This window comes from Sphingomonas sp. CFBP 13720 (genome assembly GCF_014842075.1).
Taxonomy (GTDB): Bacteria; Pseudomonadota; Alphaproteobacteria; order Sphingomonadales; family Sphingomonadaceae; genus Sphingomonas.
This window is the reverse complement of the sequence record NZ_JACYVA010000007.1, coordinates 115344-169451: the sequence shown is the minus strand read 5'-3', so window position 1 is coordinate 169451 and position 54108 is coordinate 115344. Positions and strand designations below refer to the sequence as shown.

The following is a 54108-nucleotide window of genomic DNA, read 5'->3' as shown; positions in this document are numbered from 1 at the left end:
CTTCACCGGCTTCGTCCACCTCGCCGCCGCCATGATCTGGCTACGGTGAATGTCGATCCCGCCTAGCTGACCGCAAGCGATGCGGGACAAGGCTTTGCCGCCAAAGACGGCGGCAGGGCGGGGCTGGGCGAATGTCGTGCAGGTCATACGGTCGCCGTCCCGATGAATGTCGATCCGCGTCAGGAACGGAAGCACGCCCGTCCGAAAACCCCCCGCGCATTCGGCTTCGCGGTTATCCCAGCACGCAGTCGTCGAACAGCCCCGTCATCACCGTCGACGCATAGAGCTTCACCGCCTGTTCGCGCGGCATGGTCCCGGCCCATTTGCGCATGTCGAACGCCGCGTTCTGCAACGCCATTACCGCCTGCGCCGCCACGGGGGGATCGACCGCGCGGATCGATCCTTCGGCGATGCCGTCGCTGATCGTACCGGCGAAGCGCCGGGCGATGCGGTTCGACCGGTCGACCATCGCCTGTCGCACCGACAGCGGCAGGCCGGACAATGCGGTGGTGCGCAACAACGGGGCCACATCGGCGAACTGCGCATCGACGAGGATCGCCAGCGCGCTCGACAGCCGTTGCCAATGGCTGCCACCGACCCGGTCGGCGGCCTGTTGCGCGGCGGTGATCGTGTCGAAGCTGCGCCGATAGCACGCGGTGACCAGATCGTCCTTGGCGTCGAGATGGTGGTAGAACGACCCCTTGGTGACGTTCAGTTCGGCGGCGATCCGCTGCACCGACGCACCGCGATAGCCGAGTTCGTTGATGAGCCGGGTCGCCGCGCGCAGGAACGCGTCCTGCCCCGCTTCGTCCCCCATCGGCAGCGCCAGCGGATGCGGGGTCCAGTGCCGGTCCGGCGCGGCGAGACCGTGCGCGAACACGTCCATCAACCGTGCCTCGACCCGCGCATATTGGTCGGGTTCGTATCGGTCGATCCACACGGTCATCCAAAAGCTGTTTTCCAGCAAGACGTGCGCCCGCGCACCGTTCAGATCCTTGTGTGCCCGGTCGGCGGGATTGCCCCACAGCGTCCGGGTCTTGCGAAACACCTCGCGCCAGCTTTGCAACAGCCGTCCCTTGAACGGGTCTTCCATCGCACGCAGGTCGGCCAGCACGGCGACGGGGCGTTCGTCGCCGGCAACGATCCGCCGTTGCCGTTCGAAGTGGATCGACAGGAACCGCGCGACGCGTGCCTGCGGCGTGGGTTCCGCCAGCGCCCGATCCAGCGTCGTTTGCAGCCATTCGAGCGTATGGTCGAAGGCGGCAGCGGCCAAATCCTCTTTCCGCTTGAAATAATAGGTGACGCTGGTGGTATTCAGACCCACCCGACGCGCGACATCGGCAAAGGTCATTCCCTTTGCACTCGCTTCGTTGATCGCCTCGGCCGCCGCTGCCAGAATGGCGTCGCGTTTGGCGAGATAGCGGTCGGTGGCTCCGTCGGTACTGCTCATGCCCGCCCCCCTAGCAGATCGGGTGTGCCGCCCGAAGTAGCTATTCACCGGTGAACCACGTGCGTCGGCGTCGCTTCCCGAACATCGGGTATGGCGGCACCGCCCATGACGCACCGCGCAGGAACGAAAACGATATCCGGTGCTTGAGGTATGAGTTCACACGGAGTTCTATTATGGCCGACGTCCTGCTGCCCCCGATCCGGTACGCCACCAGCATCGAACGACCGGAGCCGGACGAAGCGGAGACGATCGCCGATCTGAATCGATCGTTCGACACGATCCTCGAAACCACGTCGCAGGACTACAGCAAGGCGGTGCGCGCGGTACATGCCAAGGCGCACGGCATCCTGCGAGCCGAGCTGACGGTACACCCTGGTCTGCCGCGCGAACTCGCCCAGGGACTGTTCGCGACGCCCGCGACGCATCCGGTGTGGATGCGCTTCTCGACCAATCCCGGCGATATTCTCGACGACAGCATCGGGCTGCCGCGTGGTCTGGCGTGGAAGGTGTTGGACGTCGAGGGCGATCGGTTGCCGGGTGCGCACGGTAGGACGCAGGACTTCGTCATGGTCAACGGCCCAGCCTTCGCCGCGCCGACGCCGAAGAAATTCGCCGGTAATCTCAAACTGTTGTCGAAAACGACGGACAAGGCGGAATGGGCCAAGAAGGCGCTGTCGTTCGTGTTGCGCGGTGCCGAGGCCGCGCTGGAGGCGGTCGGCACGGAAAGCGCGCTGCTCAAGAATATGGGCGGAGCGAAGAACGTCCATCCGCTCGGCGAGACCTATTTTTCCGCAGTGCCGTTCCGCCATGGCGAGTATGTCGCGAAATATCAGGTGGTGCCGGTATCAGCCGATCTGACCGCGCTGACCGATATCGTAATCGATGCGTCGGGCCGGCCGAACGCGATCCGCGAGGATATGCAGGCGTCGATGAAAGGCGTCGAGGGTGTCTGGGAAGTCCGTGTCCAGTTGCTGCGCAATGCGGAAGCGCAACCGATCGAGGATGCCAGCGTCGAGTGGCCGGAGGACGTCAGCCCGTTCCAGACCGTCGCCACGCTTCGCGCCACGTCACAGGATAGCTGGGCGGCGGAAAAGGTGGCGGAGGTCGACGAGAATCTCCGGTTCAGCGTCTGGACCGGGCTGACCGCGCACCAACCGCTCGGCGGCGTCAACCGCGTGCGACGGCCGGTCTACGAACATTCGGCGGACTATCGGCGTCGATTCAACGGCTGTCCGCTGCACGAACCGGGATAAGTGCGGCCTCGACGGGTCAACGCCGTACCGGAACACAGGTCGTCGGACGGATCGCGGCACAGGCGCGCGTCGCCTCCCCGCTCGACGCATAGGGTCCGACCTGCAACTTGGTGATCGCACCCGACGCTTCGTAAAAGGCTTGGCGTCCGGCAAATCGGGCCGACACCTGACCCCATAGACCGCGCGCGTTGCCGGGGTCGCGAAACGCGCCGAGTTGGACGCGCCAGTCGCCGTCGCGGACCGGCGCAGCAACGGTGCGTACCGGTCCAGCGGCAGCGCGGACCGGAGCCGCGGCCTTTACTGACGGCGACGTGCGCACAGGCGGCGTCGTGACGGCGGTCTGTACGGCGGGGGCGGTCGGCATGCGCCCGGCGCGCGCCTCATATTCGCGCGCCATTACCAGTGCCGCCTGTCGATCGGGCAGGGGGATATGCCGGTCCATTTCCGCCAGCGTCCCCGCCGCCTGCGGCAGGGTCGCCGACGCCCGCGTCATCAGCGCATAGGCCCGCCGCCAGTCCTTCGGCACCGCATCGCCGTTGAACAGCATCGTGCCCAGCACGAACTGCGCCCGCGCCTCCCCACGCGCGGCCGATTTCTCCAGCCACCGCGCCGCTTCGGCACGCTTGCCGTTCTGGAACAGGATCAGGCCGTAATTATCCTCCGCCTGCGGATGCCCCTGCTGCGCGGCACGGGCGTACCAGCCCTCCGCCTCCGCCAGATCGAGCGGCACGCCGCGACCCAGCTTGTACGCCTGTCCCAGATTGAACTGCGCATCGGGATCGCCCGCGACCGCCGGCGGACGCCATTCGCGCACCGCCGTCGCCCAGTCGCCCCGCGACCACGCATCGACGCCGGCCTTCACATCGGCCACCCCCGGCGCCGCCATCAGCATCGCGCCCGCTCCAATCAGCCACACCGCGCGCATCGCATTCCCCTTCGTCCTTCTCCGTCCGGGGATATCAGTGCGGCCCCGAGTTCGGAAAGCATTTCATCGCCGAACGGTGTTAACCAGTTCTTATCCCTGCTCTGCGATCCGTCGGTCTCGGCAAACAGGGGGCTTGTCCGCATGCGCGTACTCGCGGTGGCATCGCAGAAGGGGGGATCGGGCAAGACGACGCTGTCGGGCCATCTCGCCGTGCAGGCCCAGCGCGCGGGTGCCGGCCCCGTGGTGATGATCGACATCGATCCGCAAGGGTCGCTGGCCGACTGGTGGAACGAACGCGACACCGAATTTCCCGCTTTCGCCCAAACCACGGTCGCGCGCCTTGCCGCCGATCTGGAAACGCTGCGGGCGCATGGGTTCAAGCTGGCGGTGATCGACACCCCGCCCGCGATCACCCCGGCGATCCAGAGCGTCATCGCCGTCGCCGAACTGGTGGTCGTGCCGACCCGGCCCAGCCCGCACGACCTGCGCGCCGTCGGGGCGACCGTAGACCTGTGCGACCGCGCCGGAAAGCCGCTGGTCTTCGTCGTCAACGCCGCCACCCCCGGCGCACGGATCACGGCGGAAGCGACGATGGCGTTGTCGCAGCACGGCATCGTCGCACCGGTGACGGTCCATCACCGCGTCGATTTCGCATCGTCGATGGTCGATGGCCGGACCGTTATGGAACTGGACCCCGCATCCCGGTCCAGCGGCGAGATCGAGGCATTGTGGACCTATGTCCACGACCGGCTGGAAAAGAACTTCCGCCGCACCGTGTTCGCGGTGCCGACCGCCGCGCGTCCCGGACAGCGTCCGGCCGGCGGCTTCGGCCGTCGGGGGGTCGGTTGACGATGACGCCGCCGCGTCCCGTATCGCCGGTCGCGTCCGGCCTGCTGGCCCGCAAGGGCGAAGCCCGCCCGGCGATGCGTCCGCACGCCGGCGGGCCGGGCGACGACGACCTTGGCTGGAACGATATCGGCCTGCCCGAAACGGTCCCGCCGGTGCTGCGGCAACGGGCGGAGTTGCAGGGGCTGGCAAGTCCGGCAGCGGGGGATGTGGTGACGCTGCACCTCGATACCGACCGGCTGTGGCGGCTGCGCCTTGCCGCCGCGATCCGCAACGTCGGTCCCGACGCGATCCTGACGCAGGCACTCGACCGGTTTCTCGCGACCGTTCCCGAAGTCGATGCGTTGGTGCGCCGGTTGACGGACACCGGCACCGAAGGGAGTACATCATGAAGTCCCGTATGCTCGCCACGATCTCGCTTGCCGGCGGCATGTTGTGCGGATCGCTGGGGGCGATCGCCACCGGATCGGTCGCGTCGGCCGCCGACGATGCACGTACCGCTCCGCGTTTCGCGGAAAAGGCCGGCGCGGCGCTGGCGAAGCGCAAGGGCGCGACCGCCGTCCGCTTCGCCGAACAGGCGGTGGCGCTCGCCCCGCGCGATGCTGCGTATCGCGCCCTGCTGGGCCGCGCCTATCTGGCGGCAGGACGGTTCGGTTCGGCTGCGCAGGCGTTGACCGATACGCTCGCGCTCGATCCCGCCGATGGCCGTTCCGCGCTCAATCTCGCGTTGGCGCAGATCGCGACCGGGGACTGGTTCGCGGCGCGGGGCACGCTGACGGCGCATGCGGAACGGATCGTTCCTGCCGACCATGGCCTTGCGCTGGCGCTGGCAGGCGATCCATCGGGCGGCATGGCGATGCTGGCCGATGCTGCGCGCGATCCGGCGGCGACCGCGACGGTGCGGCAGAATCTGGCGCTGGTACTGGCGCTCAACGGTCGGTGGATCGAGGCACGGGCAGTCGCGGCGGTCGACATGGCTCCCGATCACGTCGATCGGCGGCTGGGGGAATGGGCCGAGTTCGCCCGGCCTGGCACGGCGGCGCAACAGGTCGCGGCACTGCTTGGCGTCACGCCGGTCGCGGATCGCGGGCAACCGCTGCAACTGGCACTCGCCCCCGAACCTTCTACACCGGTGGCGGCGGTAGCTTGGAAGGAAGCGATGCCGGCTGCGCCATCGTCGTTGGCACTGGTTGCGCCGCCCGGGACCGTACCGCCTGCGCCGTCGTCGGCCGCTGTTACCGGACCGACAGGCATCGGTCCGGTCCTTGTCGAACCGTCCGCTTCCCCGGCCATCGCGACGGGGGTCCATTTTGCGCCCTATCGTGCGATCGTCCAGGCACTGCCGGCCGTTCCGGTACGGCTGGCCGCACCGCGCGCCGCGCCGGCCCCGCCGGTCACGGGCAGCTATTTCGTACAACTCGGCGCCTATCCCGATGTCGCCAGTGCCCGCGACGGCTGGCACCGCGTCCGTCGCGGTAATGCGCGGCTGACCAATCTGTCGCCGCAGGGCGTTCAGGCAACGGTAAGGGGCGTCCGCTATTACCGGTTGTCGGTCGGCGGGTTCACGCGGAACGAAGCGTTGCAGCTATGCCGCGACCTTCGCAACCGCAGCACGCGCTGTTTCGTCCGCAACCATGTCGGGGAACGGCTCGCCAGTTGGGCGCGCCCGATCCGGATGGCTTCGCGTTGAAGCGACCGGTTAACGCGGTGCGGCGGTTAGACCGCGCCGCAGCATCCCGCTAGGGCCGGCGTCCCAGAGTTTCCCAGTCCTCTCCCAGGAGGAGCGGCGCGTTCCCTTACAGGAACGCGCCGCCTTTGATCGTCTGAACGACGCGTCCCTGCACCGGCAGTCCGTCGAACGGGGTGTTGCCCGCCTTTCCGGCGAAGGCATCGCCCCGGACCTGCCACGGCGCGTCGCGATCGATCACGATCAGGTCGGCGGGCGCGCCCGACGCCAGCGTGCCGGTATCCAGCCCCAGCAACGCCGCCGGGTTGGCGGACAACAGCGCGAACAGCCGGTCCAGTTCGATCACCCCGTCGCGCACGAGGCCAAGTCCCATCGGCAACAGCGTTTCCGCTCCCGCCATACCCGGTTCTGAATCGGCAAAGGGCAGCCGCTTGGCTTCGGGGCCGCGCGGGTCGTGGCCCGAACACAGAATGTCGATCGTCCCGTCGCGCAGCGCCTCGCGCGCCGCGCGCCGGTCGCTTTCGCTGCGCAGGGGCGGGGACAGATGCGCGAAGGTGCGGAAATCGCTCATCGCGATATCGGACAGGTACAGATGCGCGGGTGTGATCCCGCACGTTACCGCCACGCCACGACGCTTCGCTGCGCGGATCAAGTCGAACCCCGCCGCCGTCGTCACCTGCCGGAAATGGAGCCGCGCGCCGGTATCCTCAGCCAGCATCACGTCGCGCGCGATTGCCAGCGGCTCGGCGATGGCGGGCGCTGATGGAAGTCCCAGCCTGGTCGCCGTCTCGCCCGCCGTCGCCACCGCGTCGCCGGCCAGTCCGCCGTCCTCGGCATGGACAATCACGGTCAGTCCGCAATCGCGGGCATAGGCCAGCACCTTGCGCATCACGCCGCTGTCGGCGATCCATCGGCGCCCGGTGGCGACCGCCGCCGCGCCCGCTTCGGCGTTGATCGCCATTTCTGCCAGATCGATGCCCGTTAGCCCGCGCGTGGCTGCTGCGATCGGATGGATCCACAGATCGGGTTTACCCATATGCGCCGCGCGCGCGACGATGCCGGGGCCGTCGAGCACCGGAACCTGATCGGGCATCAGTCCCACGCGCACGATCCCGCCCGCCTTGCACGCCGCCACGTCGATCCCGAAAACGCCCAGATCCACGATGGCGGGCGCGATCAGCTTGCCCGACAGATCGATCCGCGTTGCATCGTCCAGTCCCACCGCCGACGAAACGATCCGGTCGCCGAAGACGACCAGATCGCCGTGGCTCACGCCGTTCGTCGGGCACACGCGGGTCGCGCCGGTGAAGATGATGCTCATGACCAGCCCTCCACACCGCGGCTTCGCCGGGTCAGCACATCGAGACACGCCATCCGCACGGCCACGCCCATTTCGACCTGTTCGGTGATCGCCGACCGTTCGGTATCGTCGGCGACGTCGCTGGTAATCTCGACCCCCCGGTTCATCGGGCCGGGATGCATCACCAGCGCGCCTGGTTCGGCACGTTTCAGCCGCTCGCGCGTCAGCCCGTAGCGCAGGTGATATTCGCGGGTCGACGGAATGAAGCCGCCGTTCATCCGTTCGTTCTGCAACCGCAGCATCATCACCACGTCCGCCCCCGCCAGCGCCGCGTCGAAATCGGTGAACGGGGTGACCCCCATCGCCTCGATCGACTCGGGCATCAGCGTTGCGGGGGCGGCGACCCGAACCTCCGCCGCCAGCGTGGTCAGCGCGAGGATGTTCGACCGCGCGACCCGGCTGTGCAGGATATCGCCACAGATCACGACGCGCTTGTAGGCGATCGAACCCAGCCGGCGGCGGATGGTCAACGCGTCGAGCAGCGCCTGTGTCGGATGTTCATGCCATCCATCGCCTGCATTCAGCACCGGACAATCGACCTTGTCCGCGATCAACTGCACCGCGCCCGACGATCCGTGGCGGATGACGATCACGTCGGCGCGCATCGCGTTCAACGTGACGGCGGTGTCGATCAGCGTCTCGCCCTTCTTCACGCTCGACTGGCCGGCATGCATGTTGACCACGTCGGCCCCCAGCCTTTTGCCCGCGATCTCGAACGACAGCAGCGTCCGCGTGCTGTTTTCAAAGAACGCGTTGATCTGCGTGACGCCTTCCAGCCGACGATCGCCGGGTGCGCGGTTGCGGTTCGCGTCGATCCATTGTTCCGCTTCGTCGAGCAGGAACAGGATCTCATGGGGCTGCAACCCCTCGATTCCGGTCAGGTGGCGATGCGGAAAGACGGCGCCGCCATCGATCATGGCGGCGGGGCGGTGGTCGGACAGGGACATGAGACGGCCGGTTACGCCGCGCCGTTGCCCCGCGCAAGCCGCTGCCACCCGCGTCCTTCATGTCCGAACGAAAAAGCATTCGGATGGATGATCTCGGCGAGGATCTCGGCCGATTCCACCAGCCTCGGGCCGGGACGGTTGAAGAAATGATGCCCGTCGGCAACGAACACCCGGTCCTCGCACACGGCTTTCAGCCGCGACCAGCCGGGCCGGCCGGTCAGCGGCGACAGGTCGCCCAGCGTCTGCGCGATCTGGAACCCGCATGGCATCATCACGATCACGTCGGGATCGGCATCGACCAGCGCGTCCCATTCAGCCCATGGCGAATGCTGTCCGGCTTCGGCGAACAGGCTGATGCCGCCCGCCGCGTCGATCAATTCGGGCACCCAGTTTCCTGCGACCATCAGCGGATCGATCCACTCGACCGCCGCCACCGTGGGTCGCGTTGGTTGCGCCGCCGCCGTCGCGGCGATGGCGGCAAGCCGCTGCTTCAGCTTCGCAACCACCGGCGGCGCGCGTTCGGGCACGCCCAGCGCCTGCGCCACCCGGCCGAAATCGCCCCATACGTCGCCAAGATCGTTGGGCGCGAGCGACACGAGCACCGGGTCCTGTCCTTGCCACGCGCACAGCGCCTCTACCAGATCGTCGGGCGTGACGGCGCAGACCGCGCATTGCGACTGGGTTAGTACGACATGCGGCGCCAGGTCGCGCATCGTCGGCGCGTCGACTTCGTAACAGGACAGCCCTGCGGTCACGATCGCTTGCACCCGATCGTCGATCAACCGCGACGGCAACCCCTTTTCAATGCGGGTCGACGTTAGCCGGGGCAGGGCGGTCACTTCGGGGGGGAAATCGCATTCATGGCTCCGCCCGACCAGATCGTTGCCGAAGCCCAGCGCGACGGCGATCTCGGTGGCGCTGGGCAGCAGCGATACGATACGGGGCATGGAATGATTATCCTGTAAAATCAGAGCAGCGGGACGTGGACCAGCGCGTCGATCGCACCTTGCAGGATATACGCCGCCGCCAGCTTGTCGACCCGCTCGGCCCGTTTGGCGCGGCTCAGATCCTCCGCGATCATCTGGCGCTCCACCGCAACGGTCGACCAGCGCTCGTCCCACAGAAAGATCGGCAGCCCGATATCGTCGAGGTTGCGGGCGAATGCGCGGACCGATTGCGTCCGGGGCGAATCGCTGCCGTCCATGTTGAGCGGCAGGCCGATGACGATACCGCGCACCGATTGCTGCCGAATCAGCGTCTGCAACTGCACCTTGTCGGCGCTGAACTTCGTGCGGACGACCAGCACCGCCGGGCTGGCGAAGCTCCACCCGGCGTCGCACAGCGCAGTGCCGATCGCTTTCGTCCCTACGTCCAGCCCGATCAGCCGCCCACCGTCAGGCAGCACATCGCGGAAAACGCTACGGTCCTCGGTAATCATCGGCCCTCCCACGTCGCCAAGCGACGTAGTGCATCGCTGCGAACATTCGCCCAGAACAGACTGTAATCATACACATGCCAGTTGTTGCCGGGCAGGACATAAGGACCAAGATCGGGCGGATCGCTGCCGATCGACAGGAACCCGCGGCCCTCGCACCGTCCCGGGATCAGTCCCGGCGTCAGCACGGCGTTCTCCAGCGACGCTTCCGGAACCAGCGTTCCGGCGTTGGCAGAAGCCGCCGCGGCGGCGTTGGCGGTTCCGGTCAGCGGGTTGGTGCAGACCATCGGCGTTCCGGCGCGGGGCCGTCCATCGAAGCCGGTGGTCGCATCGAACGTATCGACGATCAGCGACGGATCGGCCGGTTCGGCAAAACTCTGCCACGACAACAGGCATCGCGCCTGTGCCGGCGTCGTGCATTCGGGCAGGCCCATCGCGGCAAGGTCGGTCGCCTTCGATACCGGCCAGCCGACGACATAGGCCGCGACTACCCGCCGCGCGATCGGCGTTCCCGCCACCCGATCGCGCAACAGGTGGGTCAGGTGCAGCGCGCCCTGACTATGCCCCGCAAGGATGATCGGCGCGTTGGGATCGATCTCGCGCAGGAATTGCTCGAACGCGGCGGCTACGTCGCCATGTGCCAGCCCGAGGGCCTGTTTCGCGCTTGCTTCGCTGGTCAGGAACGCGCCGAACGTCGCCTGACGATAGCGTGGCGCCCATACCCGACCAGCGGCGGCGAACGCGCTGGCTTGTCCGCGCAGGAACACCTGCGCCCGGCCGTTTGTCTCGGGATCGTCCAGCGGCGCATTCCACCGGTCGGTCCCGACGAACGACGTGGGATGGATGAAGAATATCTCGGCCCGGCCCGGCGCGACCTTTGCGAATCCCGGCGGCAGCCAGTCGACGGGCGTGTCGGTCAACCCCGGTCGCGCGAACCACATTTGCCGGTCGGCATAGCCATTGGCGGCGACGGCCGGCTCCGCCTTGAACGCGACGCCCGGAACCAGCGTCCGCCGCAACAACTGGACGCCGAACAGGCGGTAGGCGAACGCCGCCGCGATCGCGAGCACGATCAGCGCGGCGACGACATACAGGAACTTGCGCGCCAATCGGACCTCCTCGGGGCGATGCGTGCGCCGGCCCCGTGGGTGCTTGTGGGGCGGGGGCGGGGATGCTAGCCGCACGGCCATGTCCGTCGAACCTGCAACCGTCAAGCGCGTGGCCGGCCTTGCCCGCATCGCGATCACCGAGGACGAGGCTGCGCGCCTCGCGCCCGAACTAGGCAACATCCTTGGCTGGATCGAGCAACTGGGCGAGGTTGATACCAGCGGCGTCGAACCGATGACCGCCGTGATCCCCAACCATCTGCGCCTGCGCGACGATGTCGTCACCGACGGCAACGTACGCGACCGGGTCCTGGCCAATGCGCCGCAGGGCGACCATGGCTTCTTTACCGTTCCGAAGGTGATCGAATAGTGTCCGACCTGACCGACCTTGGCGTCGCCGCCATTCGCGACGGCGTGCGCGACGGCAGTTTTTCCGCGCGCGAAGTGGCCGGCGCCTTCATCGACGCTGTTGCTGCAGCGAAGCCGCTCAACGCCTTCCTCGTCGAAACGCCCGACCATGCGATTGCCGCCGCGCAGGCCGCCGACGATGCCCGCGCGGCGGGCGATACGCTGCGTCCGCTGGCCGGCGTTCCGATCGGCATGAAGGACCTGTTCTGCACGCAGGGCGTCGAGACGACGGCGGCGAGCGACATCCTGAAAGGCTTCGTGCCGCAATATGAATCGACGGTGTCGGGCAATTTGTGGGCTGCCGGCGCGGGGATGCTCGGCAAGCTCAACCTCGACCAGTTCGCGATGGGGTCTTCCAACGAAACCAGCGCGTTCGGCAACGTCGTCTCGCCGTGGCGTCGGCCGGGCGACACCGCGCCGTTGGCTCCCGGCGGATCATCGGGCGGATCGTCGGCGGCGATCGCGGCACGGTTGTGCCCGGCGGCGACCGGCACGGATACCGGCGGTTCGATCCGTCAGCCCGCCGCGTTCGTCGGCATCACCGGGATCAAGCCGACCTATGGTCGCTGTTCGCGCTTCGGTGTCGTCGCCTTCGCTTCGTCGCTCGATCAGGCGGGACCGATGGCGCGCGACGTGCGCGACTGTGCGATCATGCTGGAGGCGATGGCCGGGTTCGATCCGAAGGATGCGACCTCGCTCGACCTGCCGGTGCCCGCGTGGGAGGCTGGCCTCGACGCGAACCTGAACGGCAAGCGCGTCGGCATTCCGAAGGAGTATCGGGTCGACGGCATGCCCGCAGAGATCGAAACGCTGTGGCAGCGCGGGATCGACTGGCTGAAGGATGCCGGTGCCGAGATCGTCGAGGTATCGCTGCCGCATACGAAGTACGCACTGCCCGCCTATTACATCATCGCCCCGGCAGAGGCGTCGTCCAACCTCGCCCGCTATGACGGCGTGCGCTATGGTCAGCGCGTGCTGCCCGAAGGGGCGGGGTTGCAGGACATGTATGCCGCGACCCGTGCTGCCGGCTTCGGTGACGAGGTCAAGCGCCGCATCCTGATCGGCACCTATGTGCTGTCGGCGGGCTTCTACGACGCCTATTATACGCAGGCGCAGAAAGTCCGCGCGCTGATCGCCCGCGATTTCGAGCAGGCATGGGAACAGTGCGACGTGCTGCTGACCCCGACCGCGCCATCCGCCGCGTTCGCGCTGGGCGAAAAGAGCGCCGATCCGATCGCAATGTACCTGAACGACGTCTTCACCGTGCCGTCGTCACTGGCCGGGTTGCCCGCGATGAGCGTGCCCGGCGGCCTCGACAAGGATGGGCTGCCGCTGGGGTTGCAGATCATCGGCAAGCCGCTGGACGAACAGGGCGTGCTCAATGCCGGACTGGCAATCGAGCAACGCGCCGGCTTCGTCGCCCGTCCGGGAAAGTGGTGGTAGGTTGAGCGGCTGGGACTTCCTTGGCGAGGGGGTCGAACTGGCCTTCGAGTTGATCGTCGACCTGTTGGATCGATCTGACAAGAAGGACCAGCAGAACGCTCCCCCGCCGCCTGCACCGCGTGCCCCGCCCGAAGATTGCGCCTGAGAGTATGACAATGACCGAATCCACCTACCGCATCCGTGGCGCGACCGGCGACTGGGAAGTCGTGATCGGGCTAGAAGTCCATGCCCAGATCACGTCGAATGCCAAGCTGTTCTCCGGCGCGGCGACCGCGTTCGGTGCGGAGCCGAACACGCAGGTGTCGCTGGTCGACGCCGCGATGCCGGGCATGCTGCCCACGCCGAACCGCGAATGTATCCGTCAGGCGGTGCGCACCGGCATGGCGATCGACGCGCAGATCAACAAATGGTCGCGGTTCGACCGCAAGAATTATTTTTATGCCGATTTGCCGCAGGGATATCAGATTTCCCAGCTTTATCATCCGCTTGTCGGCGAAGGTTCGATCGATATCGAAGTCGATGACACGACGAAGGCGATCGGGATCGAGCGTATCCACGTCGAACAGGATGCCGGCAAGCTGATCCACGACCAGCATCCGACCCGGTCCTATGTCGACCTGAACCGGTCGGGTGTGGCGCTGATGGAAATCGTCAGCCGCCCCGACATGCGTTCACCCGCCGAAGCAGGTGCCTATGTCCGCAAGCTGCGCACGATCCTGCGCTATGTCGGGTCGTGCGACGGCAATATGGAAGAAGGGTCGATGCGTGCCGACGTCAACGTGTCGGTCCGCCGTCCGGGGGACGAATTCGGCACGCGCACCGAAACGAAGAACGTGAATTCGGTGCGGTTCGTGATGGCGACGATCGAATATGAGGCGAAGCGGCAGGTCGAGGTGCTGGAGGATGGCGGTCGCATCGTTCAGGAAACCCGCCTGTTCGACCCCGACAAGAGCGTCACCCGGTCGATGCGGTCGAAGGAAGATGCCCACGACTATCGCTACTTCCCCGATCCCGACCTGCTGCCGCTCGAACTCGACGACGCATTCCTCGCCGAATGTCGCGATTCGCTGCCCGAACTGCCCGATGCCAAGCGCACGCGGTACGAGGGCGATCTGGGCCTGTCGCCGTACAATGCCGCGGTATTGACCGCCGAAGTCGAAACCGCCCGTTGGTTCGAAGCGCTGCTGGCCGAATGCGGTTCGGATGTTGCCGCAAAGTCTGCCGCTAACTGGTTGATATCCGACCTGTATGGTGCGCTGAACCGGCTTGGGAAGAGCATCGAGGACAGCCCGGTGTCGCCTGCGCAGGGTGCAGAACTGCTCCGGCTCGTCGCCGATGGCACGCTGTCGGGCACGTTGTCCAAACAAGTGTTCGAGATCATGCTGGAAACCGGACAGGATGCTGGTGCGATCGTCGAGGAACGTGGTCTGAAGCAGACCAGCGACACCGGCGCGATTGAGGCGGTCATTGCCGATGTGATGGCGAAGAACGCGGACAAGGTCACGGATTATCGCGGCGGCAAGGACAAGCTGTTCGGATTTTTCGTCGGACAGACGATGAAGGCGATGGGCGGCAAGGCTAATCCCGGCGTGGTCAACGAACTGCTGAAAAAGGCGCTCGACTGATTGCGCGCTGCTACGCGCCGATCGCCAACGGCGGCGGGGCGTAGCACGGGACGGTCGTCCACGGGATCAGCGGCGGCGTTGATACACCCGGTTACCCGGGCCGGTGACGCTGACCCGTGCCTTGCTGCCATCCGGGGTCGTCCATACAACCTGATTGCTGGCACCGGTAATGCGGATCGCACCTTTCGCTGCCAGATCGACTTCGACCCGGTTTCCGGCTCCCTCGATTACCAACTGGGTACAGCGGCCGGTGACCCGCATGATATTGCTTGCATCGGAAATGGTCGCGACACCGCCGTCGCAGTCCAGTTCGGACGTTTCGCCGGCATCGCCGAAATCGGATTGCGCGAGGACGTGCGTTGCCAGAAGCATCACGGCGGCAATGGTCGGGATCGATCGCAAATCGCTGCTCCTATGACGTTCACCCACGGGATAGCGGTGTTCGCCGGCCCGGCAAAGCCGGACCAGCGAACGGAGTCGAGCCTTACTGGCCGTCGCCTTCCTGATTGCGGACGACGCCGCCCGACCCACCGGCGCTGCCCGCCGGTTCGACCGGATCGGTCGGCGACGTCGCACCAGCATCGGTCCCTGCACGCTCCACATCGCCGTTCACGGCATCGACCGCCTGTTCGATATCGCTCCGGCGGTCGGTGTCGGCGTCGGGAACGCTGTCGGGATGGGGGCTGCGGTCGCGGTCGCTCATGACGGGGTTCCTTCCATGACAGGTTGTCCGGGCACCGGCGTCACACCGGGATCGCCGAACGGCTGGGGACTGGGGATGTCGATATCCGGGCCGGGCACGTCGATTTCCGGGGGCGGTGCGGTCGGCTGGCCCGGTTCGGTCTGCGGCACGGGCTGTTCCGGCGGTGGCGTAACGGGCGCTACGCCGGGATCGGGGGCGGGGGTCTCTGCGGGAATCGGTGGTTCGACGGGCATGGGATCGCATCTCCTTGTCGGGGTCCAACGCCCGTCCGCCGCCGGGGTTGCGGGCCGTCGCGCAAGCTGCGATGCGTGGCGGCTTGCCCCGACGCGCGTGCCTGCTATAGACGCGCCCGTGCCGGCGGTGTCCGCTCGGCGGGCGTGGCGGAACTGGTAGACGCGCTGGATTTAGGTTCCAGTATCGAAAGATGTGGGGGTTCGACTCCCTTCGCCCGCACCAGCACACCGCCGACGCTTCGTCGACGCTGGAGCCGCTTCCATTCGATTCCTTTGACGAAAGCCTTGAGAATGCAGACTGTCGAGACGTTGAACGAGGGCCTCAAGCGCGCCTATACGCTCACCATCGCCGCCGCGGATATCGACGCCAAGGTCGAGGCCGAGGTAAAGCGCGTCGCGCCGACCGTGAAGATGCCCGGCTTTCGTCCCGGCAAGGTGCCGGCCAACCTGATCCGCAAGATGCATGGTCCGGCGCTGGCACAGGACGCGCTGAACAGCTCGATCCAGGACGGCATCCAGACGCTGATCGCGCAGCAGAAGCTGCGTCCGGCCACCGCACCGCAGGTGTCGCTCGACGGCGAGTACGAGGCGGGCCAGGACGCGTCGATCCGGGTCGAACTGGAAGTGCTGCCCGACGTGCCGGCACCCGCGATCGATGATCTGAAGCTGGAGCGGCTGACCGTTCCTGCCGACGACGCCGTCGTCGACGCGCAGCTGGAACAGCTCGCCTCGAACAACAAGCGTCATGACGACGCGCCGGAGGGCCACGAGGCCGCGACCGGTGATCTGGTCGTGATGGATTTTGTCGGCAAGGTCGACGGCGTGGCATTCGACGGCGGCACCGGTGAAGCAATGTCGATCGAAATCGGATCGGGTCGCCTGATCCCCGGCTTCGAGGACCAGTTGGTCGGCGTCAAGGTCGGCGACGAGAAGCAGATCAACGTGAATTTCCCGGACGACTATCAGGCCGAAAACCTGAAGGGGAAGGCGGCAACGTTCGACCTGAAGATCACTGCGGTGAAGGTCGCGGCCGAAGGCGCGCCGGACGACGAATTTGCCAAGTCGCTGGGCCTCGAAAGCCTCGAACAGCTGCGTGGCCTGCTCAAGGGACAGGTCGAGCAGGAACTGAACGGCCTGACCCGCACGCATATGAAGCGCAAGCTTCTGGATCAGCTGGCCGCCGGCCACGACTTCGACGTACCGCCGTCGATGGTCGAAGCCGAATTCGAACAGATCTGGGCACAGTTGCAGCATGAAGCCGGCCATGAAGCCGACCCGGAAGCGGCACGCGCCGAACTGGAAGCTGAGCGCGACGATTACCGCCAGATCGCGGTGCGCCGCGTCCGTCTGGGCCTGCTCCTGTCGGAGATCGGTCAGGCGAACGGCGTCGAGGTGACACAGCAGGAAATGCAGCGTCTGATCGCACAGGCCGCGCAGCAATATGGTCCCGAGGATCGCCAGCGCTTCATGCAGTATGTCCAGCAGGAGCCGATGGCGGCTGCCCAGCTGCGTGCGCCGCTGTATGAAGACAAGGTCGTCGACTTCCTGTTCGGCAAGGCGGAGATCACCGATCGTGAAGTGACGCGCGAGGAACTGGAAGCCGAGATCGAGAGCGAGGAAGGCGCGGTGCCGCACGTCCATGGCCCCGATTGCAATCACGACCACGACCACAGCCACAACCACGCTGACGACGCGACGCCGGTGACCGCAAAGGACATCGAACCTGCCGCAGCGGATGCGTCGGCGGAAGCCGAGGCACCCAAGAAGAAGGCAGCGACGAAGAAGGCGCCCGCCAAAAAGGCCGAGCCGGTCGACGGCGATGCGGAGCCGGCGACGGCGGACGCAGCCCCGGCAAAGAAGCCGCGTGCAAAGAAGAAGGTCGAGGCAGAGACCAGCGAAGACTGATCTTTCCGCCCCGTTCCGACGATGATCGAACCGCCCGTTTCCGTTGGAAGCGGGCGGTTCGTTCGTTCTGGCAGGGTACTCGGGCAACATCCGACGCGGTAGCGGTCCGATGTTCCGGGCCACCTTGCATCCCCGCTCACCGGATGAAGCCGGTCCGGTCTCGTTCCGGGGCGGCAAGTATTCCTGCTTGCCCTGCTTCGATGTTGCCTTCCGGCATTAAGACGCTAACTCAAGCAGCTATGACCATCACCGTTGCTGTACTGCTGCCCTGCTACAACGAGGAAGCTGCGATCGCGGCGACCGTTGCGGGGTTTCACGCTTCGCTCCCCGGTGCGACGGTCTATGTCTATGACAACAACTCGTCGGATCGGACGGTGGAGTTCGCGCGTGCAGCGGGCGCGGTGGTGCGAACCGAACGGATTCAGGGGAAGGGTGCGGTCGTGCGGCGGATGTTCGCCGACGTCGACGCCGACATTTATATCATGGCCGACGGGGACGCGACCTACGATCCTCAGGCCGCACCTGCGCTGGTCGACCGGTTGATCGATGAACAACTCGACATGGTGGTCGGTCAACGCGTGAGCGACGCGGCGCTCGCCTATCGTCGCGGGCATCGTTTCGGCAACGCGATGCTGACGGGCATGTTGTCCCGGCTGTTCGGGCGCAGCTTCACCGATATCCTGTCGGGCTATCGCGTGTTTTCGCGGCGGTTCGTCAAAAGCTTTCCGTCATTATCGGCGGGGTTCGAGATCGAGACGGAGATCAGCGTCCACGCGCTGGAACTGCGCATGCCGGTCGCGGAGGTCGCCACCCGGTATTTCGCCCGGCCGGAGGGGTCCGAATCGAAACTGTCGACCTATGGCGACGGCTTCCGCATCGCGCGCACCATCGCCACGCTCTACCGCATCGAACGGCCATTGTGGTTCTTCGGTGCGATCGGGCTGCTGCTTGCGCTGGTGGCGGTGATCCTCGCGATCCCGTTGGCGATCACCTATGTCGATACGGGGCTGGTGCCGCGTTTTCCGACCGCCATTCTGGCCACCGGTCTCGTCCTTCTCGCCTCGCTGTGCCTGTTCAGTGGACTGATTCTCGACACCGTCGTGCGCGGGCGGCGTGAGATGCGGCGGCTGGCCTATCTCGCGCATCCGGCGCCGGGCGGGGGCGCGGCCGCGCGGCCAACCCCCGAAACCGCTGCACCGCGGACCGTGTAGGGCAAGGCGCCCGACCGTTTCGCCCCTTGCGTACCCTTGCCCGAGCGCCGATGTAGGGCATCGAAATCTACTAGCGGGAACCCAATGCAGGACATTCACGACGGCCTCGTCCCCATCGTCATCGAACAATCGAGTCGTGGCGAGCGCAGCTTCGACATCTTTTCGCGCCTGCTGCGCGAACGCATCGTTTTCGTGACGGGCGGAGTCGAGGACCAGATGGCCTCGCTCATCACCGCGCAGCTGCTGTTCCTCGAATCGGAAAATCCGAAGAAGGACATCTGGATGTACATCAACTCGCCGGGCGGGGTGGTGACGGCCGGCATGGCGATCCACGACACGATGCAGTATATCCGTCCGCGCGTCGGAACGGTCTGCATCGGTCAGGCAGCGTCGATGGGCAGTTTCCTGCTCGCGTCGGGTGAACCGGGCATGCGCGTCGCGCTGACCAACGCGCGGATCATGGTGCATCAGCCGTCGGGCGGGGCACAGGGCATGGCATCGGATATCGAAATCCAGGCCAAGGAAATCCTGCGCATCCGTCGCCGGATGAACGACCTGTATGCGAAATATACCGGCAAGCCGCTGGACGTGATCGAACGGGCGATGGACCGCGACACGTTCCTCGAAGCGGACGAAGCCAAGGAATTCGGTCTGGTGGACCAGGTGTTCGACAAGCGTCCCGGCGCTGCCGAAGACACGACGTCGCCGACCTGACCTGCGTGATCCGCAGCGTCGCCGTGTCCGGCGGCGACGCTGCGGGTGTCGAAGGGTAGTATTTATCGGATTGCCGGATGGTAGCCTGCGTGTATCCTGTCAGGCGGAAAGACGCGTCCATATGGCGCGGGAGATGATTTGAATGACGAAGCTCAGCGGCGGCGACTCCAAGAGCACCCTGTACTGCTCGTTCTGCGGCAAGTCGCAGCATGAGGTGCGCAAGCTGATCGCGGGGCCGACCGTGTTCATCTGCGACGAATGCGTCGAACTGTGCAACGACATCATCCGTGAGGAGACGAAGTCGGCACTGGTCGCCAAGAAGGACGGCGGCGTTCCCGCGCCGCAGGAAATCTGCAACGTGCTCGACGATTATGTGATTGGACAGAAGCAGGCCAAGCGCGTGCTGTCGGTCGCGGTTCACAACCACTATAAGCGGTTGAATTACGGTCAGAAGGGCGCGGACGTCGAACTCGCGAAGTCGAACATCCTGCTCGTCGGGCCGACAGGTTGCGGCAAGACGTTGCTGGCGCAGACGCTGGCGCGCATCCTCGACGTGCCGTTCACCATGGCCGATGCCACGACGCTGACCGAAGCCGGCTATGTCGGTGAGGATGTCGAGAACATCATCCTGAAGCTGCTCCAGGCGTCCGACTATAATGTCGAGCGCGCGCAGCGCGGGATCGTGTACATCGACGAGATCGACAAGATCAGCCGCAAGGCCGAAAACCCGTCGATCACGCGCGACGTATCGGGTGAGGGTGTGCAGCAGGCGCTGCTCAAGCTGATGGAGGGCACCACCGCGTCGGTGCCGCCACAGGGCGGGCGCAAGCATCCGCAGCAGGAATTCCTGCAGGTCGACACGACGAACATCCTGTTCATCTGCGGCGGTGCCTTTTCGGGTCTCGAAAAGATCATCGCCGACCGGTTGCAGGGCAAGTCGATCGGCTTCGGTGCCTATGTCGCCGCACCGGAGGAACGCCGCACCGGCGAGATACTGCGTCAGACCGAGCCGGAGGATCTGCTCAAGTTCGGCCTGATCCCGGAATTCGTCGGTCGTCTGCCGGTGATCGCCACGCTGGAAGACCTCGACGTGTCGGCGCTCATCAAGATCCTGACCGAACCGAAGAACGCGCTGGTCAAGCAGTATCAGAAGCTGTTCGACATGGAGGGCGTGAAGCTCGGCTTCAACGACGAGGCGCTGGTGTCGGTGTCGAAGAAGGCGATCGAACGCAAGACCGGCGCGCGTGGCCTGCGCTCGATCCTCGAAGGCATCCTGCTCGATACGATGTTCGACCTGCCGTCGATGGATGGCGTGGACGAGGTAGTGGTCGACAAGGACGTGATCGAGGGGCGCAAGGAACCGGTGCGCGTCTATGCCGAAAAACAGAAGACCGGCGACGCCGCCTGATCCGGGCGACGATACCATGATCGGAAGGGCGTCGGGCGACCGGCGCCCTTTTTCGTTCGGGGCTTTCCGCGCACAAGTGCTGCGGTAAGCATGGGTAGAAGACCGTGCTTCGCCGAAGCGCCGCCGCCCGTTCCACCATCATCCGACGAGCCGACCACCATGCCCATCGACCTGATCTGCCTCGATGCCGACGATACGCTCTGGCACAATATGCGTCATTTCCATGAGGCGCAGGCGGCATTCACAGCGATGCTGCGACCGTTCGTGTCCGCCGACGTCGCGCATCAAACGCTCGAAGCATGCGAGATGCGCAATCTCCGCCTCTACGGCTATGGGGCCAAGGGGTTCACGCTGTCGATGATCGAGACCGCGATCGAACTCGGCGGCGAGCGCCTGCCTGCGGGCGTCATCGCCGACATTCTTGCCGCCGGTCGCCGCCTGCTCGCCCATCCCGTCGAACTGTTGCACGGGATCGAAGCGACGATGGACGCGCTGGCGGCGCGCGGGCGGCTGGTGCTGGTGACGAAAGGCGACCTGTTGCATCAGGAAGCCAAGCTGGCCGCATCGGGGCTAGGCGACCGGTTCGCGGGCGTGGAGATCGTCAGCGACAAGACCGAAGCGACTTTCACCCGCCTGTTCGCCCGATACGGCGTCGCCGCTGAACGCGCGGTGATGGCGGGCGATTCGATGCGGTCAGATGTATTGCCTGCGCTCGCGGCGGGTGCGTGGGCGGCGCATATTCCACAGAAAGGGGCTTGGGCGCACGAGGCGGGGCAGGACCCGCACGACCATCCGCGTTTCCGCCGCCTGCCCGATCTGGCCGCGCTGCCCGATTGGATCGACACGATCGGCGGATAAATCCGGCGTCGCCCGGACCCATCCGAACGCCCGTGCATTGCTTTAGCGTAACGATCGAGGAGTCAGGATGACCAGCGCAGACGACGGACAGGCAACCGTAGCGGCCGAACAAGGCGAAACCGTCGTAACCCCCGCCGCGAAACGTGCGTTGCTTGATCGCACCGCGCTTCCCCTATGGTCGCTGGTGATTCCGGTGTTGGGGCTGATCGCCATCCTGCTGAACCTCGCCAAATCGAGCGGCATCGGCACGGTCGCGGCCGCAGCGGTCATGATCGGGTGCGTCATCGCGGCGGTCCATCATGCCGAGGTCGTCGCGCACAAGGTCGGTGAGCCGTTCGGCACGCTGGTACTCGCGGTCGCCGTGACGGTGATCGAAGTGTCGCTGATCGTATCGCTGATGCTGTCGGGATCGGGCGATGTCGCCACGCTGGCGCGCGATACCGTGTTCGCCGCGATCATGATCATCCTGAACTTCATCGTCGGAATCTGCCTGTTGGTCGGTGGCCTGCGCCATCACGAGCAACGGTTCGTCCTGCGCGGCGTCAGTGCTGCGCTGTCGGTGCTGGCGGCGATGGCAGTGCTGTCGCTCGTTCTGCCGAACTACACGTCCACGATCGCCGGGCCGACATTGTCGCCATCGCAGTTGACGTTCGTCGCGGTCGTCTCGCTCATTCTCTACGCGACGTTCGTCATGGTGCAGACGGTGCGCCACCGCGATTATTTCCTGCCGGCGGTCGACGGTGCGTTGCCCAAAGACGCACATGCCGAACCGCCTGAAGCGCGTACGGCGTGGATCGCGTTCGGGGTGCTGTTGATAGCGCTCGTCGGCGTGGTGCTGTTGGCCAAGGATCTGTCGCCGACGATCGAGGCGGCGGTGCTCGGCGCCGGACTTCCGCTGACCGTCGTCGGCATCCTGATCGCCGGACTGGTCCTTGCGCCCGAGAGCCTTGCCGCCGTGAAAGCCGCCCGCAAGGATCGGCTTCAGACCAGCCTGAACCTCGCCATGGGGTCGGCGCTGGCCACGATCGGCCTGACCATCCCCAGCGTGGCGATCGTGTCGCTGGTGATGGGATGGCCGTTGTCACTGGGCATCGATGCCAAGTCGACCGTGTTGTTCGCGCTGTCGTTATTGGTGGCGACGCTGACGCTGGGCAACGGGCGGACGACGGTGCTGGCCGGCATCGTCCACCTGACAATCTTCGCGGCCTATCTGTTCATTACCGTCGTACCGTAACCCCGACGGGGAGCCGATACGCGAGTCACGGCTTAACCGCCGCGAATGGTCCGGGCGGGTTGGCCGCCCGGACCGTTCAACCCGCGACCGGCACCCCGTACAAATCGTGTTCGTCCGCATCCTCGATCTCGACCGCGACGATATCGCCCTGCGCCAGATGTCCGGCATCGCGCAGGAACACCTCGCCGTCGATCCCCGGTGCGTCGGCCTTGCTGCGGCCGGTCGCGCCGCCTTCGTCGCCGACCTCGTCGATGATGACGTCGATCGTCCGCCCTATCTTCGCCGCCAGTTTCGCGGCGGAGATGGCGGCGGTCTTCTCCATGATCCGGGCATAGCGTTCTTCCTTGACCGCTTCCGGCACCGGATCTGGCAATGCATTGGCCGCCGCACCCTCGACCGGTTCGAACCGGAACGCGCCGACCCGGTCGAGTTGCGCTTCGTCCAGCCAGTCGAGCAGATACTGGAAGTCCGCTTCCGTCTCGCCCGGAAAGCCGACGACGAACGACGAACGGATCGCGATGTCGGGGCACACTTCGCGCCAACCGCGCAGCCGTTCCAGCACCTTGGCGTCGTTCGCCGGCCGCTTCATCGCCTTCAGGACGTTCGGCGACGCGTGCTGGAACGGAATGTCGAGATACGGCAGCACCAGCCCTTCGGCCATCAACGGCACGACCTTGTCCACATGGGGATAGGGATAGACGTAATGCAGCCGCACCCACGGCGCGATCCGGCCCAGTTCGCGGGCAAGGTCGGTCATGTGCGCGCGGACTTCACCACCGCCCTTCAGCGGCCATGTGGCATGGCGCAGGTCGACGCCGTACGCCGACGTGTCCTGGCTGATCACCAGCAGTTCCTTGGTCCCCGCCGCGACCAGCTTTTCGGCTTCACGCAGGATCGCATCGGGTCGCCGGCTGGCCAGATCGCCACGAATCGATGGGATGATGCAGAACGAGCAGCGGTGGTTGCAGCCTTCGGAAATCTTCAGATAGCTGTAATGCCGCGGCGTCAGCTTCAGCCCGCTTTCGGGCACCAGATCGATGAAGGGCGACGGGATCGGCGGCGCGGCGGCGTGTACCGCTTCGACTACCTGTTCATACTGGTGCGCGCCGGTGACGGCCAAGACCTGCGGGAACCGGGCGCGGATCGTGTCCGCTTCCTGTCCCATACAACCGGTGACGATGACGCGCCCGTTCTCCGCGATCGCCTCGCCTATCGCTTCCAGCGACTCTTCCTTCGCTGAATCCAGAAAGCCGCAGGTGTTGACCAGCACCACGTCCGCCCCGGCATAGTCGGGCGACATGGCATAGCCGTCGCTGCGCAGCTTGGTCAGGATGCGTTCGCTGTCGACGAGGTTCTTCGGACAGCCGAGCGAAACCATCCCCACTCGGGGGGGCGAAGGAAGTCTGGTTGCCATGATCGCTCCGGCAGATAGCGATTTTCGCGGAAAAATCCAGCCGCCCCGCCCGATCAGTCGCGGAACAGGAAGAACGCGCCTGCTGCGATCAGTCCGAAGCCGATCAGATGGTTGGTCGTGATCCGCTGGCCCAGATACAGTACCGAGAACCCGGCGAAGATCGTCAGCGTGATGACCTCCTGCATCCCCTTGAGCTGCGCCGCCGAATAGACGCCCGCGCCGATGCGGTTGGCGGGCACGGCAAGGCAATATTCGAAGAACGCGATGCCCCAGCTGGCAAGGATCACGATCAGGATCGGCGCGCCGCGATATTTCAGATGACCGTACCATGCGAAGGTCATGAAGACGTTCGACGCGACCAGCAGCAGGATCGGCCACAGGCGCGCGGCGTCGGGCATCACTTCGTCACGATTTCGACGATGGTGTCGCCGTCGCACAATTGGTTCACTTCGGGGGCGTCGAACCTATATTTCCCGTCGCCACGATACACCCGGACGCCAAGGCCGGTGGCGATGGCCGACAACGGGCGTCCGACCTCTTCGGGCCGGACCTTGCGTTCGTTGAGCGCCACCGGTCCCCCGATCGATGCCAGGTCGAGAAGATAGTCAGCGATATGCGGTCCGCGACACGATCCGGCGAGCAGCAGCCCAGCGAAGCTGACGGGGTTGATGACGGTCGTCGCGCCGGCCGCACGCGCCGGGAATTCATTGTCCGCCGCCTTCACGATGACGCTGATCGGCACGTCGGGTGCCAGATGGCGCGCGGTCAGCGTCACCAGCACCGACGTGTCGTCGCGCCCGGTTGCGACGATCAGCGCGCGCGCCGCCGCGACGCGGACGTCCGCCAGCGTCGTGTCGCGCGTCGCGTCCGCCTGCAACACGATACAGCCCAGCGCGGCGGCACGGGTGATATCCGGTTCGTCGCGGTCGATCACCACGATCCGGCGCGGGTCCTCGCCGCGTGCGATCAACTCGTCGACGGCTTCCGACCCGGTCTTGCCGAACCCGGCGACGACGATATGCCCCGTCAGCTTGTCCTGAAGAAGTGCCATGCGCCAACGTTCCCATCTGCGTCGAAGGACGAATTGATACGTCGTGCCGATGAACAGCAGCACGACGAACACCCGGATCGGCGTGACGATCAGCGCATCGAACAACCGCGCCCGCTCCGTCACCGGCGCGATGTCGCCATAGCCGGTGGTCGTGATCGATATCATCGTGAAATAGATGACGTCGGCAAAACTGACCTGCCCGTCATAATTATCGCGCAGGCCGTCGCGATCGAACCAGTGGACCGCGACCGCGATCCCGACCAGCGTCAGCACCGCGACTACCCGCCACAGGATCGATGCCCAGACCGGTAAGGGCGACGACTGGCGCAGGATCGCGCGGGGTGCGCGCGTTCTCATCGGCGGGGCAGGCGGGTGAGCGGATCGACCGGCGTCCGGCCCGATCGCAGTTCGAAATGCAGCTGCGGCCGATCGGCATAGCCCGAATCGCCCGACAGCGCGATCTTCTGCCCTTGTTTGATCGCCTGACCACGCTGGACGAGCAACTGGTTGGCATGGCCGTAGACGGTGGTCAGCCCACCGCCGTGCCGGATAATCACCACGCCACCCAGCCCGGGAACGCCGGTCCCGACATAGGCGACGGTGCCGTCGGCGGCGGCAAGGATCGGCGTGTCGACAGGCACCGCGATCTTGATGCCGTCGTTGCGCTCGCCGCTGTCGCCCGCGCCGAACCGTTTGAGCACGCGCCCGTCGACCGGCCAGCCGAACCGGCCGGGCGATGTGGCGGGCGGCGGCGCGACGGCGGCGGTGGATGGCAGCACGCGGCGCGGCGACTGGGTGGCGCGCGCGGGACGCTCGTCGACCGCGATCGCCGGTTCGCCGCCGGTCAGGATGTCGTCGATATCCAGCCGGAACGCCGCCGCCCGTTCGGCCGCCGATCGCGGCACGGCATCGCCGGGGATCAGGATACGCTGTCCGGTGCGCAGGATGAACGGGTCGGCCAACGCGTTGGCGGTGACGATCCGGCTCCAGTCGACGCCATAGGCGCGGGCGATGGCGATGCCGGTCTGCCCCTCGCGCACCGCATGATAGCGCCCACCAGGGATCGCCAGCCGCTGTCCTGCGCGAATCGTGAAGGGCGGCACGAGGCCATTGGCGCGTGCGATCGCTTCCGATCCGGCCCCGGTGCGTTCCGCGATGCCGCGAAGCGTGTCGCCGCGCATCACGAGATAGCTGTCGGACGGCACGATCCGCGCATCCGCGACCACGCGCCGCGCTTCCCACGCGGGCGGCGGGGACGGTAACGCGGTGACGCCGTCGCCCTTCTGCTCGGTCGCGGGCGGCGTGCCGGGCGCGGCCTGGGCAGGGCGGGGGGCATGTGGTCGCGGGGTGGCAGGGTCGACGCGATCGGCACCGGGCGGGATACATCCCGCCAGCAATCCGCCCAACGCCACCGTCACGCCATATGCCGCTGCCGCCCGCATTCCGCCTCCCGTACCGGTTCCGCCCGTCGCCGGACCCGTTGCCGCGCGCATCGCCGGTTATGCCGGCGTCAGCACCTCGGCACCCACATACCGCCGTAGCACGTCGGGCACCACGACCGAACCATCGGCCTGCTGGTGATTCTCGACCACCGCGACCAGCGTCCGCCCCACTGCCAGCCCCGATCCGTTGAGCGTGTGGACGAAGCGCGTCGCCTTCTCTCCCTCTGGCCGGAACCGCGCATTCATCCGCCGCGCCTGGAAATCGGTACAGGTCGAACAACTCGAAATCTCGCGATACCGATCCTGTCCGGGCAACCATACTTCGAGATCATAGGTCCGCGCTGCCGAAAAGCCCATGTCCCCGGTGCACAGCTTCATCCGTCGGAACGGCAGCCCCAGCCGGTTGAGGATATCCTCCGCCGCCTGCGTCATCCGCTCATGCTCGGCATCCGACTGGTCGGGGGTGGTGATCGACACCATCTCCGCCTTCTCGAACTGGTGCTGGCGGATGAAGCCGCGCGTATCGCGACCCGCCGCACCGGCCTCCGCGCGGAAGCACATGGTCAGCGCGGTGAACCGCAGCGGCAATTCGCGCTCGGGCAATATCTGCCCTGCCACGATGTTGGTCAGCGACACTTCGGCGGTCGGGATCAGCCAGCGATCGTCGGTGGTGCGGAACAGGTCGTCGGCGAACTTCGGCAACTGGCCCGTGCCGAACAGCGCGTCGCCGCGCACCAGCACCGGCGGCACCATTTCCTCATAGCCATGAATGCCGGTCAACGTGTCGAGCATATATTGGCCCAATGCCCGGTGCAGCTTCGCCGCCGCCCCCCGCACCAGCGTGAAGCGTGCCCCCGCCAGCTTGACCCCGGTTTCGAAATCCAGCCCGATCGCCGGCCCGATCGCGTCATGCTCGCGGACTGCAAAGCCGAAGGCCGGCGGATCGCCAACCGTCTTTTCGACCAGATTGTCGTCTTCGTCCGCACCTTCGGGCACGTCGGCCAGCGGCAGGTTGGGAATGCCGGCCAGCGCGTCGGTCAGCTCCGCACCCAGTGCCGCTTCCTGCGCCTCGATCGCGGGCATCCGCTCCTTGAGCGCCGCGACCTCGGCCATCAGCGTCGCAGCGGTCGCCTCGTCACGCTGCGCCTTGGCCGCGCCGATCGCCTTCGACGCTTCGTTGCGGCGCGCCTGTCCCGCCTGGATCTCGGTCAGAAGCGCGCGGCGACGTTCGTCCAGCGCGGCCAGCGCCGCCGATCGCGGCTCGAATCCCCGGCGGGCGAGGGCTGCGTCGAAGGCGGCGGGATCGTCGCGGATCAGGCGGATATCGTGCATGCCGGGGCTATGGCGGCGCGCGTGCGGCGGTGCAAGTCGCAACCCTCCGCCCCGCAGATGCGTTGGCGAAGGGTCAATCGAGGGAGTGGATGATGCAGATACCCCACAACACCTGCGTGCTGGTGGCCGATGGCCGCAAGATGCTGTTCTTCCGCAACGAGGGAACGGCAACCGCGCCGGACCTCGTGGTCGAGGATCAGCAGATGCAGGCGAACCCCGCCGACCGTCATCAAAAGACCGACGCGGCCGGACAGTCATTGTCGTTGCGCGGCGGCAACTTCGCCAGCGGCGGCGGTAACATGGGCGAGGCCGATTATCATCAGCAGGCCGAGGATCGCTTCGCCGCCGACGCCGCCGACCTGCTCAAGCGGCGCGCGCTGGCCAACGATTTTGAATCGCTGATCGTCGTCGCGCCGCCACGCACGCTCGGCGAGTTGCGCAAACATTACCACAAGACCGTCGCCGATCGTCTGGCCGGCGAACTCGACAAGGACCTGACCGGCCATCCGGTCGATCAGATCACGAAGCTGATCGCCGCCGCCTGACGCGGCACGTCAACCGGCAGTGCGCGGCTTGCGCGTCAGCCGCTTGCGCAACACCAGCACCGCCGCCGCCCCGCCGAACAGCAATAGCATCGGCGGGGCGGGGACCGGCGTAGGCCCGCCGCTCGACGATGGCGGCGGATGACCATGCGAACTGCCGCCGTTCGAACTCCATCCGCCGTTCGACGACCATCCGTGGCTCGACGATCCGTTCGACGAACTGCTGGTGCTGGTCGAGGTAGAGGACCCGTTCGACGAGGACGACGTGCTGGACGACACGTTGCCCGATGACGATGAGGACGTGCTGGTCGACACGTTGCCCGATGACGATGAGGACGTGCTGGTCGACACGTTCCCGCTGGAAGAGGACGACGTACTGGTCGACACGTTCCCGCCCGTCGAGGACGACGTGCTGGACGACACGTCGCCGCTGCTGCCGCCCGATGCGGACGATGTGCTGCCAGTACTGGATACACCGCCGGTGCTGGTCGACGATCCACCGGACGACGTCGATGTCGATCCGCCGCTGCTGCTGGATGTCGACGACACGATGATGCCGCTCGACCCGCCATCCGAACCGCCACCGCCGCCGAAAAAGCCGCCGGCGAAGAACCCGCCGCCGATACCACCGCCGCCAGTGCCGCCGACGACGACCGGTCCGCCGCCAAAGCCTCCGCCGCCCGACATCGCGCCGGGATCATATAGCGGCGGCAACGGGATCGGTGCGGACTGGCTGGCGACCGTCACCACCGCCGGGGGGCAGGTCGCGGTCGTGCGGGTGACGACCCGACGGACGGTTCGCTGGCGCGCGACCCGCTGCACCGCCCGCTTCGTTACGGCGCGTTTGGTGATCGCGCGCTTGGTGATCTGTCGCTGCGGCGACGATTCGGCGACGTGCACCGCGCCGCCGCCGATGATCGCGCCGCCGCATGCGCAGGCACAGAGTTTCGCCAGGGCCATCTTTACCGACATGCCGTCCCAATCTTCCCCGTCACCGAAACCATGGCCGTTCGCCGCATTTCGGAAGACCGTGTCCCAGCAAGACCAACAAAACGTAAAATTCAACCGGAATCGCCGCGATCCTTGCCCGATATCGGTCCGGTCGCATCGTTACCAGCGCGCGGTGGGCGGGACCGTACCGGAAAGAGACGGCGCGCTCGCCGCTGCGCCCCTCATCTTCCCAACGAATCTCACCCTGTTCCGTTTGGCTTGTGGAGCGGCTCTGCCCCCGATATAGGCCCGGCGGAAAAAGGGGCGCAACCCCACCGGGGTGGAGACTGGGGATGGCAACCGTTTTGAGCGATACGAAGCAACCTTTCGATGTGCCGCCGCCCGCAACCGACGACGGCACCGGGTATCGCCCCCATGGCGACGAGCCCTTCATGAACCCGCGGCAGCAGGCGTATTTTCGCGCGAAATTGCTGGCGTGGAAGGATGCGATCCTCCGCGAGTCGCAAGGGACGCTGACGCATCTCCAGAATGAATCGCTGCGCGAGGCCGATCTGACCGATCGCGCGTCGAGCGAGACCGACTGGTCGATCGAGCTGCGCACCCGCGACCGCCAGCGTAAGCTGATTTCGAAGATCGAGGCGGCGATCCGTCGGATCGACGACGGCGAATACGGATTTTGCGAAGTCACCGGCGAACCGATCGCGCTCGGCCGGCTGGAAGCGCGCCCGATCGCGACAATGACGGTCGAGGCGCAGAGCCGTCACGAACGGCAGGAACGCGTATCGCGTGAAGAATAGCGGTTAACGGTTTGGCGACGTTTGCCGGCCTATAGCCGAACCCTTGTATTGAAGAACGGGCAGGCCGGATGGATAGTATCGATATCGAACCGTTCCGGGCGACGGCGGAAGACGATCGGAACGGGCGGTCGCTGGTCGACCGGAAGGCGCGGGACAGCCTGATCCTGAACGCCATGCTGCGGGAAGGGGACGAACCGCAGGCGGTGGCCGTGCGCATCCGCAACCTGTCGGCCGGCGGACTGATGGCGGAGCATCCGACCTTCTCGCCGCGCGGCACGCCGGTCGAGATCGAACTGCGCGGCATCGGCAAGGTTTCCGGCCGTATTGCATGGGCGACCGACGGTCGCGTCGGCATCGCGTTCGATCAGGAAATCGATCCGCGCGACGTGCAGAATGCAGGTGCACGCAGGGCCGAGAACGACTGACGTCAGAGCGATATCCGCCGAGAGAGCGCCGCTTCGTAAAGCCCAAAGTTATCGGCAATCAGCCTGGCCTGACCGTTGCGCTACGACGTCCGGTTCTAATCCTCGCGAACCGATTTGCGGACGGGTGTAGCACCCCAAACCGGTCGAGCCGACCAGTAAGGGCGACGGTCAACTCCGCAACATTGGTATGCGGAAGGCGTCGGTTATGTTCAGCCCAAACCGCGTTGAAGGCAGCTTTCGCCGTGTGCGTTGTAGCACCACCAGCCTGCTGTCATGGCACGGGGCCGCTAACGGCCCCGCGCGACGCGGCTATTGCTCCGTCATCTCCTGCTTCACTGCCAGCTTTCGCTTCTTGAGCGACGACAGCACATTCTGGTCGGGCGATGGCCGCTGGGCCTCGAGCGCGATCTGGCGGTCGAGCGTGGCGTGTTTCGCTTCAAGTGCTACGAGGTGGGCAGTCTGCATGGATGCGTCCTTCCTGCTTCGTTGACGGGATACGGAGTACAACACATCAAACGCACGATGTCGCCCGGCGCTCGACGATATTCGACGTGGCGTGCAAAAATAGATGCCGGGCCGTTGCCAGCAGGACGCTGTCGGGCGACAGTGCATCGCGATGGATGATTCGGATCTTGAACAACGCCTCGGGATCATGCGGATCGAACACCGCGATCTCGACGACTCGATCGCGGCGCTGATCGCATCGGCTTCTACCGATCAGCTGCAACTGGCCCGGCTCAAACGCCGCAAGCTGCGATTGCGCGACGAAATTGCATCGGTCGAGGACCAGTTGATCCCCGACATCATCGCCTGACGGCCGTCGCATACGGGGACAGTCCGCCGCCGGGCGCCCCGAATTAGCCGTTTCGCTTGCGTTATTTACGTGACACAAGGCGGCATGCACATGCTGGACGGGGCAATGGCCCTTCGTCGGCGGCTGCTCGATGCGCTGTACAGCGAAGCGATGCTGCTGGCGGACGAAGCGCGCGGATATTTCGACGATGGCGTCCGCGACGAACGCGCGATGCTGGGGCCGCTCGAGCGTGTCGTCTTTTCATGCGAATCGTTGAAGGTAACGACTCGCCTGATGCACGTCATCGCATGGCTGCTGACGCAGCGTGCAATCGACTCGGGCGAGATCGCAGCAGATGCCATGCGCGACCCGGTGCGGATGCTGGGCGACGCGATGCCGACCGATCCAGCGGTGCTGGACGGGATGCCCGTCACGGCGCGGACGCTAATTCTCGCCAGCATCGATCTGCATCGGCGGGTCGAGCTGATCGATCTGGCGCAGGACGCCCCCCCCGCTGCCAGTCCGGCCCGCGCGATGCTCGATCAACTGACGCGACGGCTGTAGGCCGATCGACATTCCGTCCTGACGGTCAGAGAATGGCGGTTTGGCGCGCCTGCCGTCCGTCCTCTGCACTACGGATTACGCCGAACCATCGTCTGCGGCGCGTCACCATCTCAGCGTCGATCGCCTTCACGGGGATGGCGTAGATTCAGCCGAGCCGCGCCCGAGCGGCCCGATACTCACCCGCAATTTGCGCGATCCGGTCTTTGGCCTCCACTACGGCATCGACCGCACCGATACCCTGACCCGATCCCCAGATATCCTTCCACGCCTTTGCTCCGCCGCCGAAATCCATCGCGGACGGGTCGCTTTCGGGCAGCGCGTCGGGGTCCAGCCCCGCCGCCACGATCGATGCGCGCAGGTAATTGCCGTGCACCCCGGTGAACAGGTTGCTGTTGACGATATCGGCGGCGCGTCCGTCGACCACCGCCTGCTTGTAGGCTTGGGTCGCGTTCGCCTCCGCCGTCGCGATGAACGGCGATCCGATATAGGCGAGGTCCGCGCCCATCGCCTGCGCCGCCAGCACCGCGCCGCCATGCGCGATCGCACCCGACAGCGCGACCGGGCCGTCATACCATTGCCGGACCTCTTGCGTGAACGCGAAGGGGTTCAGCCGTCCGGCATGACCGCCAGCACCGGCGCAGACGAGGATCAGCCCGTCCGCGCCCTTCTCGACCGCCTTGTGCGCGAACCGGTCGTCGATCACATCGTGCAGTGTGATGCCGCCCCAGTCCGCGACCGCGCGGTTCACATCCTCCCGTGCGCCCAGCGACGTGATGACGATCGGCACCCGCCACTTCGCACATACCGCCATGTCCACATCCAGCCGTGCGTTCGACCGGTGCACGATCTGGTTGACCGCATACGGTGCGGCGGGTCGATCGGGATGGGCGCGGTCGTGCGCCGCGAGCGCTTCGGTGATCCGGTGCAGCCATTCATCGAGCAGCGACTGCGGCCGGGCGTTGAGCGCGGGAAACGATCCGACGATCCCCGCCGTACATTGGGCGATGACCATTTCCGGCCCGGAAACGATGAACAGCGGGGCCGCGACGACCGGCACCGTCAGATGGTCGAACAGGGGCGGGAGCGCCATGCGGCTACCCCGTCACCACCTGATACAGCAGCACCGAATTGAGCACGATCACCGCGCCGCAGATGATCCACGCGGATCCCGCCAGTAACGGTCCGTTGGCGAACATCCCCATCTTTGCCCGGTCGCCGGTGAAGCGTACCAATGGATAGACCGCGAACGGCAGTTGCAGGCTCAACACCACCTGGCTGCCGATCAACAGCCGTGCCGTACCGCTTTCGCCATACAGGCTGGCGACGACGACCGCCGGCACGATCGCGATCAACCGCGTCACGATCCGCCGCAGCCACGCGGGCAGGCGCAGGTTCAGGAACCCTTCCATCACGATCTGTCCGGCCAGCGTGCCGGTGATCGTCGAATTCTGTCCCGATGCCAGCAACGCCACCGCGAACAGGATGCTCGCCGCGCCCGCGCCCAGCATCGGCGTAAGCAACTGATACGCGTCCTGTATTTCGGCGACGTCGGTCCGCCCGGCGGTATGGAACGCTGCGGCGGCAAGGATCAGGATCGATCCGTTGATGAACAGCGCCAGCATCAACGCGACCGAACTGTCGATCGTCGCCATCTTCACCGCTTCGCGCCGACCCTCGTTCGTGCGCTCGAAGCTGCGCGTCTGCACGATCGAGCTATGCAGATACAGGTTGTGCGGCATCACCGTCGCACCGAGGATTCCGATCGCGATGTACAGCATCGCGGGATTGGTCACGATCTCGGTCGTTGGGATCAGCCCGCGCGCGATCCCCGCCAGCGATGGCTGGGCAAGGAACAGCTCGACCGCGAAACAGCCCGCGATCACGATCAACAGCGCAACGATGAACGCTTCCAGCTTACGGAACCCATATTGCTGCAACAGCAATATCAGCATCACATCCACCGCCGTAACGCACACCCCGATCACCAACGGAATGCCGAACAGCAATTGCAGCGCGATGGCCGTACCGATCACCTCGGCCAGGTCGCACGCGATGATCGCCAGCTCGCACAACGCCCACAGCACCCAGCGTACCGGTTTGGGGTAATATTCACGGCACGCCTGCGCCAGATCCAGCCCGGTGACGATGCCCAGCTTGGCCGACAGCGATTGCAGCACCATCGCCATGATGTTCGACAACAGGATGACCGACAACAGCGTATAGCCGAACGTCGATCCCCCGGCGATGTCGGTCGCCCAGTTGCCCGGGTCCATATACCCGACCGCGACGAGATAGCCGGGGCCGGCGAACGCCCCGAACTTGCGCCAGAACTGTCCGCCGCCGCTCGGCACCGCGATCGTACGGAACGATCCCGGCAGGCTGGGGCGGCGTTCGGTCGCGGCATCGGGGGCGGCGGGCGGTACGATGGCGGCGGTCCCCTTGGGCGGCGGAAGCGTCAGTTTGCGGCGCTGGTCTTGAGCAGGCTGTTAAGGCCCGCCGGGAAGAACCCGCCGGCCGACACCGATGCGCGGTTCAGGTACAGGATGTTGAGCACCGACGCCGGCGCACGGGCAAAGGTCAGGCCGGTGCCGTCGGTCGGCACGATGTTCGACGCGTCGTTGGCGGGCCGAACCCCCTGATCCTGATCGAGCACCCCGTCCAGATCGTCGCGTGCCTTGGAAATCGCCTCGGTCGCATCGATCACTGCCGGGGTGGCGATGCCCTTGTTATACAGCACCGACCGGATCAGCCCTGCGTGATAGGCTTCGGCGGCGTGGATACCGGCGGCGGCGTCGATATAGGTCTTGTTCGTCAGGAACCCGATCGCACCGCGATAGGCGGTGACGCCGACATCCTCAAACAGGAACGCGCCCAACAGGAAATTCTGGTCGTTCAGATACGGGTTGAACGACGCCGTTGCACCGGTGATGAGGCCCGCCGCACGCGCCGCGTTCGAAAACGCGCTGGTCGCAGCGAAGCCGAGGTCGATTGCGGGCTGCGCCGCGACCGTCGCACCGATCGCGCTGCGCAGGAACGCGACATGGGCACGTTCGTCGGCGGCGATTTCGCGCGCATATTGCCCGACCAGCGGATCGTCGAACGTCACCTGCTGCCCACCGGTCGCCGCACCCTGCGCACCGGTGCCGGTGAGCAAATCGTTCGGCAGGCTCGCGCCCGTCGTGGCGAAGGAATAGAATTGCGCTTCGAGATATTCGAGGTTCAGCGCGAAATTCAGCACGTCGGCATCGGTCGCCGGGGTCGGCGTCGCGGTCGGGCTGACCGTCGGCGTGGGCGTCGGGGTAGGGGTGGGCGCGGGATCATTGTCGTCGCCACCGCCGCACGCGGCCAACAGCGAGGCACCGGCCACGGCGGCGGACACGCCGCCGGCAGCGCGCAGGAAGTCGCGGCGATGGGCGCGGCGGGCGTCGCAGGCGTCGAGCGCGTGCAGGATCGTTTCGGTGTTCATGAGGGCCGCTCCTGGCTCAGTTCGCTGCGCTGGTCTTGATGACGCCGTTGACGCCGGCCGGAAAGAATCCGCCGGTCGTGACGGCGAGGCGGTTGAGATAGACGATGTTGAGCACCTGTTCAGGCGTCCGGCCGAATGCGATGCCGTTGGCGTCCAGCGGGGCGATGTTCGACCGGTCGCCGATCGGCCGCACGCCCTGATCGAGGTCGCTCGATCCGTCGAGGCTGTCGCGCGCGGTGGAAATTGCCTCGGTCGCGTCGATCAGTCCCTTGGTATAAAGCGCGGTACGGATCATCGCGGCATGATAGGCCTCGGTGGCGAGGATGCCGGCGGCTGCCTGCAACACCACCGGGCTGGCGATCTCGACCGCCGCACCCTTGTACGCGGTAACGCCGACATCCTCGAACAGGTAAGCGGCGATCAGGAAGTTTTCGTCATTGGCATAGGGATCGAACGCCGCGCCCGCGCCGATCAGTCCGGCGGCGCGCGCCGCGTTGGAGAAGGCGCTGGTCGCGGTGGCGCCGATATCGATCGCGGGCTGCGCGATGACGGTAGCGCCGATCGCATTGCGCAGGAATTCGACATGTGCGCGTTCGTCCTGCGCGATTTCGCGGGCGTAGTTGGCGATCACCGGATCGGTGAGATTCGCCTTCCGTCCCCCCGTCACCGCGCCGGGCGTCGTGCCGGTCGGCCCCGCGAGGAGCGTCGTGGGCAACCCGACCCCCGTCGCGGCGAACAGATAGAATTGCGCTTCGAGATATTCGAGGTTCAGCGCGAAGTTCAGCACATCGACATCGCTGAACCGGTTGGACGGGGTGGGGGTCGGCGTCGCGGTCGGTGTAGCTGTCGCGGTTCCCGTACCGGTCGGGGTGGGAGAAGGCGTCGGCGCGACATCGTCGTCCCCGCCGCCACACGACGCCAGCGCCAGCCCGCCACCTACTGCAGCCGCCGCGCCGAACGCACGGAAGAAGTCGCGGCGTTCCTCACGACGCCGTACCCGGCTGTCGAAGGCGTCGGCAATCTGTGTCTCGTCGGTCATCCACCGGCTCCCAATACGCTGCGGCCCCGTCCGCGATCGCGGATCAACCCGAGCCTGTCATCTCTTGTATCCGCGCACCCTGCAGCACGCCGTTCCGACGCTGCTGTATTGCGTGTATCGGGACAGCGCTAGAGCGAAGCGTCCCGTGGCACCCGTGCAACCGATTCGCGTTCCATCAACTGATGCTGATGCCGCGTCGCCGCCGGGACCGCTTCGCCCGCAAGCCGGTCGAGCAGCATCGACGTCGCGCTGACTGCCATTTCGAACACCGGTTGGCGAATAGTGGTGATCCGCGGCCATGTGATCCGCGCGACTTCGGAATCATCGAACCCCGCGATCGACAATGCGGTCGGCACGTCGATGCCGGCGGCGCGCGCCGCCGTCAGCGCTCCGACCGCCATATCGTCGTTCTGCGCGAGGATCGCCGTCGGACGGTCCGCACGGCCCAGCAGCATAGTCGCGGCGGCAAAACCCGAATCGAACGTGAACAGTCCGTCGACGACCAGCGCGGGATCGATCGGCACGCCGGCATCGGCAAAGGCCAGTTCATACCCGATCATCCGCGCGGCGGACGCGGCATGGGTCGGATCGCCCTTGATGATCGCGATGCGGCGGTGTCCCTGCGCCAGCACATGCGCCGCGATCTCACGCGATGCGGCGACGTCGTCCACCTCGATACCGGGCCCGATCTCCGGCCAGCGGGTCGGCGCGATCCGGGCGAACGGCATGCCGATCGCGACCAGCCCGTCCAGCACGCGGCGGTTGTCCGATGCCGGCGGTGCAAGCACCGCACCGTCGACCGCCGCCGACCGCAACAGCCCGACGACCTCGCCTTCATGCGCCGCCACCGACTGGACCGGCAGCACCACCAGCCGGTAGCGTTCGCCCTGCAACCGGTCGAGCACGCCCATCTGCAATTCGACGACATAGCTGGGGGAGGGGTTTTCATAGACGAGGCCGATCAGGTGCGATCGCTGCCGCGCCAGCCCCTGCGCCATGACGTTGGGATGATAGTCCAGCGCACGCACCGCCTCCTGCACGCGTTCGCGTACCGCCGGCTTCACATGCGGTTCGCCGTTCAACACGCGCGATACGGTCTTGGTCGAGACGCCGGCATGGGCGGCGACCTCGACGATGGTGATGCGCCGGACCGGGCGCGCACTGATAGGCTGCATGGGCGGCATCACGCCGACGCGGCGGTGCGATGTCAACCTTTGTATCCGAAACAACCGGTTGGATATGGTGGACGCACTTGGGCTCGAACCAAGGACCCGCTGATTAAGAGTCAGCTGCTCTACCAACTGAGCTATACGTCCGTCGCGGGACAGGAGGTGGTGGACGCACTTGGGCTCGAACCAAGGACCCGCTGATTAAGAGTCAGCTGCTCTACCAACTGAGCTATGCGTCCGTCGCCTGCGCGATGGGGCGGTCGGGGTTGCCGTCCGCCGTTGGAGGGCGGCCTTTAGCGAAGGTTCGCGCGCAAGCAAACCCCAATTATCCGCCCGGCGGCAATTTCCGTCAGAACCGCACCCGTTCGCGGTTCTCGCGGTCGATCGCCATCAGCAGTCCGACGCATCCCAGCACCGTCATCTGCGCCGATCCGCCATAGCTGACCAGCGGCAACGGAATACCCACCACCGGGGCCAGCCCCATCACCATCATCAGGTTGATCGCGACATAGAAGAAGATCGTGGTGGCCAGCCCACCCGCTGCCAGCTTGGCGAACCGGCCTTCAGCCCTGACGCCGACGCCCACGCCCCAGCGGACCAGCAGGATGAACGCCGCGATCAACAGCACGCCGCCGACCAGCCCCCATTCCTCCGCCATCGTCGCGAACACGAAATCGGTATGCCCTTCAGGGAGATAGTCGAGATGGCTCTGAGTTCCTTCGAGGAACCCCTTGCCGAAAATGCCGCCCGATCCGATCGCGATCTTGGATTGGCTGATGTGGTATCCGGTGCCTAGCGGGTCGCTTTCGGGGTCGAGGAAGATCAACACGCGGTTACGCTGATAGTCGTGCAGCAGGAAATGATAGGCGAGCGGCGCAGCGACCGCGAGACCCAGCGCACCACCCGCGAACAGGCGGATCGGCAGTCCCGCAAGGAACATGACGGTCAACCCCCCCGCCGTGATCATCAGCGCCGTGCCAAGATCGGGTTGCAGCATCACCAGCCCAGCCGGAATACCTAACATCAAGGCAGCGGGCCATACCGCGCCGAATCGGCGTATTTCGCCAGCGGGCAGCAAGTCATAGAAGCGGGCCAGCGCCAGCACGATTACCGGTTTCATGAATTCAGATGGTTGCACCCGGATGAAGCCGAGATCGAGCCAGCGTTGCGATCCGCCCTTCACCGCGCCAAGCAGTTCGACCAGCACCAGCAACACCGTGATCCCGGCATAGGCGGGCAACGCAAGATTCTGCCAGAACGACACGCGTATTCTGGACAGCCCGATCGCCATGCACAGGAAGATCGCGAACGCCACGCCCTGCCGCGACGCCCATGGGTCGACGCTGCCGCCGGCGGCCGAAAACAGCACGACCAGCCCGAACCCGCCGATGGCCAGCAACAATATGAGCACGCCCCACGGCAGCTTCGCCAGTGGGGCGGGAACGAAGCCCAGCCCGTGCGACGTCGTCTGGTTGATGCGTTTCATTCGGTGCGCTGCGTGATGTTGGACTGGGCGACGGCGGGGTCCGGCTCTGTCTGGTTGGCGACGGCCGAATCGACGACGTTGGTCGTCGCCCCCTCCACGTCGGCGGGGGTGGCCGGGACCGACAGCACCGGCGCGGCCTGCGCAGCCTGGAACGTGCGCCACTGGGTCGCCATGCGGGTCTGCACGTCGCCACCCCATTCCTTTTCCAGCGGCTCCAGCCGGGCCATCGCCTTTTCCCGGTCGAACAGCCACGACAGGATGTCGCTGGCGATCGGGGCGGCGGTATAGATATGGCCCGAATGTTCCAGCACGACCGACACCGCGTAGCGCGGCTTGTCAGCGGGGGCGTATCCGATGAACAGCGAATGGTCGCGCATGCGAAACGGCAGCGCGGCGTCGCCCAGCACGCCGCCTCGGCGTTCGGCCATGGTGATGCGCCGGACCTGTGCCGTGCCGGTCTTGCCCGCCAGCTGAATCTCGGGCGGCAGTCCGACGAACCGTGATCGTCCGCCGGTGCCGCCGCCATTGACCACCGCCCACGTCGCGCGGTGAACGGTGTCGAGCATTTCGGGTGCGATGCCCATCGACGGCGCGGGTTCGTGCGGCCGGTCGAGCAACAGTCGCGGCACCACCTGCCGACCCTGCGCCAGCCGCGCGGCCATGACCGCCAGTTGCAACGGATTGGTCAGGACATATCCCTGTCCGATCGATGCGTTGACCGAATCCGCGACGGTCCATTTCTGCTTGTATTTGCGCAGCTTCCACGCGCTGTCGGGCACCGTGCCGTATCGCTGAGACTGGAACGGCAGCTCGAATTCCTGCCCCAGCCCCATCGCGCGCACCGTGGGTGCGAAGCTGTCATATCCCAGTTCGCGCGCCATCGTGTAGAAATAGATGTCGCAGCTTTGCGCGACCGCCCCGACCATATCCAATGGCCCATGCCCGCGTCGCTTATGGCAATGGAACCGTCCCGTGCCGACCTGCAACACACCGCTGCAATTGACGCGGCGGCGCGGATCGATCCCGGCTTTCAGGATCGCGAGCGCGTGCATCGGCTTGACCGTCGACCCGGGCGGATACAGTCCCTGCAACGTCTTGTTCATCAACGGAATATGGTCGTCGTCCGACAGCATCTTCCATTCCAGCCGGCCGATCCCGTCCGAAAAGCTGTTGGGATCATAGGCCGGCATCGACACCATCGCCAGCACGTCGCCGGTGATCGCATCCATCACCACCGCCGACCCCGAATTCGGGCCCATCCGCCGCGCCGCGAACTCCTGAAGCCCCAGATCGACGGTCAGGCGCGCATTGCGGCCCTGCTGGTCGGGCCGGGTTTCCAGTTCGCGCACTACCTGTCCGCGCGCTGTGACCTCGACCCGCTTGGCCCCGGCCTTGCCCCGCAACTGCGGCTCCAGCGCCTTTTCCAGCCCGTCCTTGCCCAGCTTGAAGCCCGGCGTCACCATCAACGGGTCGCGCGTTTCCTTGAACTGTTCGGCGGTCGCCGCACCGACATAACCCGTCAGATGAGCGACCGCCGCGCCACCGGGATAGCTGCGCGAGAAACCGCGCGTGGGCTGGACGCCCGGCAGTTCGGGCAACCGGACGCTGACCGCCGCGAAGCGTTCCCAGTCGAGATTCTCGGCGACCTGCACCGGCTGGAAACTGCTCGCGCGTTTCAGATCGGTCTGGATGCGCGCCATGTCTTCGGGGGTCAGTGCCAGCAGGGTGCGCAGTTCACCCAGCACCCGGTCGCGATCCTCCAGCCGGTCGGGGATCAGATCGACGCGGAAATCGGTGCGGTTGTTTGCGATCGGCGCGCCATACCGGTCGATGATCCATCCCCGCCGTGGCGGAATCATGGTCAGGTTGACGCGGTTGCTCTCCGCCAGCAGGTTATAGCGCTCGTTCTCCGCGACCGACAGCCACGCCATCCGCCCGGCCAGCACCAGCCCGACCGCTGCCTGTGCGCCGCCCAGCACCATCGCCCGCCTCGAAAAGCTGAACGCCTGCGCGGCTTCGGTGACGATCCTGCTCATTCATCCTCATGGCCGCCAAGCGCCGTGCACAGCCGCGTTGCCAGCGGGAACAACGCGATCGATACCAAAATCTGGAATAGAAGCACCGTATCGACGTTCGCAGCCAAGGTCGAGGCAAAGGCGCGTCCGGCGATCAGGCAAAATGCAATCGATCCACCCGCCAACAACCAGTCGTGCCAGAAATCGCGCGCCAGCAACCGCGTGTCGACCAGATCGATCGTCAGGGCGCATATCTGCCATAACAGCACCGCGCTGCCGATCGGCTGGCCGCTGACCAGATCGTCGAACAGGCCCAGCGGTGCCGCCGCCCAGACGGGCAGTGCGTCGGGACGCAGCAGCCGCCAGCCCAGCAGCATCAGCAGCCCGCACGGCGGCAGGAACGGAACCGATGCGACGACCGGGATCAGCGTGACGATCGAACCGATCAGGATGCTGCCGATCGCCTTGCGCGTAACGCTGTACTGCGCGCCGTCGTCGGCCGGACCCAGCAGCTTCATTCGGGTGCAGGCGCGGCGGGCGTGGGCGTTGCGTCGGGGGTGGGGCGGGGCACGGGCGAGGGCAGGAACGCGCGTTCTACCAGCGCGAAGTCCAGCCCGTCGGGATCGGCGAAGACCCGTGCCTGCACGACGTCGCGGCCGCTGCGCGCCACCTGCGCCACGGGCACGCCGGGCGGATAGATACCGCCTGCGCCCGACGTCACGAACACGTCGCCAGCCAGCATCGCGGCGTTGGCGATGCCGGCCGATCGGACCTCGACCATCCCGTCGCCAAGGCCGGCGACGATCGCCGACAATCCGTCGCGCGTACGGCGGACCGGCACGATGCTGGCGGTATCGATGATGAGCAGGACGCTGGCGGTATTGGGACTGGTTTCGACGATGCGGCCGATCAGCCCGTTGGGACCGCGCACCGGCTGGCCGCGACGCACGCCCTGCCGCGATCCTGCGTTTAGCGTCGCATAACGTCGTGTGCTGCTGGCCGAACTGTTGACCAGCCGCGCAGATACGACCGGTGCGGGCGATCGGTCGCGTAGCGCCAACAGCACGCGCAGCCGCATATTCTCGCGGTTCAGCCGTCGCGCCTGGATCAGGTAGCGGCGCGTCGCTTCCTCACGTGCGCGCAACTGGCGGTTCTCGTCCACCGCGCCGAAATAATCGCCGATGCCGCGCGGCACCGATGCGACGCCGTCCCATGCCCAGTCCAGCCCGGTCGACAGCGGCGTCGTCACCTCGCGCACCGCACCGCGCAGCGATGCGAAGGCGCGCGGGTCGATGACCGAGATGATCAGCAGGATCGCGCCGACGAACGCACCCGTCGCCGCAAGGACATAGGCGGCGAAGACAGTATATTGCGCCCGTCGCGAAAAACCCGGACGGCGGTTGCGCGGCGGCGCCATGCCTCCGACCCCTTCGTCAGACGGCGAGCAAGACGCCCTTGTAGATCGGATCTTCCAACGCGCGGCCGGTGCCGATCGCAACGCAGGTCAGCGGGTTTTCGGCGACCGTCACCGGCAATCCGGTCTCGTCGCGCAGCACTTCGTCGATGCCCTGCAACAACGCCCCGCCGCCGGTCAACACGATGCCCTGATCGACGATGTCGGCAGCCAGTTCGGGCGCCGTGTTTTCCAGTGCGATGCGAACGCCCTCGACGATCGCGGCGACCGGTTCGGACAGCGCCTCGGCGATCTGTCCCTGATTGATCTGGATTTCCTTGGGCACGCCGTTCACCAGGTCGCGACCCTTGATATAGATGAGCGTGCCGATGCCGTCGGCGGGGGGCTTGGCCGTGCCGACTTCCTGCTTGATCCGCTCCGCCGTGGCTTCACCGATCAACAGATTGTGGTTGCGGCGGACATAGCTGACGATCGCTTCGTCCATCTTGTCGCCGCCCACCCGGACGCTGGTCGAATAGGCGAGGCCGCGCAGCGACAGCACCGCGACTTCGGTCGTGCCCCCGCCAATGTCGACGACCATGCTGCCGATCGGCTCCGTCACCGGCATGTCGGCGCCGATCGCGGCGGCCATCGGCTCCTCGATCAGCCACACCTGAGAAGCGCCGGCGTTCGACGCGGCATCGCGGATCGCGCGACGTTCGACGCTGGTCGATCCCGACGGCACGCAGATCACGATCTGGGGCCAGCGGATGAAACGGCGCTGGCCGTGCACCTTCTGGATGAAGTGCTTGATCATCTGTTCCGCGACGTCGATGTCGGCGATCACCCCGTCGCGAAGCGGACGGATCGCCTCGATCGAACCGGGCGTCTTGCCCATCATCAGCTTGGCGTCGTCGCCGACCGCCTTGACCCGCTTGACCCCGTTCAGCGTTTCGACCGCCACCACCGACGGTTCGTTGAGCACGACGCCGCGACCACGCAGATACACCACCGTATTGGCGGTGCCGAGGTCGATCGCCATGTCGTGCGACATGAACTTGAAGAAACGCGAAAAGAAGGCCATCGATACTTCCGTTCTTGTCCGCGTGTCCCGACGCGGCGGTTCGCAGCTTGTACCCCGACCCGTCCGAACGGCTATCCGATCGGTTGCCCATGGGCACTTCCAGGTCGCGGGATGAGGCCGATTGGGCTAGAGCGTCATCCATGTCAATACGCCGTCTCCCCGAGCATCTCGTCAACCGTATCGCGGCCGGAGAAGTGGTGGAACGCCCTGCTTCCGCGCTGAAGGAACTGGTCGAGAACGCGATCGATGCCGGTGCGACCCGCGTGGTCGTGCGGATCGCGGCGGGCGGCACCGAATTGATCGAGGTCAATGACGACGGCTGCGGAATGACGCCGGCCGACATGGCGCTGGCGCTGGAACGTCATGCCACCTCGAAGCTGCCAGACGACCGGATCGACGCGGTCATGACGCTGGGTTTCCGGGGGGAAGCGCTGCCGTCGATCGCCAGCGTGGCACGACTGTCGATCGAAAGCCGCCCGGCCGGTGCGGAGGGCTGGTTGCGCACCGTCGACAACGGACAGGTGGTCGAGGATCGCCCCGCCGCCGTCCCGCCGGGCACGCGCGTCCGGGTGGAAGCGCTGTTCGCCCGCGTACCCGCCCGCCGCAAGTTCCTGCGCTCGCCGCGCAGCGAGTTCGCCGCCTGCGTCGATCAGGTAAAACGTCTGGCGATGGCGCGACCCGACATCGCCTTCACGCTCGAACATGACGGCCGCCGCGTGCTCGGCGTGCAGGGCGGGGAAACGCGTCCCGAACGCGTCGCAGGGCTGACGGACCGGGCGCTCGCTGCCAATTCGGTCGGGCTGGACTGGGAACGCGAGGGGATGCGGCTGGGCGGGGTGGCCGGGTTGCCGACCTTCAATCGCGGCGTGGCGGACCACCAGTATCTGTTCGTCAACGGCCGGCCGGTGCGCGACCGTCTGCTGACCGGGGCGGTGCGCGGCGCCTATGCCGAAATGCTCGCGCGCGACCGGCATGCCGTCGTCGCGCTGTTCCTCGACGTCGACCCCGATCTGGTCGACGTCAACGTCCATCCCGCCAAGACCGAAGTGCGGTTCCGCGACCCCGCCGCCGCACGCGGCCTGATCGTCGGCGGTCTGCGCCGCGCGCTGGACGAAGCGGGCTTCCGTTCGGCGCAGCGACCGGGCGAACAGGCGATGGCGGCGTGGGTCGCCGAACCGCTTGCCCCGCTAGCCGAAACGGCCATGCCGTCCCCCGCGACCGGCTTTGCCTTTCACGAAACGCGCCCGAGCTTCTTCGCCCCGCCGCCACAGGCCCGCGCCGAAGTCGCCGCCGCCCCGCCGCCGCCGACCGGCCAGTTCCCGCTGGGCGCGGCGCGTGGACAGGTCGCGAAGACCTATATCGTCGCGGAGGCGGAGGACGGGCTGGTACTGGTCGATCAGCACGCCGCGCACGAACGCCTCGTCCTCGAACGGATGCGGGCGGCGATGGCGGCGGGCGGTGTCCGGTCTCAGGCGTTGCTGATCCCCGAGGTCGTCGAACTCGACGAAGTCGCGTGCGACGCGCTGGAGGATCGTGCGGCCGAACTGGCCGGGTTCGGGCTGGACCTCGAACGCTTCGGCCCGCGCGCTATGCTGGTCCGCGCGACGCCCGCCATCCTCGGCCATAGCGACGTGATCGGCCTCGTCACCGATCTGGCCGACGAGATTCGCGCGCACGATGCCGCGCTGTCGCTGGCCGAACGGATCGATCACGTCGCGGCAACGATGGCATGTCATGGGTCGGTTCGCGCCGGACGCATCCTGTCGGTCGCGGAAATGAACGCCTTGCTGCGCGAAATGGAGGTGACACCCCATTCGGGTCAGTGCAACCACGGGCGCCCGACCTGGATCAAGCTGGCGCATGGCGATATCGAACGCCTGTTCGGCCGCAAATAGGAATCCGCCGATGAAATTCACGCAGGCCGCAGGCGCGAACCCGACCGATGCGATGCGGGTGCTGGGCCGCCCGACCGACCGGATCGAAGGGCCGCTCAAGGTATCGGGCCGCGCGACCTATGCCGCCGAATTCGACGTGCCGGGCACCGTCTATGGCGTGATGGTCGGCGCGACGATCGCTACCGGACGGATCGTCGCGATCGACGCGGCCGATGCACGCACCGCGCCGGGCGTCCTCGACGTGATCGACTATGAAAACGCCGGCCCGCTGGCGTTGGGCGAAGATCACAACGTGCCGATGCTGGCCGGGCCGCAGGTCGACCAGTTGGGGCAGGCGGTGGCGTTGGTCGTCGCCGACAGCTTCGAGAATGCGCGCGCAGCGGCACGGCTGGTGCGGGTCGACTATGCCGAGAATAAAGGCGCGTTCGACCTAGCCGGCGCCGCACGGGCACCCAACAAACCCGAATCAAGCCACGGCCATGGCGATTTCGCGACCGCTTTCGCCGCCGCGCCGGTCACGCTGGACGCGACCTACACCACGCCCGATCACGCGCATGCGATGATGGAGCCGCACGCGTCGATCGCGGCGTGGGACGGCGACCGGCTGACGCTGTGGACCGCGAACCAGATGGTGGCGTGGGCGCAGCGCGACATGGCGGCGATACTCGGCATCCCGTGCGACGCCATCCGCATCGTCGCGCATCATGTCGGCGGGGGCTTTGGTGGCAAGCTGTGGGTGCGCGCCGACGCCGTGCTGGCGGCGGTCGCGGCGCGGCGGCTGGGGCGTCCGGTCAGGGTCGTGCTGGCCCGGCCGCAGATGTTCAACAACACGACCCATCGGTCGGCGACGATCCAGCGCATCCGGCTGGGCGCGACGCCCGACGGCCGGTTGACCGCGATCGGGCATGACAGCTGGTCGGGCGATCTGCCCGGCGGCAGTCCCGAAGGCGCGGGATCGCAGACGCGCCAACTATACGCCGCACCCCATCGGCTGGTGGAGGAACGGCTGGCCGAACTGAACCTGCCTGAATCCAGCGCGATGCGCGCGCCGGGCGAGGCGGTCGGCATGATGGCAATCGAAGCGGCGATGGACGAGCTCGCCGAAAAACTGTCGATCGATCCGGTCGAACTGCGCATCCGTAACGATACGCAGGTCGACCCGGAGAAGCCCGATCGCCGCTTCTCGCACCGCGATCTGATCGGCTGTCTGCGCGAAGGCGCGCAGCGGTTCGGATGGTCGGCGCGCAATTCGGTGCCGGGGCAGGTGCGCGACGGGCGGTGGCACGTCGGCTTGGGCATGGCGGCGGCCTATCGCGGCAATATCGTGCTGAAATCGGCGGCGCGGGTCGGCATCGGCGGCGACGGCATCGTCACCGTCACGACCGACATGACCGATATCGGCACGGGTAGCTACACGATCCTCGCACAGACCGCCGCCGAGATGCTGGGCGTCGATCTGGCGCAGGTCGTCGTCCGGCTGGGCGAATCGGACTTCCCGGTGTCCGCCGGGTCGGGCGGACAATTCGGTGCGAACAGCTCGACGGCGGGCGTCTATGCCGCCTGTGTCGGCCTACGCGATCGCATTGCCGAAGCCGCCGGGTTCGATCCGGCCACGGCGCGCTTCGCCGACGGGCGCATCTGGTCGGGCAACCATTCGGTCGCGCTGGGCGAGGCTGCGGGCGGCGACGGTATCGAGGTCGAGGACCGGATCGAATTCGGCGATCTGACGAAGAAATTCGTACAGGCGACGTTCGGGGCGCATTTCGTGGAAGTCGGCGTCGATGGCGACACCGGGGAAGTCCGCGTCCGCCGCATGACCGGCGTGTTCGCCGCCGGTCGCATCCTGAACCCAAAGTCCGCGCGCAGTCAGATACTCGGCGCTATGACGATGGGCGTAGGGGCCGCGCTGACCGAGGAACTGGTCGTCGACGCCCGGATGGGCGGGTTCATCAACCACGACCTCGCCGAATATCATGTGCCGGTACATGCCGACATTCCGCATCAGGAAGTCGTGTTCCTCGATGAGGAAGACCCGCTGTCATCGCCGATGAAAGCGAAGGGGGTCGGCGAACTCGGTATCTGCGGCGTCGGCGCGGCGATCGCCAACGCGGTGTACAATGCCTGCGGCGTCCGCGTGCGGAACTACCCGATCACGCTCGACAAGCTGCTGGCGGGGCTGGAGTAGAGAACGATCCGAACGCCACCCCAACACAGGGCGGGGTGGCGTTCGGCTTCGCCGAAATCTTTGGCTTACGCCCCGCGACCGGTCTTCGACTGCAATGCGTCGATCGCCTTCGATGCGTCCGCCTTCGTCAACGAATCATCGAACTGCTCGCCGGCTTCCTCGCTTAACGTCTTCAGATACGATGCCTGTGCGCCGGTCATCTTCTCGTCGCCGGTCGTCCAGTCGTCCGGGTCCTTTTCGGCGTTCGAGAAGGGCTCGCTCTTGGGGTTCGGGGTATCGGTCATGGGAAATTCCTTTCGCCGACACCAACCCCGATGTTCGCTGCTTGTTCCGGTCAGGTCACCGCATTGCGCGCATGGTACGCGGGCGCGTCCCACGCCCCCGTGACCATCACGTCGCGCAAGATCTCTACCGCCCGCCACACATCGGCAAAGCCGGTATAGAGCGGGGTGAATCCCATTCGCAGAACGTCCGGTGCACGGAAATCGCCGATCACGCCGCGATCGATCAGCACCTGACAGATCGCATAGGCTTGCGGATGCGCGAACGACACATGGCTTCCCCGCCGCACCGCGTCGCGCGGAGAGACGAGGGTGAAGCCCTGATCGCCGCACCGTGCCTCGACCAGCGCGATATACGCGTCGCTCAGCTGCCGCGACTTCGCAACCAGCGTGTCGAACGCGACCTCGTCGAACAGCGCGACGCCCTCTTCCAGTGCCGCCAGCGCGAGGATCGGCGGCGTGCCGCACTGGAACCGTCCGATATCGTTGGCCGGTGCATAGCCGTCCTCGAAATCGAACGGTGCGGCATGCCCCATCCATCCCGACAATGGCGAGCGCAACGCCGCGTGATGCCGTTCGGCGACATACAGGAATGCTGGCGCGCCCGGTCCGCCATTCAGATATTTATACCCGCACCCGACCGCCAGATCGGCATTGCAGCCGTTCAGGTCGACCGGCACCGCACCCACGCTATGGCTCAAATCCCATAGCACCAGCGCACCCTTCGCCTGCGCCGCCGCGGTGATCGCCGCCATGTCGAGCATCGCGCCGCTCTTGTAGTGGACGTGGGTCAGCATCACGATCGCGGTATCGTCGTCGATCGCTGCTACGATCTCCGCGACCGGCAGCGTGCGGACCTGCGCATCGCCGACGCTCCACGCCGCGCCGTCGGCGACGTACAGGTCGGTCGGGAAATTGCCCGGTTCCGACAGGATCGTGTGGCGACCCGGCCGGGCCTTCAGCGCGGCGACGATCAGCTTGTACAGATTGACCGAGGTCGAATCGGCGACGATCACCTCGCCCGGTTCGGCCCCGATCAACGGCGCGATCCGCCCGCCGACGCGCTTCGCCGCGCCGATCCAGTCGTGGCGGTTCCAGCTGCGGATCAACCCGTCGCCCCATTGCAGCGTCACCGCCTCCGCCACGCGCACAGCGGTGGTACGCGGCAGCGCGCCCAGCGAGTTGCCGTCGAGATAGATCACGTTGTCGGGCAGCACGAACCGCTCGCGCATCGCCCGCAACGGATCGGCCGCATCCATCGCGATCGCATCGTCCAGCGTCACAGCGCCACCCGCACGCTCAACAATTCGGGAAAGAACACGTCGTCGATCACCTTCGCCAGATAGGGCACGCCTGCCGTGCCGCCGGTGCCGCGCTTGAACCCGATGATCCGTTCGATCGTCTTGAGATGCCCGAACCGCCAAAGCTGTACGCGATATTCCAGATCGACCAGCTTTTCCGCGAGTTCGTACAGCTCCCACCACCGGTCGGGCGCTTCGTACACCTGCTTCCACGCCGCCTCGACCCCGTCGGATGCGACGTAGGGCAGGGTGAAGTCACGCTCCAGCCGGTCGGTCGGGATCGTGAAGCCTCGCCGTGCCAGCAGTCGAAGCGCCTCGTCGTACAGGCTGGTTTTGCCCAGCGCGGCGGTCAATTGCGCCTGGGCCGGCGCGTCGCCGACATGCGCGTTCAGCATCGCCGCGTTCTTGTTGCCCAGCATATATTCCAGCAACCGGTATTGCACCGACTGGAACCCCGAACTGCCGCCCAGCCGCCCGCGCATCGCCGAATAATCGGCGGGGGTGATCGTCGCCAGCACCTCCCAGCTCTGGATCAGCTGCTGCTGGATGCGGGCGACCCGCGCCATCATCTTGAACGCCGCGCCCAGCCGATCGTCGATGACCGCCGCCCGCGCCGCCGAAAGCTCGTGCAGGCACAGCTTGATCCACAACTCCGACGCCTGATGGATCACGATGAACAGCAGTTCGTCATGCGTATCCGACAACGGAGCCTGCGCGTTCAGCACCGCGTCGAGCTTCAGATAGCTGCTATAGGTCGGTCCGCTCGCGGGCGGGGCGGGGCGGTCCGCCTGCCGCGTTTCCATCAGATCACCGGTGGCGGCGGGCCGCCGACGTCGCGAAAGCTGTCCGGCACGTCGGTGCGCAAATGGCCGGACGGCGTCGGCAACGGCTCGATCTCGGCGGGTTCGGGCCGGTCGAACCCGCCCTCCCATTTGGCGATCACGGTCGCGGCGACGGCATTGCCGATCACGTTGGTCGCGGTGCGCCCCATGTCGAGGAAGTGATCGACCGCAAGAATCAGCAACAGCCCCGCTTCGGGAATGTCGAACATTCCCATCGTCCCGGCGATGACCACCAGACTGGCGCGCGGCACGCCCGCAATCCCCTTCGACGTGACCATCAGCACCAGCAGCATCGTGATCATCTGCGGCCAGCTCAGGTCGATGCCATATGCCTGCGCGACGAAGATCGACGCGAACGTCATGTACATCATCGATCCGTCGAGGTTGAACGAATAGCCCAGCGGCAGCACGAAACTGGCGATGCGCGGCGGCACGCCGAACCGGTCGAGCGCCTCCAGCGTGCGCGGATAGGCCGCTTCCGACGATGCCGTCGAAAATCCCAGCAGGATCGGATCGCGCAGATACCGGATCAACGTACCGACGCGCGGCCCGATGATCAGGAACGCCACGCCCAGCAGCACCGCCCACAACACCGCCAGCCCGAGATAGAAGCTGCCCATGAAATAGGCGAGGTCGCCGATCACACCCGGTCCGCGTTCCGCCAGCGTTCCGGCCACCGCCGCGAACACGGCCAGCGGCGCGACGCGCATGACGTAATCGGTGATCTGCAACATCACCGCGACGAGACCTTCGAGCGCACGGACCAGCGGCGCACCCTTTTCGCCGACCGCCGTCAGCGCCACGCCGACGAAGACGGAGAAGACGACGATCTGCAGGATCTCGTTGGTCGCCATCGCCTCGATGCCCGATGCCGGCACCAGATGCGCGATGAAGTCCTTCAGATTGAACGCGGCCTTCGTCAGTCCGGCATCGGCGGCGACGGGCGGCAGCGGCAGGCCCAGCCCGACCCCCGGTTGCAACAGATTGACCAGCAACAGCCCCAGCGTCAGCGATACGAGGCTGGCACCGAGGAACCAGCCGAGCGACCGCAGTCCCACCCGGCCCAGCGCCGAACTGTCGCCCATATGCGCGATGCCGACGACCAGCGTGGAAAAGACCAGCGGTGCGATGATCATCTTGATAAGCCGCAGGAACAGGCTCGTCACGATCGAGAAATAGCCGGCGATCTGCGTAAGTTGCGCCGAACCCGCGCCACCGCCGTCGTCGATCGACGCATTGAGCGCCCATCCGAGCACAAGGCCCGCGACCAGCGCGATCAGGATATAGGTCGTAAGCCGCTTGGCCATGCATCGTTCCCGGTTGTCTGGTCGCTTAGGGAAGCGATTGCGCGCCTTCGGTCAAGCCCCGTGCGCGCGGGCACCTTGGCAAGCGCGCAATCGCTGCGTATCGAGCGATCCCATGACCTCGACCAATGACGTGCGCCGCTCGTTCCTCGACTTCTTCGCCGGGAAGGGGCACGCGCGCGTTCCGTCCGCACCGCTGGTGCCGCAGAACGATCCGACGCTGATGTTCGTCAACGCGGGCATGGTGCCGTTCAAGAACGTGTTCACCGGGCTGGAATCGCGACCCTATGTCACGGCGACCTCGTCGCAGAAATGCGTCCGCGCCGGCGGCAAGCACAATGATCTGGACAATGTCGGCTATACCGCGCGGCATCACACCTTCTTCGAAATGCTCGGCAATTTCTCGTTCGGCGATTATTTCAAGGAACAGGCGATCGTAAACGCCTGGACCCTTTTGACGCGCGAGTGGGGATTGCCCGCCGACCGGCTGACCGCCACCGTCTATCATACCGACGATGAAGCGTTCGATCTGTGGCGCAAGGTCGCGGGGCTGCCCGATCACCGGATCATCCGCATCCCGACCAAGGACAATTTCTGGGCGATGGGCGACAGCGGCCCGTGCGGTCCGTGTTCGGAGATCTTCTACGACCATGGCGACCAAATCCCCGGCGGCCCCCCCGGCAGCCCGGACGAGGATGGCGACCGCTTCGTCGAGATCTGGAACCTCGTGTTCATGCAGTATGAGCAGGATGCGAACGAGATCGTCGGCGAACTGCCGAAGAAGTCGATCGACACCGGCATGGGTCTGGAACGCATCGCGGCGGTGATGCAGGGCGTGTCGGACAATTACGACACCGATACGTTCAAGGCATTGATCGCGGCATCGTGCGACCTGACCGCGACGCGCGCGGAGGGCGAGACGCAGGCCAGCCACCGCGTCATCGCCGACCATCTGCGCGCATCGGGCTTCCTGATCGCCGACGGCGTGCTGCCGGCCAGCGACGGACGCGGCTATGTGCTGCGCCGGATCATGCGTCGCGCCATGCGGCACGCGCATCTGCTGGGCTCGAAAGACCCGTTGATGCACCGGCTGGTCCCGTCGCTGGTCCAGGAAATGGGTGCCGCCTATCCCGAATTGCTGCGCGCACAGCCGCTGATCGAAGCGACGCTGCGACAGGAAGAGACGCAGTTCCGCCGCACGCTCGACAAGGGACTGAAACTGCTCGACGAAGCGACCGCCGGCATGGCCGAAGGCGCGACGCTGGCGGGGGAAACCGCGTTCCGGCTGTATGACACCTATGGCTTTCCGTACGACCTGACCGAAGACGCGCTGCGGGCGCAGGGCTTCGGCGTCGACCGCACCGGTTTCGATACCGCGATGGCCGAACAGAAGCGCGCCGCCCGCGCCGCGTGGAAGGGATCGGGGGCCAAGGCGTCCGACGACGTCTGGTTCGATATTCTCGAACAGGCCGGCGCGACCGAATTCATCGGCTATGCGGTGGAAGCGGGTGAGGGGCAGGTCGTGGCGATCGTCCGCGACGGCCAGCGCGTCGACACCGCGCAGCCGGGCGAAGAGGTGCTGGTGCTGACCAACCAGACGCCCTTCTACGCCGAAAGCGGCGGGCAGGTCGGCGATGCCGGCACGATGACCGGCGACGCCGGGCTGGCCGCACGCGTCACCGATACCGCCAAGCAGCTCGGCAAGCTGCATGCGCATATCGTGACGCTGGACGCCGGTACGATCACGGTCGGCGACAGCGTCCACCTGACCGTAGATACCGCGCGGCGTGCGCAGATCCGTGCCAACCATTCGGCAACGCATCTTCTGCACGAGGCGCTGCGCCAGCGGCTGGGCACGCATGTCGCGCAAAAGGGCAGCATGGTCGCCCCCGACCGGCTGCGCTTCGACTTTTCCCAGCCGTCGCCCATCGCCGCCGACGCGATGGCGCTGGTCGAGGCTGATGTAAACGCTCAGGTGCGCGGTAACGGCGCGGTCACGACGCGCCTGATGACCCCCGACGACGCGATCGCCATGGGCGCGATGGCGTTGTTCGGCGAGAAATATGGCGAGGAGGTCCGCGTCGTTTCGATGGGCGAGGACACCGATGGCACCTATTCGATCGAATTGTGCGGCGGCACACATGTCGGCGCGCTGGGCGAGATCGGCCTCGTCAAGATCGTGTCCGAAGGCGCGGTGTCGTCCGGCATCCGCCGGGTCGAGGCACTGACGGGCGAAGCTGCCCGCCAGTGGTTGGGCGCGCGCGACGAAAAGCTGCGTGAGACGGCGGCTACGCTCAAGGCGACGCCCGACGAAGTGCCCGCACGCGTGGCGCAACTGGTCGAGGATCGTCGCCGGCTCGAACGCGAGCTTGCCGACGCGAAAAAGATACTGGCGCTGTCCGGGGCAGCCGGCCGCGGGGCAGCGACTGCGCCTGCCGGTCCCGAGCAGGTGGGCGATATCGCGTTTCTTGGGCAGGTGATCGACGGGCTGGAAGCGAAGGCGCTGCGATCGACGATCGACGACGCTCGCCAGCGTGTTCCATCCGGCGTCGTCGCGCTGGTCGCGGTCAATGACGGCCGTGCCTC

General features: G+C 66.3%; 55 protein-coding genes and 3 tRNA genes (1 of these 58 cut by a window edge). 24 read left to right on the top strand and 34 right to left on the bottom strand.

The window, feature by feature from the left end; genetic code table 11:
* Positions 1-195: hypothetical protein (locus tag IFT55_RS17245; protein ID WP_206757253.1), on the bottom strand; the 195-nt coding region annotated here is incomplete at its 3' end.
* A 37-nt stretch (positions 196-232) separates the two neighbouring features.
* Positions 233-1450: a TetR/AcrR family transcriptional regulator gene (locus IFT55_RS14390; RefSeq protein ID WP_192093033.1), complete on the bottom strand. Its 1218-nt coding sequence runs from the start codon at positions 1448-1450 to the stop codon at positions 233-235.
* A 173-nt stretch (positions 1451-1623) separates the two neighbouring features.
* Here IFT55_RS14390 and IFT55_RS14385 point away from each other — a divergent pair, with 173 nt between their 5' ends.
* A complete protein-coding gene (locus tag IFT55_RS14385; RefSeq protein WP_192093032.1) occupies positions 1624-2703 on the top strand; it encodes a catalase family protein in 1080 nt (359 codons plus the stop codon).
* Between the two features lie 16 nt (positions 2704-2719).
* On the opposite strand, the gene IFT55_RS14380 is transcribed toward IFT55_RS14385, so the two are convergent.
* A complete protein-coding gene (locus IFT55_RS14380; RefSeq protein WP_192093031.1) occupies positions 2720-3628 on the bottom strand; it encodes an SPOR domain-containing protein in 909 nt (302 codons plus the stop codon).
* Between the two features lie 141 nt (positions 3629-3769).
* Between IFT55_RS14380 and IFT55_RS14375 the strand changes: the two genes are divergently transcribed.
* From IFT55_RS14375 to IFT55_RS14365, 3 genes are read left to right on the top strand one after another with little or no spacing between them, the layout of a single operon-like run.
* Positions 3770-4477 carry a ParA family protein gene (locus tag IFT55_RS14375; RefSeq protein ID WP_192093030.1) on the top strand — a complete coding sequence of 236 codons (708 nt, stop codon included), beginning with the start codon at positions 3770-3772 and terminating at the stop codon, positions 4475-4477.
* Between the two features lie 2 nt (positions 4478-4479).
* Complete coding sequence (locus tag IFT55_RS14370) at positions 4480-4866, top strand: hypothetical protein (RefSeq protein WP_192093029.1); 387 nt, start codon at positions 4480-4482, stop codon at positions 4864-4866.
* The gene (locus IFT55_RS14365; protein ID WP_192093028.1) at positions 4863-6164 is read left to right on the top strand and encodes an SPOR domain-containing protein; all 1302 of its coding nucleotides are present in this window, start codon (positions 4863-4865) and stop codon (positions 6162-6164) included. The genes IFT55_RS14370 and IFT55_RS14365 overlap by 4 nt, the downstream gene beginning before the upstream one ends.
* A 106-nt stretch (positions 6165-6270) precedes the next feature.
* On the opposite strand, the gene IFT55_RS14360 is transcribed toward IFT55_RS14365, so the two are convergent.
* Genes IFT55_RS14360 through IFT55_RS14340 form a run of 5 tightly spaced genes read right to left on the bottom strand, consistent with a single transcriptional unit; the run spans position 6271 to position 11012 of the window.
* On the bottom strand, positions 6271-7482 hold the full coding sequence (locus tag IFT55_RS14360) for a dihydroorotase (RefSeq protein ID WP_192093027.1): 1212 nt from the start codon (positions 7480-7482) through the stop codon (positions 6271-6273).
* The gene (locus IFT55_RS14355) at positions 7479-8468 is read right to left on the bottom strand and encodes an aspartate carbamoyltransferase catalytic subunit (protein ID WP_192093026.1); all 990 of its coding nucleotides are present in this window, start codon (positions 8466-8468) and stop codon (positions 7479-7481) included. The genes IFT55_RS14360 and IFT55_RS14355 overlap by 4 nt, the downstream gene beginning before the upstream one ends.
* 11 nt (positions 8469-8479) lie before the next feature.
* On the bottom strand, positions 8480-9415 hold the full coding sequence (locus IFT55_RS14350; RefSeq protein WP_192093025.1) for a cobalamin-binding protein: 936 nt from the start codon (positions 9413-9415) through the stop codon (positions 8480-8482).
* Between the two features lie 20 nt (positions 9416-9435).
* On the bottom strand, positions 9436-9906 hold the full coding sequence (ruvX, locus tag IFT55_RS14345) for a Holliday junction resolvase RuvX (RefSeq protein ID WP_192093024.1): 471 nt from the start codon (positions 9904-9906) through the stop codon (positions 9436-9438).
* Positions 9903-11012 carry a DUF3089 domain-containing protein gene (locus tag IFT55_RS14340; protein WP_192093023.1) on the bottom strand — a complete coding sequence of 370 codons (1110 nt, stop codon included), beginning with the start codon at positions 11010-11012 and terminating at the stop codon, positions 9903-9905. The genes ruvX and IFT55_RS14340 overlap by 4 nt, the downstream gene beginning before the upstream one ends.
* Positions 11013-11091: 79 nt before the next feature.
* On the opposite strand from IFT55_RS14340, the gene gatC reads away from it, so the two are divergent.
* Genes gatC through gatB form a run of 4 tightly spaced genes read left to right on the top strand, consistent with a single transcriptional unit; the run spans position 11092 to position 14485 of the window.
* Positions 11092-11379 carry an Asp-tRNA(Asn)/Glu-tRNA(Gln) amidotransferase subunit GatC gene (gene gatC / locus IFT55_RS14335; protein WP_192093022.1) on the top strand — a complete coding sequence of 96 codons (288 nt, stop codon included), beginning with the start codon at positions 11092-11094 and terminating at the stop codon, positions 11377-11379.
* Positions 11379-12860 carry an Asp-tRNA(Asn)/Glu-tRNA(Gln) amidotransferase subunit GatA gene (gene gatA / locus IFT55_RS14330; RefSeq protein ID WP_192093021.1) on the top strand — a complete coding sequence of 494 codons (1482 nt, stop codon included), beginning with the start codon at positions 11379-11381 and terminating at the stop codon, positions 12858-12860. The genes gatC and gatA overlap by 1 nt, the downstream gene beginning before the upstream one ends.
* Before the next feature lies 1 nt (position 12861).
* Complete coding sequence (locus tag IFT55_RS14325) at positions 12862-13005, top strand: hypothetical protein (RefSeq protein ID WP_192093020.1); 144 nt, start codon at positions 12862-12864, stop codon at positions 13003-13005.
* A gap of 10 nt (positions 13006-13015) precedes the next feature.
* Positions 13016-14485: an Asp-tRNA(Asn)/Glu-tRNA(Gln) amidotransferase subunit GatB gene (gene gatB / locus IFT55_RS14320; protein WP_192093019.1), complete on the top strand. Its 1470-nt coding sequence runs from the start codon at positions 13016-13018 to the stop codon at positions 14483-14485.
* 66 nt (positions 14486-14551) lie between these two features.
* Here the strand turns inward: gatB and IFT55_RS14315 are convergent, their stop codons facing one another.
* The 3 genes from IFT55_RS14315 to IFT55_RS14305 all read right to left on the bottom strand — a co-directional run bounded on the left by IFT55_RS14315 (position 14552) and on the right by IFT55_RS14305 (position 15421).
* A complete protein-coding gene (locus IFT55_RS14315) occupies positions 14552-14887 on the bottom strand; it encodes a DUF3060 domain-containing protein (protein WP_192093018.1) in 336 nt (111 codons plus the stop codon).
* Positions 14888-14969: 82 nt separating this feature from the next.
* A complete protein-coding gene (locus tag IFT55_RS14310) occupies positions 14970-15188 on the bottom strand; it encodes a hypothetical protein (protein WP_192093017.1) in 219 nt (72 codons plus the stop codon).
* On the bottom strand, positions 15185-15421 hold the full coding sequence (locus IFT55_RS14305; RefSeq protein ID WP_192093016.1) for a hypothetical protein: 237 nt from the start codon (positions 15419-15421) through the stop codon (positions 15185-15187). The genes IFT55_RS14310 and IFT55_RS14305 overlap by 4 nt, the downstream gene beginning before the upstream one ends.
* 138 nt (positions 15422-15559) lie before the next feature.
* On the opposite strand from IFT55_RS14305, the gene IFT55_RS14300 reads away from it, so the two are divergent.
* The 7 genes from IFT55_RS14300 (at position 15560) to IFT55_RS14270 (ending at position 22751) form a co-directional block, all read left to right on the top strand.
* Positions 15560-15644: transfer RNA gene (locus tag IFT55_RS14300), tRNA-Leu, on the top strand.
* 68 nt (positions 15645-15712) lie between these two features.
* Positions 15713-17326 (top strand): trigger factor, encoded by a 1614-nt coding sequence (gene tig, locus IFT55_RS14295; protein ID WP_192093015.1) that lies wholly within the window; start codon positions 15713-15715, stop codon positions 17324-17326.
* Positions 17327-17565: 239 nt separating this feature from the next.
* Positions 17566-18537 carry a glycosyltransferase family 2 protein gene (locus IFT55_RS14290; protein ID WP_192093014.1) on the top strand — a complete coding sequence of 324 codons (972 nt, stop codon included), beginning with the start codon at positions 17566-17568 and terminating at the stop codon, positions 18535-18537.
* An 84-nt stretch (positions 18538-18621) separates the two neighbouring features.
* On the top strand, positions 18622-19251 hold the full coding sequence (locus tag IFT55_RS14285; RefSeq protein WP_192093013.1) for an ATP-dependent Clp protease proteolytic subunit: 630 nt from the start codon (positions 18622-18624) through the stop codon (positions 19249-19251).
* Positions 19252-19393: 142 nt separating this feature from the next.
* Complete coding sequence (gene clpX, locus IFT55_RS14280; protein ID WP_192093012.1) at positions 19394-20659, top strand: ATP-dependent Clp protease ATP-binding subunit ClpX; 1266 nt, start codon at positions 19394-19396, stop codon at positions 20657-20659.
* A 159-nt stretch (positions 20660-20818) separates the two neighbouring features.
* Positions 20819-21517, top strand: a complete 699-nt coding sequence (locus IFT55_RS14275; protein WP_192093011.1) for an HAD family hydrolase — start codon at positions 20819-20821, stop codon at positions 21515-21517.
* A 67-nt stretch (positions 21518-21584) separates the two neighbouring features.
* On the top strand, positions 21585-22751 hold the full coding sequence (locus IFT55_RS14270) for a calcium:proton antiporter (protein WP_192093010.1): 1167 nt from the start codon (positions 21585-21587) through the stop codon (positions 22749-22751).
* Positions 22752-22827: 76 nt separating this feature from the next.
* On the opposite strand, the gene rimO is transcribed toward IFT55_RS14270, so the two are convergent.
* Genes rimO through serS form a run of 5 tightly spaced genes read right to left on the bottom strand, consistent with a single transcriptional unit; the run spans position 22828 to position 27990 of the window.
* Positions 22828-24165 (bottom strand): 30S ribosomal protein S12 methylthiotransferase RimO, encoded by a 1338-nt coding sequence (gene rimO, locus IFT55_RS14265; protein ID WP_192093009.1) that lies wholly within the window; start codon positions 24163-24165, stop codon positions 22828-22830.
* Positions 24166-24218: 53 nt separating this feature from the next.
* A complete protein-coding gene (locus tag IFT55_RS14260; protein ID WP_192093008.1) occupies positions 24219-24563 on the bottom strand; it encodes a DMT family protein in 345 nt (114 codons plus the stop codon).
* Positions 24563-25573: a potassium channel family protein gene (locus tag IFT55_RS14255; RefSeq protein WP_192093007.1), complete on the bottom strand. Its 1011-nt coding sequence runs from the start codon at positions 25571-25573 to the stop codon at positions 24563-24565. The genes IFT55_RS14260 and IFT55_RS14255 overlap by 1 nt, the downstream gene beginning before the upstream one ends.
* A complete protein-coding gene (locus IFT55_RS14250) occupies positions 25570-26658 on the bottom strand; it encodes a M23 family metallopeptidase (protein ID WP_192093006.1) in 1089 nt (362 codons plus the stop codon). Before IFT55_RS14250 ends, IFT55_RS14255 begins: the two co-directional genes overlap by 4 nt.
* A 57-nt stretch (positions 26659-26715) precedes the next feature.
* Positions 26716-27990, bottom strand: coding sequence for a serine--tRNA ligase (gene serS / locus IFT55_RS14245; RefSeq protein WP_192093005.1), 1275 nt, complete (start codon positions 27988-27990; stop codon positions 26716-26718).
* Between the two features lie 92 nt (positions 27991-28082).
* Here serS and IFT55_RS14240 point away from each other — a divergent pair, with 92 nt between their 5' ends.
* From IFT55_RS14240 to IFT55_RS14225, 4 genes are all read left to right on the top strand, one after another.
* Complete coding sequence (locus IFT55_RS14240) at positions 28083-28535, top strand: host attachment family protein (protein ID WP_192093047.1); 453 nt, start codon at positions 28083-28085, stop codon at positions 28533-28535.
* 223 nt (positions 28536-28758) lie between these two features.
* Positions 28759-29769 carry a hypothetical protein gene (locus IFT55_RS14235; protein WP_192093004.1) on the top strand — a complete coding sequence of 337 codons (1011 nt, stop codon included), beginning with the start codon at positions 28759-28761 and terminating at the stop codon, positions 29767-29769.
* A gap of 46 nt (positions 29770-29815) precedes the next feature.
* Positions 29816-30280, top strand: a complete 465-nt coding sequence (gene dksA / locus IFT55_RS14230) for an RNA polymerase-binding protein DksA (protein WP_192093003.1) — start codon at positions 29816-29818, stop codon at positions 30278-30280.
* Positions 30281-30348: 68 nt separating this feature from the next.
* Positions 30349-30705, top strand: a complete 357-nt coding sequence (locus IFT55_RS14225; protein ID WP_192093002.1) for a PilZ domain-containing protein — start codon at positions 30349-30351, stop codon at positions 30703-30705.
* A gap of 309 nt (positions 30706-31014) precedes the next feature.
* Here the strand turns inward: IFT55_RS14225 and IFT55_RS14220 are convergent, their stop codons facing one another.
* Together IFT55_RS14220 and IFT55_RS14215 are read right to left on the bottom strand one after the other, a co-directional pair.
* Complete coding sequence (locus tag IFT55_RS14220; RefSeq protein WP_192093001.1) at positions 31015-31170, bottom strand: YdcH family protein; 156 nt, start codon at positions 31168-31170, stop codon at positions 31015-31017.
* A 46-nt stretch (positions 31171-31216) separates the two neighbouring features.
* Complete coding sequence (locus IFT55_RS14215; RefSeq protein ID WP_192093048.1) at positions 31217-31372, bottom strand: hypothetical protein; 156 nt, start codon at positions 31370-31372, stop codon at positions 31217-31219.
* On the opposite strand from IFT55_RS14215, the gene IFT55_RS14210 reads away from it, so the two are divergent.
* Together IFT55_RS14210 and IFT55_RS14205 are read left to right on the top strand one after the other, a co-directional pair.
* Positions 31322-31519 (top strand): YdcH family protein, encoded by a 198-nt coding sequence (locus IFT55_RS14210; RefSeq protein ID WP_192093000.1) that lies wholly within the window; start codon positions 31322-31324, stop codon positions 31517-31519. The genes IFT55_RS14215 and IFT55_RS14210 overlap by 51 nt on opposite strands.
* A gap of 105 nt (positions 31520-31624) precedes the next feature.
* Positions 31625-32062, top strand: a complete 438-nt coding sequence (locus IFT55_RS14205) for a DUF1465 family protein (protein ID WP_249403838.1) — start codon at positions 31625-31627, stop codon at positions 32060-32062.
* A gap of 145 nt (positions 32063-32207) precedes the next feature.
* Here IFT55_RS14205 and IFT55_RS14200 read toward each other — a convergent pair whose 3' ends face one another.
* From IFT55_RS14200 to IFT55_RS14145, 12 genes are all read right to left on the bottom strand, one after another.
* Complete coding sequence (locus tag IFT55_RS14200) at positions 32208-33152, bottom strand: NAD(P)H-dependent flavin oxidoreductase (RefSeq protein ID WP_192092998.1); 945 nt, start codon at positions 33150-33152, stop codon at positions 32208-32210.
* Positions 33153-33156: 4 nt separating this feature from the next.
* Positions 33157-34413 (bottom strand): Nramp family divalent metal transporter, encoded by a 1257-nt coding sequence (locus IFT55_RS14195; RefSeq protein WP_342029321.1) that lies wholly within the window; start codon positions 34411-34413, stop codon positions 33157-33159.
* A gap of 104 nt (positions 34414-34517) precedes the next feature.
* Complete coding sequence (locus IFT55_RS14190) at positions 34518-35528, bottom strand: ferritin-like domain-containing protein (RefSeq protein ID WP_192092997.1); 1011 nt, start codon at positions 35526-35528, stop codon at positions 34518-34520.
* A 16-nt stretch (positions 35529-35544) separates the two neighbouring features.
* Positions 35545-36567: a ferritin-like domain-containing protein gene (locus IFT55_RS14185; RefSeq protein WP_192092996.1), complete on the bottom strand. Its 1023-nt coding sequence runs from the start codon at positions 36565-36567 to the stop codon at positions 35545-35547.
* Between the two features lie 128 nt (positions 36568-36695).
* Entirely contained in the window at positions 36696-37742 is a 1047-nt protein-coding gene (locus tag IFT55_RS14180) for a LacI family DNA-binding transcriptional regulator (RefSeq protein WP_192092995.1), read from the bottom strand.
* A gap of 65 nt (positions 37743-37807) precedes the next feature.
* Positions 37808-37883, bottom strand: a tRNA-Lys gene (locus IFT55_RS14175).
* Positions 37884-37899: 16 nt separating this feature from the next.
* Positions 37900-37975, bottom strand: a tRNA-Lys gene (locus tag IFT55_RS14170).
* A 110-nt stretch (positions 37976-38085) separates the two neighbouring features.
* Complete coding sequence (rodA, locus tag IFT55_RS14165) at positions 38086-39222, bottom strand: rod shape-determining protein RodA (protein WP_192092994.1); 1137 nt, start codon at positions 39220-39222, stop codon at positions 38086-38088.
* Positions 39219-41258, bottom strand: a complete 2040-nt coding sequence (gene mrdA, locus IFT55_RS14160; RefSeq protein ID WP_192092993.1) for a penicillin-binding protein 2 — start codon at positions 41256-41258, stop codon at positions 39219-39221. The genes rodA and mrdA overlap by 4 nt, the downstream gene beginning before the upstream one ends.
* Entirely contained in the window at positions 41255-41755 is a 501-nt protein-coding gene (gene mreD / locus IFT55_RS14155) for a rod shape-determining protein MreD (RefSeq protein ID WP_192092992.1), read from the bottom strand. Before mreD ends, mrdA begins: the two co-directional genes overlap by 4 nt.
* A complete protein-coding gene (gene mreC / locus IFT55_RS14150; protein WP_192092991.1) occupies positions 41752-42654 on the bottom strand; it encodes a rod shape-determining protein MreC in 903 nt (300 codons plus the stop codon). The genes mreD and mreC overlap by 4 nt, the downstream gene beginning before the upstream one ends.
* A 16-nt stretch (positions 42655-42670) precedes the next feature.
* Positions 42671-43714, bottom strand: coding sequence for a rod shape-determining protein (locus IFT55_RS14145; RefSeq protein WP_192092990.1), 1044 nt, complete (start codon positions 43712-43714; stop codon positions 42671-42673).
* 140 nt (positions 43715-43854) lie between these two features.
* On the opposite strand from IFT55_RS14145, the gene mutL reads away from it, so the two are divergent.
* A complete protein-coding gene (mutL, locus tag IFT55_RS14140) occupies positions 43855-45609 on the top strand; it encodes a DNA mismatch repair endonuclease MutL (RefSeq protein ID WP_192092989.1) in 1755 nt (584 codons plus the stop codon).
* 10 nt (positions 45610-45619) lie between these two features.
* Positions 45620-47794 (top strand): aldehyde oxidoreductase molybdenum-binding subunit PaoC, encoded by a 2175-nt coding sequence (gene paoC / locus IFT55_RS14135; RefSeq protein ID WP_192092988.1) that lies wholly within the window; start codon positions 45620-45622, stop codon positions 47792-47794.
* 65 nt (positions 47795-47859) lie between these two features.
* Here paoC and IFT55_RS14130 read toward each other — a convergent pair whose 3' ends face one another.
* The 4 genes from IFT55_RS14130 to IFT55_RS14115 are packed head-to-tail and all read right to left on the bottom strand — an operon-like array spanning position 47860 to position 51525.
* Positions 47860-48078, bottom strand: a complete 219-nt coding sequence (locus IFT55_RS14130; protein ID WP_192092987.1) for a DUF3072 domain-containing protein — start codon at positions 48076-48078, stop codon at positions 47860-47862.
* A gap of 50 nt (positions 48079-48128) precedes the next feature.
* A complete protein-coding gene (gene kynU / locus IFT55_RS14125) occupies positions 48129-49358 on the bottom strand; it encodes a kynureninase (RefSeq protein WP_342029320.1) in 1230 nt (409 codons plus the stop codon).
* On the bottom strand, positions 49355-50179 hold the full coding sequence (locus IFT55_RS14120) for a tryptophan 2,3-dioxygenase (protein ID WP_192092986.1): 825 nt from the start codon (positions 50177-50179) through the stop codon (positions 49355-49357). The genes kynU and IFT55_RS14120 overlap by 4 nt, the downstream gene beginning before the upstream one ends.
* The gene (locus IFT55_RS14115; protein ID WP_192092985.1) at positions 50179-51525 is read right to left on the bottom strand and encodes a dicarboxylate/amino acid:cation symporter; all 1347 of its coding nucleotides are present in this window, start codon (positions 51523-51525) and stop codon (positions 50179-50181) included. The genes IFT55_RS14120 and IFT55_RS14115 overlap by 1 nt, the downstream gene beginning before the upstream one ends.
* Before the next feature lie 112 nt (positions 51526-51637).
* Between IFT55_RS14115 and alaS the strand changes: the two genes are divergently transcribed.
* Positions 51638-54108: the 5' portion of an alanine--tRNA ligase gene (alaS, locus tag IFT55_RS14110; protein ID WP_192092984.1), read on the top strand. The gene runs 187 nt beyond the window's last position; only the first 2471 of its 2658 coding nucleotides appear in the window; its start codon is at positions 51638-51640; the stop codon falls past the right edge of the window.

Bases quoted from the DNA above. Each gene is read 5' to 3' on its own strand.
- IFT55_RS14390 (WP_192093033.1), bottom strand. From the start codon at position 1,450: ATGAGCAGTACCGACGGAGCCACCGACCGCTATCTCGCCAAACGCGAC.
- IFT55_RS14385 (WP_192093032.1), top strand. From the start codon at position 1,624: ATGGCCGACGTCCTGCTGCCCCCGATCCGGTACGCCACCAGCATCGAA.
- IFT55_RS14380 (WP_192093031.1), bottom strand. From the start codon at position 3,628: ATGCGCGCGGTGTGGCTGATTGGAGCGGGCGCGATGCTGATGGCGGCG.
- IFT55_RS14375 (WP_192093030.1), top strand. From the start codon at position 3,770: ATGCGCGTACTCGCGGTGGCATCGCAGAAGGGGGGATCGGGCAAGACG.
- IFT55_RS14370 (WP_192093029.1), top strand. From the start codon at position 4,480: ATGACGCCGCCGCGTCCCGTATCGCCGGTCGCGTCCGGCCTGCTGGCC.
- IFT55_RS14365 (WP_192093028.1), top strand. From the start codon at position 4,863: ATGAAGTCCCGTATGCTCGCCACGATCTCGCTTGCCGGCGGCATGTTG.
- IFT55_RS14360 (WP_192093027.1), bottom strand. From the start codon at position 7,482: ATGAGCATCATCTTCACCGGCGCGACCCGCGTGTGCCCGACGAACGGC.
- IFT55_RS14355 (WP_192093026.1), bottom strand. From the start codon at position 8,468: ATGTCCCTGTCCGACCACCGCCCCGCCGCCATGATCGATGGCGGCGCC.
- IFT55_RS14350 (WP_192093025.1), bottom strand. From the start codon at position 9,415: ATGCCCCGTATCGTATCGCTGCTGCCCAGCGCCACCGAGATCGCCGTC.
- ruvX (WP_192093024.1), bottom strand. From the start codon at position 9,906: ATGATTACCGAGGACCGTAGCGTTTTCCGCGATGTGCTGCCTGACGGT.
- gatC (WP_192093022.1), top strand. From the start codon at position 11,092: ATGTCCGTCGAACCTGCAACCGTCAAGCGCGTGGCCGGCCTTGCCCGC.
- gatB (WP_192093019.1), top strand. From the start codon at position 13,016: ATGACCGAATCCACCTACCGCATCCGTGGCGCGACCGGCGACTGGGAA.
- IFT55_RS14310 (WP_192093017.1), bottom strand. From the start codon at position 15,188: ATGAGCGACCGCGACCGCAGCCCCCATCCCGACAGCGTTCCCGACGCC.
- IFT55_RS14305 (WP_192093016.1), bottom strand. From the start codon at position 15,421: ATGCCCGTCGAACCACCGATTCCCGCAGAGACCCCCGCCCCCGATCCC.
- tig (WP_192093015.1), top strand. From the start codon at position 15,713: ATGCAGACTGTCGAGACGTTGAACGAGGGCCTCAAGCGCGCCTATACG.
- IFT55_RS14290 (WP_192093014.1), top strand. From the start codon at position 17,566: ATGACCATCACCGTTGCTGTACTGCTGCCCTGCTACAACGAGGAAGCT.
- IFT55_RS14285 (WP_192093013.1), top strand. From the start codon at position 18,622: ATGCAGGACATTCACGACGGCCTCGTCCCCATCGTCATCGAACAATCG.
- clpX (WP_192093012.1), top strand. From the start codon at position 19,394: ATGACGAAGCTCAGCGGCGGCGACTCCAAGAGCACCCTGTACTGCTCG.
- IFT55_RS14275 (WP_192093011.1), top strand. From the start codon at position 20,819: ATGCCCATCGACCTGATCTGCCTCGATGCCGACGATACGCTCTGGCAC.
- IFT55_RS14270 (WP_192093010.1), top strand. From the start codon at position 21,585: ATGACCAGCGCAGACGACGGACAGGCAACCGTAGCGGCCGAACAAGGC.
- rimO (WP_192093009.1), bottom strand. From the start codon at position 24,165: ATGGCAACCAGACTTCCTTCGCCCCCCCGAGTGGGGATGGTTTCGCTC.
- IFT55_RS14260 (WP_192093008.1), bottom strand. From the start codon at position 24,563: ATGCCCGACGCCGCGCGCCTGTGGCCGATCCTGCTGCTGGTCGCGTCG.
- IFT55_RS14255 (WP_192093007.1), bottom strand. From the start codon at position 25,573: ATGAGAACGCGCGCACCCCGCGCGATCCTGCGCCAGTCGTCGCCCTTA.
- IFT55_RS14250 (WP_192093006.1), bottom strand. From the start codon at position 26,658: ATGCGGGCGGCAGCGGCATATGGCGTGACGGTGGCGTTGGGCGGATTG.
- serS (WP_192093005.1), bottom strand. From the start codon at position 27,990: ATGCACGATATCCGCCTGATCCGCGACGATCCCGCCGCCTTCGACGCA.
- IFT55_RS14240 (WP_192093047.1), top strand. From the start codon at position 28,083: ATGCAGATACCCCACAACACCTGCGTGCTGGTGGCCGATGGCCGCAAG.
- dksA (WP_192093003.1), top strand. From the start codon at position 29,816: ATGGCAACCGTTTTGAGCGATACGAAGCAACCTTTCGATGTGCCGCCG.
- IFT55_RS14225 (WP_192093002.1), top strand. From the start codon at position 30,349: ATGGATAGTATCGATATCGAACCGTTCCGGGCGACGGCGGAAGACGAT.
- IFT55_RS14220 (WP_192093001.1), bottom strand. From the start codon at position 31,170: ATGCAGACTGCCCACCTCGTAGCACTTGAAGCGAAACACGCCACGCTC.
- IFT55_RS14210 (WP_192093000.1), top strand. From the start codon at position 31,322: ATGGATGATTCGGATCTTGAACAACGCCTCGGGATCATGCGGATCGAA.
- IFT55_RS14205 (WP_249403838.1), top strand. From the start codon at position 31,625: ATGGCCCTTCGTCGGCGGCTGCTCGATGCGCTGTACAGCGAAGCGATG.
- IFT55_RS14200 (WP_192092998.1), bottom strand. From the start codon at position 33,152: ATGGCGCTCCCGCCCCTGTTCGACCATCTGACGGTGCCGGTCGTCGCG.
- IFT55_RS14190 (WP_192092997.1), bottom strand. From the start codon at position 35,528: ATGAACACCGAAACGATCCTGCACGCGCTCGACGCCTGCGACGCCCGC.
- IFT55_RS14185 (WP_192092996.1), bottom strand. From the start codon at position 36,567: ATGACCGACGAGACACAGATTGCCGACGCCTTCGACAGCCGGGTACGG.
- IFT55_RS14180 (WP_192092995.1), bottom strand. From the start codon at position 37,742: ATGCAGCCTATCAGTGCGCGCCCGGTCCGGCGCATCACCATCGTCGAG.
- rodA (WP_192092994.1), bottom strand. From the start codon at position 39,222: ATGAAACGCATCAACCAGACGACGTCGCACGGGCTGGGCTTCGTTCCC.
- mrdA (WP_192092993.1), bottom strand. From the start codon at position 41,258: ATGAGCAGGATCGTCACCGAAGCCGCGCAGGCGTTCAGCTTTTCGAGG.
- mreD (WP_192092992.1), bottom strand. From the start codon at position 41,755: ATGAAGCTGCTGGGTCCGGCCGACGACGGCGCGCAGTACAGCGTTACG.
- mreC (WP_192092991.1), bottom strand. From the start codon at position 42,654: ATGGCGCCGCCGCGCAACCGCCGTCCGGGTTTTTCGCGACGGGCGCAA.
- IFT55_RS14145 (WP_192092990.1), bottom strand. From the start codon at position 43,714: ATGGCCTTCTTTTCGCGTTTCTTCAAGTTCATGTCGCACGACATGGCG.
- mutL (WP_192092989.1), top strand. From the start codon at position 43,855: ATGTCAATACGCCGTCTCCCCGAGCATCTCGTCAACCGTATCGCGGCC.
- paoC (WP_192092988.1), top strand. From the start codon at position 45,620: ATGAAATTCACGCAGGCCGCAGGCGCGAACCCGACCGATGCGATGCGG.
- IFT55_RS14130 (WP_192092987.1), bottom strand. From the start codon at position 48,078: ATGACCGATACCCCGAACCCCAAGAGCGAGCCCTTCTCGAACGCCGAA.
- IFT55_RS14120 (WP_192092986.1), bottom strand. From the start codon at position 50,179: ATGGAAACGCGGCAGGCGGACCGCCCCGCCCCGCCCGCGAGCGGACCG.
- IFT55_RS14115 (WP_192092985.1), bottom strand. From the start codon at position 51,525: ATGGCCAAGCGGCTTACGACCTATATCCTGATCGCGCTGGTCGCGGGC.